General features: G+C 65.2%; 62 protein-coding genes (2 of these 62 running past the window's edge). 35 read left to right on the forward strand and 27 right to left on the reverse strand.

Features of this window, described 5'->3' with window-relative positions:
• From WQQ_RS19540 to WQQ_RS19585, 10 genes are all read left to right on the forward strand, one after another.
• Window positions 1-20: the final stretch of a phosphoglycerate dehydrogenase gene (locus WQQ_RS19540; RefSeq protein ID WP_007186986.1), read on the forward strand. 1162 nt of this gene lie to the left of the window's left edge; the window shows 20 of its 1182 coding nt (coding positions 1163-1182); the start codon falls outside the window, past its left edge; its stop codon occupies window positions 18-20.
• Window positions 21-97: 77 nt separating this feature from the next.
• On the forward strand, window positions 98-1183 hold the full coding sequence (gene pheA, locus WQQ_RS19545; protein ID WP_007186987.1) for a prephenate dehydratase: 1086 nt from the start codon (window positions 98-100) through the stop codon (window positions 1181-1183).
• A gap of 1 nt (window position 1184) precedes the next feature.
• Window positions 1185-2357 (forward strand): histidinol-phosphate transaminase, encoded by a 1173-nt coding sequence (gene hisC, locus WQQ_RS19550; protein ID WP_007186988.1) that lies wholly within the window; start codon window positions 1185-1187, stop codon window positions 2355-2357.
• On the forward strand, window positions 2358-3227 hold the full coding sequence (locus WQQ_RS19555) for a prephenate dehydrogenase (protein WP_007186989.1): 870 nt from the start codon (window positions 2358-2360) through the stop codon (window positions 3225-3227). It begins immediately after the preceding gene.
• Window positions 3224-4564 (forward strand): 3-phosphoshikimate 1-carboxyvinyltransferase, encoded by a 1341-nt coding sequence (gene aroA / locus WQQ_RS19560; protein WP_007186990.1) that lies wholly within the window; start codon window positions 3224-3226, stop codon window positions 4562-4564. The genes WQQ_RS19555 and aroA overlap by 4 nt, the downstream gene beginning before the upstream one ends.
• 3 nt (window positions 4565-4567) lie before the next feature.
• Window positions 4568-5269, forward strand: a complete 702-nt coding sequence (gene cmk, locus WQQ_RS19565) for a (d)CMP kinase (protein ID WP_007186991.1) — start codon at window positions 4568-4570, stop codon at window positions 5267-5269.
• Window positions 5270-5395: 126 nt separating this feature from the next.
• Entirely contained in the window at window positions 5396-7072 is a 1677-nt protein-coding gene (gene rpsA, locus WQQ_RS19570; RefSeq protein WP_007186992.1) for a 30S ribosomal protein S1, read from the forward strand.
• A 110-nt stretch (window positions 7073-7182) separates the two neighbouring features.
• The gene (locus WQQ_RS19575; RefSeq protein ID WP_007186993.1) at window positions 7183-7488 is read left to right on the forward strand and encodes an integration host factor subunit beta; all 306 of its coding nucleotides are present in this window, start codon (window positions 7183-7185) and stop codon (window positions 7486-7488) included.
• Between the two features lie 95 nt (window positions 7489-7583).
• Window positions 7584-7889 carry a LapA family protein gene (locus WQQ_RS19580; protein WP_007186994.1) on the forward strand — a complete coding sequence of 102 codons (306 nt, stop codon included), beginning with the start codon at window positions 7584-7586 and terminating at the stop codon, window positions 7887-7889.
• Window positions 7882-9069: a tetratricopeptide repeat protein gene (locus WQQ_RS19585; RefSeq protein ID WP_007186995.1), complete on the forward strand. Its 1188-nt coding sequence runs from the start codon at window positions 7882-7884 to the stop codon at window positions 9067-9069. Before WQQ_RS19580 ends, WQQ_RS19585 begins: the two co-directional genes overlap by 8 nt.
• Window positions 9070-9079: 10 nt before the next feature.
• On the opposite strand, the gene mnmA is transcribed toward WQQ_RS19585, so the two are convergent.
• The 10 genes from mnmA to gspG all read right to left on the reverse strand — a co-directional run bounded on the left by mnmA (window position 9080) and on the right by gspG (window position 16595).
• A complete protein-coding gene (mnmA, locus tag WQQ_RS19590; protein ID WP_007186996.1) occupies window positions 9080-10165 on the reverse strand; it encodes a tRNA 2-thiouridine(34) synthase MnmA in 1086 nt (361 codons plus the stop codon).
• A gap of 7 nt (window positions 10166-10172) precedes the next feature.
• Window positions 10173-10640 carry an NUDIX hydrolase gene (locus tag WQQ_RS19595; protein ID WP_007186997.1) on the reverse strand — a complete coding sequence of 156 codons (468 nt, stop codon included), beginning with the start codon at window positions 10638-10640 and terminating at the stop codon, window positions 10173-10175.
• Entirely contained in the window at window positions 10640-11428 is a 789-nt protein-coding gene (locus WQQ_RS23335) for a type II secretion system protein N (protein WP_007186998.1), read from the reverse strand. The genes WQQ_RS19595 and WQQ_RS23335 overlap by 1 nt, the downstream gene beginning before the upstream one ends.
• Window positions 11425-11949, reverse strand: a complete 525-nt coding sequence (locus WQQ_RS23340) for a type II secretion system protein M (RefSeq protein ID WP_007186999.1) — start codon at window positions 11947-11949, stop codon at window positions 11425-11427. Before WQQ_RS23340 ends, WQQ_RS23335 begins: the two co-directional genes overlap by 4 nt.
• Before the next feature lie 15 nt (window positions 11950-11964).
• Window positions 11965-13188 carry a type II secretion system protein GspL gene (gene gspL, locus WQQ_RS19605; RefSeq protein ID WP_007187000.1) on the reverse strand — a complete coding sequence of 408 codons (1224 nt, stop codon included), beginning with the start codon at window positions 13186-13188 and terminating at the stop codon, window positions 11965-11967.
• Between the two features lie 55 nt (window positions 13189-13243).
• On the reverse strand, window positions 13244-14218 hold the full coding sequence (gene gspK / locus WQQ_RS19610) for a type II secretion system minor pseudopilin GspK (protein ID WP_007187001.1): 975 nt from the start codon (window positions 14216-14218) through the stop codon (window positions 13244-13246).
• Window positions 14211-14975, reverse strand: coding sequence for a type II secretion system minor pseudopilin GspJ (gspJ, locus tag WQQ_RS19615; protein WP_007187002.1), 765 nt, complete (start codon window positions 14973-14975; stop codon window positions 14211-14213). The genes gspK and gspJ overlap by 8 nt, the downstream gene beginning before the upstream one ends.
• Window positions 14976-14983: 8 nt before the next feature.
• Window positions 14984-15379 carry a type II secretion system minor pseudopilin GspI gene (gspI, locus tag WQQ_RS19620; RefSeq protein ID WP_007187003.1) on the reverse strand — a complete coding sequence of 132 codons (396 nt, stop codon included), beginning with the start codon at window positions 15377-15379 and terminating at the stop codon, window positions 14984-14986.
• Window positions 15376-16029 (reverse strand): type II secretion system minor pseudopilin GspH, encoded by a 654-nt coding sequence (gspH, locus tag WQQ_RS23345; RefSeq protein WP_157534804.1) that lies wholly within the window; start codon window positions 16027-16029, stop codon window positions 15376-15378. The genes gspI and gspH overlap by 4 nt, the downstream gene beginning before the upstream one ends.
• An 86-nt stretch (window positions 16030-16115) precedes the next feature.
• Window positions 16116-16595: a type II secretion system major pseudopilin GspG gene (gene gspG, locus WQQ_RS19630; protein WP_050997775.1), complete on the reverse strand. Its 480-nt coding sequence runs from the start codon at window positions 16593-16595 to the stop codon at window positions 16116-16118.
• A 126-nt stretch (window positions 16596-16721) separates the two neighbouring features.
• On the opposite strand from gspG, the gene rrtA reads away from it, so the two are divergent.
• From rrtA to WQQ_RS19680, 10 genes are all read left to right on the forward strand, one after another.
• Window positions 16722-17267 (forward strand): rhombosortase, encoded by a 546-nt coding sequence (gene rrtA, locus WQQ_RS19635; protein WP_007187007.1) that lies wholly within the window; start codon window positions 16722-16724, stop codon window positions 17265-17267.
• Between the two features lie 65 nt (window positions 17268-17332).
• Window positions 17333-18262: an ACP S-malonyltransferase gene (gene fabD / locus WQQ_RS19640; RefSeq protein ID WP_007187008.1), complete on the forward strand. Its 930-nt coding sequence runs from the start codon at window positions 17333-17335 to the stop codon at window positions 18260-18262.
• Window positions 18263-18293: 31 nt separating this feature from the next.
• Window positions 18294-19031, forward strand: coding sequence for a 3-oxoacyl-ACP reductase FabG (gene fabG / locus WQQ_RS19645; RefSeq protein WP_007187009.1), 738 nt, complete (start codon window positions 18294-18296; stop codon window positions 19029-19031).
• 118 nt (window positions 19032-19149) lie between these two features.
• A complete protein-coding gene (gene acpP, locus WQQ_RS19650) occupies window positions 19150-19395 on the forward strand; it encodes an acyl carrier protein (protein ID WP_007187010.1) in 246 nt (81 codons plus the stop codon).
• Between the two features lie 42 nt (window positions 19396-19437).
• Window positions 19438-20682 (forward strand): beta-ketoacyl-ACP synthase II, encoded by a 1245-nt coding sequence (fabF, locus tag WQQ_RS19655; protein WP_007187011.1) that lies wholly within the window; start codon window positions 19438-19440, stop codon window positions 20680-20682.
• Between the two features lie 13 nt (window positions 20683-20695).
• Window positions 20696-22003 (forward strand): aminodeoxychorismate synthase component I, encoded by a 1308-nt coding sequence (locus WQQ_RS19660; protein ID WP_007187012.1) that lies wholly within the window; start codon window positions 20696-20698, stop codon window positions 22001-22003.
• Window positions 22000-23019 (forward strand): endolytic transglycosylase MltG, encoded by a 1020-nt coding sequence (gene mltG, locus WQQ_RS19665; RefSeq protein WP_007187013.1) that lies wholly within the window; start codon window positions 22000-22002, stop codon window positions 23017-23019. Before WQQ_RS19660 ends, mltG begins: the two co-directional genes overlap by 4 nt.
• Window positions 23019-23645 (forward strand): dTMP kinase, encoded by a 627-nt coding sequence (gene tmk, locus WQQ_RS19670; protein WP_007187014.1) that lies wholly within the window; start codon window positions 23019-23021, stop codon window positions 23643-23645. Before mltG ends, tmk begins: the two co-directional genes overlap by 1 nt.
• Window positions 23642-24643, forward strand: coding sequence for a DNA polymerase III subunit delta' (holB, locus tag WQQ_RS19675; RefSeq protein WP_007187015.1), 1002 nt, complete (start codon window positions 23642-23644; stop codon window positions 24641-24643). The genes tmk and holB overlap by 4 nt, the downstream gene beginning before the upstream one ends.
• Window positions 24644-24687: 44 nt before the next feature.
• Window positions 24688-25047 carry a PilZ domain-containing protein gene (locus tag WQQ_RS19680; RefSeq protein ID WP_040455159.1) on the forward strand — a complete coding sequence of 120 codons (360 nt, stop codon included), beginning with the start codon at window positions 24688-24690 and terminating at the stop codon, window positions 25045-25047.
• A 7-nt stretch (window positions 25048-25054) separates the two neighbouring features.
• Here the strand turns inward: WQQ_RS19680 and WQQ_RS19685 are convergent, their stop codons facing one another.
• Window positions 25055-26023: a cyclic nucleotide-binding domain-containing protein gene (locus tag WQQ_RS19685; protein WP_040455161.1), complete on the reverse strand. Its 969-nt coding sequence runs from the start codon at window positions 26021-26023 to the stop codon at window positions 25055-25057.
• A gap of 227 nt (window positions 26024-26250) precedes the next feature.
• Here WQQ_RS19685 and dksA point away from each other — a divergent pair, with 227 nt between their 5' ends.
• The gene (dksA, locus tag WQQ_RS25015; RefSeq protein WP_237715097.1) at window positions 26251-27159 is read left to right on the forward strand and encodes an RNA polymerase-binding protein DksA; all 909 of its coding nucleotides are present in this window, start codon (window positions 26251-26253) and stop codon (window positions 27157-27159) included.
• A 72-nt stretch (window positions 27160-27231) separates the two neighbouring features.
• On the opposite strand, the gene WQQ_RS19700 is transcribed toward dksA, so the two are convergent.
• The 3 genes from WQQ_RS19700 to WQQ_RS19710 are packed head-to-tail and all read right to left on the reverse strand — an operon-like array spanning window position 27232 to window position 29464.
• Complete coding sequence (locus WQQ_RS19700) at window positions 27232-27519, reverse strand: hypothetical protein (protein WP_040455164.1); 288 nt, start codon at window positions 27517-27519, stop codon at window positions 27232-27234.
• Window positions 27516-29120, reverse strand: a complete 1605-nt coding sequence (locus WQQ_RS19705) for a PepSY-associated TM helix domain-containing protein (protein ID WP_007187020.1) — start codon at window positions 29118-29120, stop codon at window positions 27516-27518. The genes WQQ_RS19700 and WQQ_RS19705 overlap by 4 nt, the downstream gene beginning before the upstream one ends.
• Entirely contained in the window at window positions 29117-29464 is a 348-nt protein-coding gene (locus WQQ_RS19710; RefSeq protein ID WP_202800716.1) for a hypothetical protein, read from the reverse strand. The genes WQQ_RS19705 and WQQ_RS19710 overlap by 4 nt, the downstream gene beginning before the upstream one ends.
• A gap of 142 nt (window positions 29465-29606) precedes the next feature.
• Here WQQ_RS19710 and WQQ_RS19715 point away from each other — a divergent pair, with 142 nt between their 5' ends.
• Entirely contained in the window at window positions 29607-30560 is a 954-nt protein-coding gene (locus tag WQQ_RS19715) for a DedA family protein/thiosulfate sulfurtransferase GlpE (RefSeq protein WP_040455368.1), read from the forward strand.
• Window positions 30561-30565: 5 nt separating this feature from the next.
• Here WQQ_RS19715 and wrbA read toward each other — a convergent pair whose 3' ends face one another.
• Window positions 30566-31168: an NAD(P)H:quinone oxidoreductase gene (gene wrbA, locus WQQ_RS19720; RefSeq protein ID WP_007187023.1), complete on the reverse strand. Its 603-nt coding sequence runs from the start codon at window positions 31166-31168 to the stop codon at window positions 30566-30568.
• A 114-nt stretch (window positions 31169-31282) separates the two neighbouring features.
• On the opposite strand from wrbA, the gene WQQ_RS19725 reads away from it, so the two are divergent.
• The 10 genes from WQQ_RS19725 (at window position 31283) to WQQ_RS19770 (ending at window position 39238) form a co-directional block, all read left to right on the forward strand.
• The gene (locus tag WQQ_RS19725; protein WP_007187024.1) at window positions 31283-31852 is read left to right on the forward strand and encodes a rhomboid family intramembrane serine protease; all 570 of its coding nucleotides are present in this window, start codon (window positions 31283-31285) and stop codon (window positions 31850-31852) included.
• A 131-nt stretch (window positions 31853-31983) separates the two neighbouring features.
• On the forward strand, window positions 31984-32220 hold the full coding sequence (locus WQQ_RS19730) for a hypothetical protein (RefSeq protein ID WP_157534805.1): 237 nt from the start codon (window positions 31984-31986) through the stop codon (window positions 32218-32220).
• Window positions 32221-32413: 193 nt separating this feature from the next.
• Complete coding sequence (locus WQQ_RS19735; RefSeq protein WP_007187026.1) at window positions 32414-33271, forward strand: STAS domain-containing protein; 858 nt, start codon at window positions 32414-32416, stop codon at window positions 33269-33271.
• 10 nt (window positions 33272-33281) lie between these two features.
• Complete coding sequence (locus tag WQQ_RS19740) at window positions 33282-33671, forward strand: STAS domain-containing protein (protein ID WP_007187027.1); 390 nt, start codon at window positions 33282-33284, stop codon at window positions 33669-33671.
• Window positions 33652-34056, forward strand: a complete 405-nt coding sequence (locus tag WQQ_RS19745) for an anti-sigma regulatory factor (RefSeq protein ID WP_040455166.1) — start codon at window positions 33652-33654, stop codon at window positions 34054-34056. Before WQQ_RS19740 ends, WQQ_RS19745 begins: the two co-directional genes overlap by 20 nt.
• Window positions 34057-34085: 29 nt before the next feature.
• Window positions 34086-35069 (forward strand): ATP-binding SpoIIE family protein phosphatase, encoded by a 984-nt coding sequence (locus WQQ_RS19750; RefSeq protein WP_192813005.1) that lies wholly within the window; start codon window positions 34086-34088, stop codon window positions 35067-35069.
• Window positions 35066-35941 carry a sensor histidine kinase gene (locus tag WQQ_RS19755; protein WP_007187030.1) on the forward strand — a complete coding sequence of 292 codons (876 nt, stop codon included), beginning with the start codon at window positions 35066-35068 and terminating at the stop codon, window positions 35939-35941. The genes WQQ_RS19750 and WQQ_RS19755 overlap by 4 nt, the downstream gene beginning before the upstream one ends.
• Window positions 35938-37524: an ATP-binding response regulator gene (locus tag WQQ_RS19760; protein WP_007187031.1), complete on the forward strand. Its 1587-nt coding sequence runs from the start codon at window positions 35938-35940 to the stop codon at window positions 37522-37524. Before WQQ_RS19755 ends, WQQ_RS19760 begins: the two co-directional genes overlap by 4 nt.
• 120 nt (window positions 37525-37644) lie before the next feature.
• Window positions 37645-38229, forward strand: coding sequence for a cysteine hydrolase family protein (locus tag WQQ_RS19765; RefSeq protein WP_007187032.1), 585 nt, complete (start codon window positions 37645-37647; stop codon window positions 38227-38229).
• A 121-nt stretch (window positions 38230-38350) separates the two neighbouring features.
• The gene (locus WQQ_RS19770) at window positions 38351-39238 is read left to right on the forward strand and encodes a glucose 1-dehydrogenase (RefSeq protein WP_007187033.1); all 888 of its coding nucleotides are present in this window, start codon (window positions 38351-38353) and stop codon (window positions 39236-39238) included.
• Between the two features lie 85 nt (window positions 39239-39323).
• Here WQQ_RS19770 and WQQ_RS24510 read toward each other — a convergent pair whose 3' ends face one another.
• From WQQ_RS24510 to WQQ_RS19795, 5 genes are all read right to left on the reverse strand, one after another.
• Window positions 39324-39803, reverse strand: a complete 480-nt coding sequence (locus tag WQQ_RS24510) for a host attachment protein (RefSeq protein WP_040455167.1) — start codon at window positions 39801-39803, stop codon at window positions 39324-39326.
• 10 nt (window positions 39804-39813) lie between these two features.
• The gene (locus WQQ_RS24515; RefSeq protein ID WP_007187035.1) at window positions 39814-40053 is read right to left on the reverse strand and encodes a hypothetical protein; all 240 of its coding nucleotides are present in this window, start codon (window positions 40051-40053) and stop codon (window positions 39814-39816) included.
• 61 nt (window positions 40054-40114) lie between these two features.
• Window positions 40115-41041 carry an iron-containing redox enzyme family protein gene (locus WQQ_RS19785; RefSeq protein WP_007187036.1) on the reverse strand — a complete coding sequence of 309 codons (927 nt, stop codon included), beginning with the start codon at window positions 41039-41041 and terminating at the stop codon, window positions 40115-40117.
• 321 nt (window positions 41042-41362) lie between these two features.
• Complete coding sequence (locus WQQ_RS19790) at window positions 41363-41857, reverse strand: DUF421 domain-containing protein (RefSeq protein WP_040455169.1); 495 nt, start codon at window positions 41855-41857, stop codon at window positions 41363-41365.
• 38 nt (window positions 41858-41895) lie between these two features.
• A complete protein-coding gene (locus WQQ_RS19795; protein ID WP_050997817.1) occupies window positions 41896-42474 on the reverse strand; it encodes a hemerythrin domain-containing protein in 579 nt (192 codons plus the stop codon).
• A gap of 285 nt (window positions 42475-42759) precedes the next feature.
• Between WQQ_RS19795 and WQQ_RS19800 the strand changes: the two genes are divergently transcribed.
• A complete protein-coding gene (locus WQQ_RS19800; protein ID WP_007187040.1) occupies window positions 42760-43299 on the forward strand; it encodes a DUF4142 domain-containing protein in 540 nt (179 codons plus the stop codon).
• A 47-nt stretch (window positions 43300-43346) separates the two neighbouring features.
• Here WQQ_RS19800 and WQQ_RS19805 read toward each other — a convergent pair whose 3' ends face one another.
• On the reverse strand, window positions 43347-44669 hold the full coding sequence (locus WQQ_RS19805) for a sigma-54-dependent transcriptional regulator (RefSeq protein WP_007187041.1): 1323 nt from the start codon (window positions 44667-44669) through the stop codon (window positions 43347-43349).
• The gene (locus tag WQQ_RS19810) at window positions 44654-46042 is read right to left on the reverse strand and encodes a PAS domain-containing hybrid sensor histidine kinase/response regulator (protein WP_192813006.1); all 1389 of its coding nucleotides are present in this window, start codon (window positions 46040-46042) and stop codon (window positions 44654-44656) included. The genes WQQ_RS19805 and WQQ_RS19810 overlap by 16 nt, the downstream gene beginning before the upstream one ends.
• A gap of 295 nt (window positions 46043-46337) precedes the next feature.
• Here WQQ_RS19810 and WQQ_RS19815 point away from each other — a divergent pair, with 295 nt between their 5' ends.
• Window positions 46338-47312 carry a chemotaxis protein CheB gene (locus WQQ_RS19815; protein WP_083844661.1) on the forward strand — a complete coding sequence of 325 codons (975 nt, stop codon included), beginning with the start codon at window positions 46338-46340 and terminating at the stop codon, window positions 47310-47312.
• 6 nt (window positions 47313-47318) lie between these two features.
• Here WQQ_RS19815 and WQQ_RS19820 read toward each other — a convergent pair whose 3' ends face one another.
• From WQQ_RS19820 to WQQ_RS19840, 5 genes are all read right to left on the reverse strand, one after another.
• Window positions 47319-49550 carry a CheR family methyltransferase gene (locus tag WQQ_RS19820; protein ID WP_007187044.1) on the reverse strand — a complete coding sequence of 744 codons (2232 nt, stop codon included), beginning with the start codon at window positions 49548-49550 and terminating at the stop codon, window positions 47319-47321.
• 160 nt (window positions 49551-49710) lie between these two features.
• A complete protein-coding gene (gene rpoN, locus WQQ_RS19825) occupies window positions 49711-51114 on the reverse strand; it encodes an RNA polymerase factor sigma-54 (protein WP_007187045.1) in 1404 nt (467 codons plus the stop codon).
• A gap of 277 nt (window positions 51115-51391) precedes the next feature.
• The gene (locus WQQ_RS19830) at window positions 51392-51880 is read right to left on the reverse strand and encodes a hypothetical protein (protein ID WP_157534806.1); all 489 of its coding nucleotides are present in this window, start codon (window positions 51878-51880) and stop codon (window positions 51392-51394) included.
• 14 nt (window positions 51881-51894) lie between these two features.
• Window positions 51895-53064 (reverse strand): zinc-dependent alcohol dehydrogenase, encoded by a 1170-nt coding sequence (locus WQQ_RS19835; protein ID WP_007187047.1) that lies wholly within the window; start codon window positions 53062-53064, stop codon window positions 51895-51897.
• 69 nt (window positions 53065-53133) lie between these two features.
• On the reverse strand, window positions 53134-53949 hold the full coding sequence (locus WQQ_RS19840) for an SDR family NAD(P)-dependent oxidoreductase (protein ID WP_007187048.1): 816 nt from the start codon (window positions 53947-53949) through the stop codon (window positions 53134-53136).
• A gap of 210 nt (window positions 53950-54159) precedes the next feature.
• Here WQQ_RS19840 and WQQ_RS19845 point away from each other — a divergent pair, with 210 nt between their 5' ends.
• A protein-coding gene (locus WQQ_RS19845; RefSeq protein ID WP_007187049.1) for a response regulator transcription factor crosses the window boundary here: on the forward strand, window positions 54160-54475 show its start. 422 nt of this gene lie beyond the right edge of the window; 316 of the gene's 738 nt are visible here — the first part of the coding sequence; the start codon lies at window positions 54160-54162; its stop codon lies off the right edge, out of view.

Here is a 54475-nt window from a genome sequence, read left to right on the forward strand (position 1 = left end):
GCGTCATCTCCGCGCGCTGAGCGCAGGCCAGGCCGCCGACGAGTCCCCAGCCCGGCCGGCTTGGCGTATCCTTCGCGTCCTTTTTGCGATCCCGACCATGAAACCGACGACGCTTCCCGAAGCCCGAGTCCGCATCGACGCTCTCGACGAGCAGATTCAGGGACTCATCAACGAGCGCGCCCGGGTGGCCGAGGCGATTCGCGACATCAAGGCCAAGGCCGGCGACGTCGGCGACCATTACCGCCCGGCCCGCGAGGCCGAAGTGCTGCGCAAGGCAATGGAGCGCAACGCCGGCCCGATCTCGAACGAGACCATGGCCAAGCTCGTGCGCGAGATCATGTCGGCCTGCCTGGCGCTCGAATCGCCGCTCACGGTCGCCTACCTCGGCCCGGAAGGCACCTACACGCAGGAGGCCGTCTACAAGCATTTCGGCCATGCGGTCGAAGCGCGCGCCAAGCGGGCGATCGACGAGATTTTCCGCGACGTCGACGCCGGCCATACCGCCTACGGCGTGGTGCCGGTGGAGAATTCGATCGGCGGCGTCGTCACCAACACGCTCGATGAACTCGCCTCGGCGACGCTGACGATCTGCGGCGAGGTGCTGTTGCCCGTGCATCACCATCTGATGGCCAAGGTCGATCGCATCGACCAGATCAAGGTGGTGTTCTCGCATGCGCAGTCGCTCACGCAGTGTCGCAACTGGCTGCATCAGAGCTTGCCGCACGCCACGCAGGCGGTGGTTGCGAGCAACGGCGCGGCGGCCCAGCAGGTCGCCGAAACCGGGCAGGGCGCCGCCATCGCGAGCAAGGCCGCGGCCGAGCGCTACGGTCTCAACGTGCTCGCCAGCAACATCGAGGACGATCCGTCCAACACCACGCGCTTTCTGATCATCGGCCGCAAGCTGTCCGACCCGACCGGCCGCGACAAGACTTCGCTGGTGTTCTCGGCGCAGAAGGGCGCGCCGGGCGCGCTGTTCGAACTGCTGCAGCCGTTCGCCAAGGCCGGCATCAACCTGACCAAGCTCGAATCGCGTCCTTCGCGTCGCGCGGCCTGGGATTACAACTTCTACGTCGACATCGACGGCCATTGCGAGGACGCGCAGATCAAGCCCGTGCTCGACGAAATCCGCTCGCGCGCGGCGCTGTTCCGCGTGCTCGGCTCTTACCCTCAAGCGGTCATCTGACATGTCCGAAAATACGACGGCCGCCGGCGCGGCCTCCGAAAACCTGTTCCGCAACGCGCTGCCCGGCATCCTGTCGCTGCATGCCTACACGCCCGGCATGCCGATCGAAGAACTGCAGCGCAAGCTCGGCATCGCCGACGTCATCAAGCTCGCCTCGAACGAAAACCCGCTCGGCCCGAGCCCCAAGGTCAGCGCCGCGATCGCCGAGGCCACCAAGGGCAATCTCGGTCTGTATCCCGACGGCAGCGGCCACAAGCTCAAGAACAAGATCGCCGAATATCACGGCATCTCGGCCGACCGCATCACGCTCGGCAACGGCTCCAACGACATCCTCGAGTTCCTCGCGCGCATCTACGCCGGCCCGGGCCGCGCGGTGATGTTCTCGGACTACGCGTTCGCGGTGTATCCGCTCGCCACGCTCGCGCAGAACGCCGAGGCCGTGGTGGTGCCGAGCCATGGCGCCGATCACCCGACGATGCCGTTCGGCCACGATCTGGCCGCGTTCACGCGCGTGCTCAAGACGCGCCCGGACGTGAGCCTGGTGTTCATCGCCAATCCGAACAATCCGACCGGCACCTGGAACACGCCGCAGGAAATCGAAGCCTTTCTCGACAGCGTGCCGCCGCACGTGATCGTCGCGCTCGACGAGGCCTACTTCGATTATCAGGATGTGGAACTGCGCTCCGATGCGCGCGTCTGGCTCGATCGCTATCCGAACCTGCTGGTCTGCCGCACCTTCTCGAAGGTCTACGGCATTGCCGGCCTGCGCGCGGGTTATGCACTGTCGGACGCCAAGGTGGCCGATCTGCTCAATCGCGTGCGCCAGCCGTTCAACAACAACTCGCTCGCGCTGGTCGCGGCCGAGGCGGCGTTGGCCGACCAGGAACATGTGAAGAAGTCGGTCGAGCTCAATGCCAGCGAGCGCATTCGCGTCGGCGCCGAGTTGCAGAAGCTCGGCCTGCGCGTGCTGCCTTCGCAGGCCAACTTCCTGACCGTCGATTTCGGCCGCGACGCGGCGCCGATCCACAAGGGTCTGCTCGAGCGTGGCGTGATCGTGCGCCCGATGGGTTCCTACGGCATGCCGAACTTCCTGCGCGTGAGCATGGGCACCGTGCGCGAGGACGATCGCTTCCTGTCTGCGCTGCGCGAGGTGCTCGCCGAGGGCCAGCGCTAAATGCTGGCGAAGCGGCTTGCGGTCATCGGCCTCGGGCTGATCGGCGGATCGGTCGCCCGCTCGCTGCGCGCTTCGGGCGCGGTCGGCAGCATCGTCGGCTTCGATCCGGATGCGCGCCAGCGCACCGCGGCGGTCGAACTCGGCGTGATCGATGTGGCGGCCGACAGCGCGTCGTCCGCGGTCGCCGAAGCCGATCTGGTCATCGTCGCGGTGCCGGTGCTGCATACGGCCGAAGCCTTCGCCGCGATCGCCCCGGCGCTGCCGGCCAACTGCGTCGTCACCGACGTCGGCAGCACCAAGCAATCGGTGCTCGCCGACGTGCGGCGCGTGTTCGGCGAATTGCCGGGCTGGTACGTGCCGGGGCATCCGATCGCGGGCACCGAGAAGAGCGGTGTCGCCAATTCGCTCGAAGGCCTATTCCGCAAGCATCGCGTGATCCTGACGCCGCATGCGCAGCAGGCGCCCGAAGCGCTCGCCAAGGTTCGCGCGCTCTGGGAGCTCTGCGGTGCGCGCGTCGTCGAGATGGAACCGTCGCTGCACGATGAAATCTTCGCCGCGACCTCGCATCTGCCGCATCTGCTCGCCTACAGCTTCGTCGACACGCTCGCGGGCATCGATCGCAGCGGGCAGATTTTCTCCAATGCCGGCGGCGGGTTTCGCGACTTCACGCGCATCGCGTCGAGCTCGCCGCAGATGTGGCATGACATCGTGCGCGCGAACGCGGCCTCGGTGTCGACGATCCTCGCCAAACAGATCGCCGAACTGCAAGCCATGCAGGCGATGATCGACGGCGGTCGCTGGGACGAACTCAAAACCGTTTTCGAACGCGCGCGCAATGCGCGCGAGCACTATCTGACGCAGATCGAATGAGCGCTTCGCCTCGAACCGAATTCCTCGATCTGGCGCCGATTCGCGCCGCGCGCGGTGAGCTGAAACTTCCGGGTTCCAAGAGCGTTTCGATACGCGCGCTGCTGCTCGCCGCGCTGTCCGAAGGCCAGACGCGGCTGACCGGGCTGCTCGATTCCGACGACACGCGCGTGATGCGCCAAGCCCTGAAAGCCTGCGGCGTATCGCTCGAACAGACCGGCGACGCCTGGCGGGTCGGCGGTGCAGGGCGCTTTCCGCTGCGCGAGGCCGACATCTTCGTCGGCAATTCCGGGCTCTCGGTGCGCACGCTCGTCGCGGTGCTCGCGTTCATGGAGGGCCGTTACCGACTCTCCGGCGTGCCGCGCATGCACGAGCGTCCGATCGGCGATCTGGTCGATGCGCTGCGGCCGCTCGGGGCGCGGATCGCCTACGAGCAGAACGAAGGTTTTCCGCCGCTGCTGATCACACCGGCGCAGGCGCGTACGACGCAGCCCGTGCGCGTGCGCGGCGATGCATCGAGCCAGTTTCTGACCGGCATCCTGCAGTCCGCTCCGCTGCTCGCGCGCGAGCACGAACTCGTCATCGAAGTCGAAGGCGAGCTGATCTCCAAGCCCTACATCGAGCTCAGCATCGCGCTGATGCGGCGCTTCGGCGTCGAGGTGCAGCGCTCGCAGACGGCGACCGGCGCGCCGCGATTCACAGTCGCAGCGGGATCGCGCTATTCGGCACCGGGCAACTTCGCGGTCGAGGGCGATGCCTCGTCGGCGTCCTACTTCCTTGCGCTCGGCGCGCTCGCGGGTGGGCCGATCCGCATACACGGCATGGGCCTGACGACCTTGCAGGGCGATGTGCGCTTCGTCGATGTCGTCGCCGCGATGGGTGCCCATGTGACACAGGGCGACGACTGGACCGAGGTGCGTTCGGCCGGTCTGGCCGCCGGCTTTCGCCCCAAGGCCTTCGACACCGATTTCAACCACATTCCGGACGCCGCGATGACTGCGGCGGTGCTCGCCCTGTTCGCCGACGGCCCTTGCGTGCTGCGCAACATCGGCAGCTGGCGCGTCAAGGAAACCGACCGCATCGCGGCGATGGCGGCCGAACTCGCCAAGCTCGGCGCCGAGGTCGAAGCGGGGCCGGATTTTTTGCGCGTGGTGCCGCCACCAGCGCTCAAGCCGGCAACCATCGACACCTACGACGACCATCGCATGGCGATGTGCTTTTCGCTCGCGGCCTGCGGCGGCGTGCCGGTTCGCATCAATGATCCGGGCTGCGTGGCGAAGACCTTCCCGGATTACTTCTTGCAGCTCGCTGCATTGACCTCCGGATCGACTGCGGGCTGAGAAATGACCTCTTCACTGAACAAGGGCGCGAGCGTTCCCGTCATCACCGTCGACGGGCCTTCCGGCGTCGGCAAGGGCACGGTCTCGCGCGGGCTCGCGGCCCGGCTCGGCTGGCAGCGGCTCGACAGCGGGGCGCTTTACCGCATTCTCGCGCTCGCGGCGGTCGACGCCGGCATCACCCTGAGCGACACCGATGCGGTCGCCGCGCTCGCGGGCGGCCTCGACATCCGCTTCACGGGCGATCACGAGGACAACGAGGCGATCTGGGTCAACGGTCGCGACATCAAATCCGCCGTCCGCGCCGAAGCCACCGGCGGCCTGGCCTCGCAGATCGCAGCCGCGCCGGCGGTTCGCGCCGCGCTGCTGCAACGTCAAAAGGATTTCCGCGTCGCGCCGGGGCTGATCGGCGACGGCCGCGACATGGGCACCGTGGTGTTTCCGGACGCAGCGCTCAAGCTGTTCCTGACCGCGTCGGCCGAGGAGCGGGCCCGTCGCCGGCTGCTGCAGTTGAGGGCCGCCGGGCAAGACGCTATATTGGCAGACCTCTGCACCGAAATTAGCACCCGCGATGAGCGGGACCGCACTCGCACCGTGGCGCCATTGGTGCCTGCCAGTGACGCGATCCTGATCGACACCACGCACCTGAATCCCACGCAAGTGGCTGAGCGTGTTGAAGGTTTAGTCAAGGATCGTGGTTTGCTCTGAAGCATTCCTTCGAGAGCTTTCTAGTTTCGTGAAGCGGTATTGCAGAGCCTGGGCCACAAGCGGAGGCGGCCTTCGATAATTTGACTGACTGCCTTTCTCCGTCGCGGGCAGGATTACCGAGACACCATGAGCGAATCTTTTGCTGAACTTTTTGAAGCCAGCCTGACCGGCGGCCAGTCCATGCAGCCGGGCACCATTGTCCGTGCCATCGTGCTGGAGCTGAAACCCGACGTCGTCATCGTCGACGCGGGCCTGAAGTCCGAAGGCGTGATCCCGATCGCAGAGTTCCTCGTCGATGGCGAGCTGAACCTCAATGTCGGCGACGAAGTGGAAGTGGCGCTGGAAACCGTCGAAGACGGCTTTGGCGAAACCAAGTTCAGCAAGGAAAAGGCCGAACGCATCAAGACCTGGGAGCGCCTCACGAAGGCCTTCGAGGGCAAAGAGACCGTCATCGGCATCATCACCGGCAAGGTCAAGGGCGGCTTCACGGTCGACATCGGCACCGTCCGCGCCTTCCTCCCCGGTTCGCTCGTCGACGTTCGCCCGGTTCGCGATACGTCGTATCTGGAAGGCAAGCCGCTCGAGTTCAAGGTCATCAAGCTCGATCGCCTGCGCAACAACGTCGTCGTCAGCCGTCGCGAAGTGCTCGAAGCCGAGTACAGCGCCGAGCGTGACAGCCTGCTGGCCAACCTGCAGGAAGGCATCGTGCTCAAGGGCGTGGTCAAGAACCTCGTCGAGTACGGCGCGTTCGTCGACCTGGGCGGCATCGACGGCCTGCTCCACATCACCGACATGACCTGGAAGCGCATCAAGGATCCGGCGGAAGTCGTGACCGTGGGCCAGGAAATCGAAGTCAAGGTTCTCAAGTACGACCGCGAGCGTCGCCGCGTGTCGCTGGGCCTCAAGCAGCTGGGCGCCGATCCGTGGGTCGACATCGCCCGCCGCTACCCGGAAAAGACCCGCCTGTTCGGCAAGGTCACCAACATCACCGATTACGGCGCGTTCGTCGAAATCGAGCCGGGCGTCGAAGGCCTGGTCCACGTGTCCGAAATGGACTGGACCAACAAGAACATCAACCCGAACAAGGCCGTCACCATTGGCCAGGAAGTCGAGGTCATGATCCTCGACATCGACGGCGAGCGCCGTCGTATCTCCCTGGGCATGAAGCAGTGCGTGCCGAACCCATGGGAAGAGTTCAGCCAGAACTACCAGAAGGGCGACAAGGTCAGCGGCCAGATCAAGTCGATCACCGACTTCGGCGTGTTCATCGGCCTCAACGGTGGCATCGACGGCCTCGTCCACCTGTCCGACCTCGACTGGAACGACGACGGCACCAACGCCGTTCGCAAGTACAGCAAGGGCATGGAAGTCAACGCCGTGGTTCTGGCGATCGACTCGGCCCGTGAGCGCATCAGCCTGGGTGTCAAGCAGGTTGCGCAGGACCCGCTCACCCAGTTCATGGCTGAGAACACCAAGGGCCAGATCGTCAAGGGCATCGTCAAGGCGGTTGAAGCTCGCGGCGCCAACATCGAACTCGCCGGTGGCGTCGAGGGCTACATCAAGGCCAACGACCTGTCGCGTGAGCGCGTCGAAGATGCGACCAAGGTGCTCAAGGTCGGCGATACGCTGGAAGCCCGCTTCATCGGTGTGGATCGCAAGAGCCGCATCGTGACCCTCTCGGTTCGCGAGAAGGAAATCCAGGAAGAAGCCGAGATCGTGACGGAATACAGCCGCAACGCCTCCACCGGCAAGACCTCCCTGGGCGACCTGCTCAAGGACCAGCTGGGCGGCAGCGGCGAGTAAGCTGTCAGCTGTATCTACCCAAAAAGATTGGGAAAAATCGAAGGGCCGCGCTTGCGCGGCCCTTCTTTTTTATCTATCGTTCATGAAGGGGCGGCCATTTATCAACCTTTATGACGAAGTCTGAGCTGATCGAACGTCTGGCTGCGCGACAGACGCATTTGATGCACAAGGATGTGGAGTTGGCGGTCAAGCTCATTCTCGATCGAATCAGCATGGCGCTGGCGCGGCAGGATCGCGCCGAGATCCGCGGCTTCGGCAGCTTTGCACTGCATCACCGCCCCAGCCGGGTCGGCCGCAATCCCAAGACCGGTGAATCGGTGACGATTCCGGCCAAGCATGTGCCGCACTTCAAGCCAGGCAAGGAAATGCGCGAGCGAGTCAACGAAAAGGCTGAAGAAGACGCCAAGCGCACCTAAACGGTCTCTATAGACCCAGCAGGTCTCATCCACTCCGGCGACCTCGTTCGCCGTGTGGCTCGGAAACGCTGCTCAGACCCCCAGGGACAGCCCTCATGTATCGAGTCCTGCTCACCGTCCTGCTGCTGATCGTGCTGTGTGTCGGCGCGGCGGTCGGTTATTTCAACGCCCAGACCATTCGCTTCGACTATCTGGCCGGGCAGGTCGAACTGCCCTTGATCGCGCTGGTGGTCGCCGAGTTCATCCTGGCCGTGCTGCTGACGCTGATCGTCTGCTCGACGCGCATTCTGTCGCTCAAGTCCGAAGCGCGGCGCCTGCGCCGGCAGCTCGCGGACGCCGAAGCCGAACTCAAGACCTTGCGGGCCATTCCGATCACCGAATCGCCGCTCAAGGATGGTTGACAGCCTGTCGGTCTGGCTGGTCCTGCCGCTGGGCATCGCCCTCGGCTGGTACCTGCGCGCCCGCGGGCCGGCCGATCCGACGCAGCCGGCGAGCACCTCGGGCGCCTCCGGGGTCTCGCCGGATGCGCTCGCAGGCATGAGCCATCTAGTCAACGACGATCCCGATCAGGCCGTGGCTTCCTTGTTGCGGGCGACCGAACTGGACACCCAGGCCGTCGAGCTGCACCTGACGCTCGGCAGCCTGTTCCGCAAGCGCGGCGAGCTCGACCGGGCGCTGCGCGTGCACGAGTCCCTGGCCGATCGCGCCCAGCTGACCAGCGAGCAGATGGAGCGCACGCGCTTCGAGCTGGCCCAGGACTACTTCAAGGCCGGCATGATCGACAAGGCCGAGGAGCTGTTCGAGCAGCTGAGCCATCGCGGGCTGTATGCCACGGCGGCGCTCGAGGCGCTGATCTCCGTGCACGAGCAGAGCCGCGAATGGCGGCGCGCGATCGAAGCGAGCCGGCGCCTGCAGGCCGTCGGCGCCCAGCCGCGCCAGCCCGTCATTGCCCAGTATTACTGCGAGCTCGCCGAACAGGCGCGCATGGGCAAGGACATCGACGAGGCCATTCGCCTCGCCAACCGCGCGCTCGAAGAAGATGGCGGTTGCGTGCGCGCCAACCTCATCCTCGGCCGCCTTCAGGAAGAGGCGAAAGACTTTCGCGCCGCGGTCAAATCGCTGCGCCAGGTTCCCGAGCAGGATCTGCGCTACACGCCCGAGATCGTCGAGCCGCTCATGCGCTGCTCGAAGGAACTCGGCGAACTGCCGGCGTTCCTGGATTTTCTGCGCGAGATCGACAGCGAAACCTCGGCGAGCGCGAGTGCCCTGGCCCAGGCCCAGCTGATGCGCGAAACCGGCATGAACCCGGCGCGTTTCCTGGCCGAGACCTTCTCGGCCTCGCCGAACTGGGCCTTGCTCGAACAGCTGCTGTCGTCGATCGAGCCGCCGGCCGATGAGACCTCGGCCGTGGCGATGAACAATCTGCGCGAAGCGCTCAAGACCGCGGCTGCCGCGCGCAACCGCTACCGCTGCACGAGTTGCGGCCTCGCGCCGGGCCTGCTGTTCTGGCAATGCCCTTCGTGCAAGCAGTGGGGAAGCGTGATCCCGGCCGACGACCGGCTGATTCCGAAAGTCTCGTAACCGACCGGTTTCAGAACGCGCCGGCGATCTCGCCGCCGCCGAGGCATTCCTGGCCGTCGTAGAGCACGCAGAACTGCCCCGCAGCGATCGCGCGCTGCGCCTGTTCGAAGCGCACCTGCACGCCGCCGTCTTCGGCAACGCGAACCAAGCAGGCCTGCAGGATCTGCCGATGGCGGATGCGCGCATGCAGGCGCTCAGGCAGCGGCGAAGGCTGGCGTATCCATTCGAACGGCAGCGTCGTCAGCACGTTCGACATCAGCAGCGGATGCGCGCCGTCCTGCGAGACGCGCAGCACGTTGTTCGGCTGATCCTTGGCGACCACGAACCACGGCGCTTCGCGCGCGCCCCGAACTCCGCCGATTGCCAGGCCTTTGCGCTGGCCGAGCGTGTAGTACATGAGCCCCTGATGCTGGCCGACGACGGCGCCGGCGTCGTCGATCATCGGCCCCGGATTCGGCTTCAGGTAGTGCTGCAGGAAGCTGCGGAACTCGCGCTCGCCGATGAAGCAGATGCCGGTCGAATCCTTCTTGCGATGGTTCGGCAATCCGGCCTTGGCGGCGAGGGCACGCACCTCGGGCTTGGTGAGCCCGCCGATGGGGAACAGCACTTTCTCGAACTGCCGGCGTGCGACCAGGGCGAGGAAATAGGTCTGGTCCTTGTCCTCGGTGACCGAGCGCAACAGGCGCGGGCCATCGGCGGCCGAATGATCGAGCTGTGCGTAGTGGCCAGTGGCGACGAAGTCGGCGCCAAGCCGCAGCGCATGCTCGCGGAACGGCTGGAACTTGACCTCGCGATTGCACAGCAGGTCGGGGTTCGGCGTCTTGCCGGCGGCGTAGTCGGCGAGGAAGCGATCGAACACGCGCTGGCGGTATTCGGCCGAAAAATCGACGCGGTGCAGCGGAATGTCGAGTTCCTCGCAGACCGCCCGGGCGTCCTGGAAATCGTCGGCGGAGCTGCAATAGCCTGCTTCGTCCTCGGTCCAGTTGACCATGAACAGGCCCGAGACGCGGTAGCCTTGCTGTTTGAGCAGCCAGGCCGAGACGGCCGAATCGACGCCACCGGACAAGCCCACGATCACATGCGGCGCTGCACTCACGACAGGCTCAGCGTGGCGCGACGTGCCGGATCAATGACAGCGGATACCGCCGACCGGCACGGTAATCCTCGATGCAGGTCAGCACCGACGGGCTGCGCAGACGCGACGCTTGTTGGACCACTTCGTCGTACGTGAGCCAAACCGCGCGCTCGATGCCGGTATCGAGCACGCGTTCGGGATGGTGCCGGAGCGCCCCGGCGATGAAGGCGAAGCGCACGAACGGATAGGCAAGGCCCTGGGGTTGCCATTCGTAGATGCCAAGGAAGGCGGTCGGCTCGACGTCCCAGCCCGACTCCTCGACGGTCTCGCGAATCGCACCTTCAACGAGCGTCTCGCCCGGCTCCCAGTGTCCGGCCGGCTGGTTCAGCACGAGCTCGCCGGCGATGCGTTCCTCGACGAGCAGGAAGCGGCCCTCGCGCTCGACGATGGTGGCGACGACGATGTGCGGCATCCAGTCCGGATTGGTGGCTGGCATTACTCCGAAACCTCCTGCACGGCCTCGACGGCGGGCGACTCCATCTGGCCTTTGCGGCGGATGTGGTAATAGCCCTGGTTATCCGCCGCGCCGAGCGTGCGCAGCATGTTCACGAGCGGCTGCGGAGCGTCGGCCTTGGCGCGAATCTGCAGGTGCAGGTCGTAGCTGCGGTCGGCGTGCAGGGCTGCTTCGCCCGAGGCGTCGAGCGGGCCACCGAGCGTCTTGATCTTGGCGGCCAGGCCTTCGTCGACCGGCACCAGCTCGGCCTGGAAGTCGCCGATCATCAAGGGCTCGCGGCCGAGCTTCCACGCCAGCCGGTTGAGCGTCAGCGAGCCCTGCGCCTGGGTCGGGAAGCCGTTGTCGAGCACGAGCTTCTGCGCATCGAGGCCAAGCTGGCCGTCGATCGGCAAAAACAGCTTGAGCGCCGCCAGCAGCGGCTTCACCGAGCCACTCGCGCGCAGGTCCGACAGGCGCACGCCGCCGGTGACCGGCAGCGCCGCGTGGCCTTCGAGCACCAGACCGTCGCCGCTGCCCGAGAAATCGAAGGCGGCACGGCCGATCAGCAGCTGCCAGACGCTCATGGTCCAGCGCAGGTCGCGCACCGCAGTTTCGCCGCGCACGACGACGCCGGCCGCCGAACCCTGCTTGAGCGTGCCCGCGACGCCGCGCAGCTCGACCGTCGAGCCTTCGGGCTTGAGGTAGCCGTAGACCACTGCCAGCGGGGCGTACATCACCAGCGAGTAGAGGAAGACCAGCACACCCAGCAGAATCGGCCAGCGCTTCTTCATCCTTTGTTCCGGGTCAGCGACAGGCGGGCGTCGACGAGGCCCACGCTGGGTTGGGCTTCGATGTCGAGAGACTGCACGGCAATGCCGTAGCGCGTCTGCAAATCGGCGAGCCAGCGCACGAGGTTGTCGAACGGCACGTCGTCGAACCAGATCTTCACTTCGGTATCGCCTTCGGGTTGCAGGCGTTCGGGCGCCTTGCCGAGCGAGCCGGCCTTGGTCGACTGATCGACCGCGGCGAGCAGCGACATGTTGCGGCCCTGCTGCGCAGCGCCGGTCTTGCGGGCGGCGCCGCTCACGGCCACCGCAGCCGCTTCGAGGCGGCTGGCGAGCGCGCGTGAGGAATCGAGCGCCTCGAGCCTGCTGCGATGGGCGTTGGCGAGCGGCTCGACAATGCTCAGGTAGATCACGGTGAGCAGCAGGGCAATGCCGCCGCCGCCGACGATCCAGCGCTCGCGCGGGCTGAGCGCTTCGAAGCGCACGCGCCCTTGCTGCAGCAAATCCCGGAGTTGTTGATTGGCCATGTGCGCTCGCGATTCTCAGACCGGTGTGAGCTTGACGCGCACCTGCACGCCTTCGGTGCCCGCGTCGGCGGACTGCACTTCGAGCGTCGCCGCGCGCTGCGAGGCGAACCACTCGCGCAGCCGCTCGACGACCTGCAGATCGGACGCCTTCATCGCCACGAACAGGGCGCCGTCGCGGAACTGCAGGTTCTGCAGCTTGAGCCCCTGATTGGCGCCAACCGCCTGCGTCATCACTTCGAGCAGCGGGAATACACCCGCATCCTGGCCCGAGCCCTTGAGCGCGCGCATCTGCTGATCGAGCTGCACCTGCAGGTCGACGATGCGGGTTTCGTTCGGGAACAGCGCCTGGAAGCGGGCGAGGTTAGCCTGATCCTGCGCGCTGAGCTGCTGGCCGAGCCGCCAGGTTTCGATGCCGTAGATCGTCGCCGATAGTGCGATCGCAACGACCGCGAGAATCGCGGCGGCGCGCCAGGGCTTCCAGTAGCGATCGAGATCCTGCCGTTGCGAATACTCGCCCTGCAGCAGGTCGATCGCCTGCGACAGCTGCAGATGCTGGGCGAAAACTTCGAGCGGCCAGTGATAGCCCGGCAGCAGTTCGAGCGGCCAGTCGATGCGGCTGTAATCGAGCCCGGCGTTGCTGAGCGTGAGCAGGCGCAAAGCGCGGCTCTTGTCCGGATCGCCCATCAACAGATAGCTCGTCAAATCGTCGGGCGCGCAGTGGAAGCCCGAGAACGGCGCATTGCGAACGACGACCTGCTCGGCCTCGCAAAGCGCGCTCCAGCGACCTTGATCGGCGTCCCAGGGCAGGGCCAGCGTGTCCGGCACCAGGGCTTCGAGGCGCAGGCCGCGTTCGCGGAACGGCGCGGTCCAGGCCCGCATGAGCTCGTCGGCGACCACGGCCACCGGATGACTGCCGTCGGCCTGGCGCGGGCCGAGCGCGAAGTGCAGGGTGTCGATATCCTCGGCGAGCTGTTCCTCGAGCTGATACGGCGCGGCCTGCAGCACCTTGGAGGCCTGCCGGGCCGGCACCGTGACCGAGGTCAGCCGCACATCGGCGCCCGGCACGAAGACGATGAGCCGGCGACCGGCAGCCTGCTGCAGGGCGGCTTCGAGCGTGCCGTGCTGGACGCTGCTCAGGCCCGAACGGTCGGCCGGGGCGACGGCGAACTCCACCGGAGCCGCGATCAGCGCGTCGGGCGGTACGCCCGAAGGCAGGCGAATATAAAGAATCTCTCGCACGCGGCTGAGTCGCTTGGGTTGATCGAATGACGTGGAAATGAAGTTGGCGGCTGCACTATTCGCTGTCTGTGCTGCGCATCAGCACCAGCGGGGCGCCCGCCTGGGGGCGATAGTACAGACTGTATATTGCCACATGAGAATTACCGATATTCGCGTCTGCACGGAGCTGGAAGAACTGGCTCCCGGTGCCGAGCATGCCGATATCCACATCGTTGCCGGTGAGCGCTCCGCTGTTGGTCAGCTCGCCGATATTCTCGATCGGCTTTTCCGCCCGGCTGCGAATGAATTCCTCGAGCGACGGGCTCGGCTGCGCGGCGAGCGCGCGCAGCACGGGCTCCGGCGCGGTGTTGACGTTGATCGTCGTCCTGAGCGGCAGGGCCGAGACATAAGGCAACAGCGCCCGATAGATTTCGGGCGTCACGCCTTTGACGGCCATCAGTTCGGTGACGCTCATCATCGGCCGGTTCGCGGTCCGATACGGCGGCTGTCCGCTCCCGCGACTGTTGCCGAGGTACTCGTTGTCCTCGGCGCCGTCGTAGGGCGTGGGGTTCTGATCGCGGTCGACCCAATCCTTGATCGCCTCCGAAATCGGACGGGCGAGCGCCGGCTCGATTTCGAGCTGTTCGAACAGGCGGATGAAGACGGTCTGCCATTTCTTGAACGCCGCTTCGCTGTCCTGGCCGGCCGCATCGGCGAAGCCGAAATTGTTGAGGTTGAAGCGGCCCTGCATGTCGGAAATCTGTCCGGCCAGAAAGCCGTTTTCGATCGGAAGGCCGGCCACCGGCTGCGCCCAGATGTCGCTCAGCGCATCGAGCTTGTTCATGCGCGCGTCGCGCTGAAGAATGCCCTTGACCCAGGCTTCGACGCCGGTCGCGTACCACCAGGCCTTTTCGGTCTCCTGCAGCGTCGAGGTGCGCTGGATGCTCATGCTGCCGGCCGACAGGATCGCGGTGGCTGCGATCACGGCGAGCGAGACGATCAGGATCGCGGTGATCAGGGCGATGCCGCGCTGGCGATGGGGGCTATTCACTGCCGTTCCCCTCGCCCGTATCGCCGCCATTACCCGACCCGCCGCTTCCGCCACTACCTTCGTCTCCGCTCGAGTTGTTCCCGGCGGGCGGCGGCGGTGGTTGTCCCTGCAGATTCATGTTCGCCGGCATCGGCTCCGCGCCCGGCTTGAACAGGAACCGCAGTTCACCCAGATCGGCGGTGACGAGCGTGAGTTCGATCGCCAGCGGTGGTGGCGGGTCCTGCCGAGCCGGGTTCTCGCCGCTTTGCTGTTGCAGTTGCTGCTGGGGCCACTGGTCGACCCACTCGCGCTCCTTGTCCATGTAGCGCAGCCGCAGCTCCTTGACCTGGTCGAGAAGCACCGTGCGCACCGGCTCGCTGTCCTGCGCCCGGTCGAGCACGCGATAGCTGATGCGCTGCAGCTTGTCTCCGTCGAGAGCATAGCTCACGCGCTCCATGCTGCTGCGCTTGAGAAACAGCGGGTTGCGCCAGCCTCCGCGTGTGAGCTCGACGACCTGCTCGCGCGCGCCGCGGATCGAGGGTTGCACGTCGCCGAAGTTGTCGCGGATCGGGCGCGGGACATAGTTCTGGAAGTCCGAGCGCATGCGCATGTAGGCCTTCTGCAGATCGGCCGTGCGCTTCATCGAGGCTTCGATCGAGACGCGCGTCTTGAGCACGCTGTTGAGTCCGCCGTAGGCCATCGCCGCCATGATGCCGAAGATCAGCACCACCAGGATGACTTCGATCAGCGTGAAGCCGCGGCTGCGCGGTGCGCGCATCGAAGGGCTCATCGGTTGACGAAACTCGTCAGCGAGGCCAGTACCGCATTGCCCTTGGGATCGTCGGGCGCGATCACGTCGACATCGATGCGCCGCAGCTTGTCGTCCTGCGTCTGCGTCACCGTGGCCCGCCACTTCCATTCGATGCCGGCCATCTTGGCCTTGCCGTCGGTCTTGCCGACCGAAGGCCAGGCCTGATCGAGCGCGAATTCGGTGAGCCGGTTGTGCGCCACCCATAGGGCGACGGTTTTCTGCCGCAGATAGCCCGCATTGGAGGCGTAGCGCGACATGCCCGAAATCACCGCGCTGAGCGCCAGCGCGAGCACCGAAACGGCGACCAGCACTTCGACGAGCGTGAAGCCTTTCGCGCGGCGCGCAGCGGCAGGCGGATGGACGTGCTTCAAGAGCGCGCCTGCTGCCGTTCGAGCTTGCAGCGGCTCAGGACGTCGCATTCGAGGCGGTAGTACGCCGGATAGTTCTTGAGCTTGAGATCGATGGCGAACTCCGAGGCGTCGCCGCTCGACAGCAGGAACACCTGCGGCTTGGGGCGGTTCTTCGGTGAGGAATTCAAGTCGAGTTCGGCGTCGCTCTTTTCCTTCGCTTTCTTGTCCTGCTCGGCCAGCTCGTGCTCCTTCGCCCGATCGACCTCGATCGGTTTGACCTTCTGTCCCTCGACCCAGAGTTCGAGATAGAACGGCTCGGCGATCTGCCGCGGCCGCAGGATGCCTTCGCCGATCGGCTGCCAGAGGCCCTGATTGTCCTGTGCGAGAAATTCGAAACCTTCGGTGGTGGAGCGAATGCCGATCTCGACGCCTTGCACCTGCGCGGTTTCGGCCGCGTAGGCGACGAGCTGTTCGAGGCGCCTGGATTCGTTCTGCAGCCGATCGTCGACCGAGCGATTGCCGATCGACAAGCTCGCGTACGTGGCGAGGATGCCGATGATCAGCACCACCACCATGACTTCGATCAGCGTGAAGCCACCCTGGTGTCTGCGAGCCCCGATCTCGTTGCGCCGGCGGTCGGCAAGATCGCCGAGCGCCATCCGGAGCGGCAATTCAGGGTGTTTGACGGACTCCAGCCCGTCCGTCCTTGGCCGGGCGTTCGACGACGCAGAAACCTTCGGTTTCAAAGCGCGTCGTCTCACCCACCGAGATCCCAGTTGCCGATATCGGCAGCCGCGCCTTCGCCGCCCGGACGGTTGTCCGAACCGAGTGAGAAAATGTCGATCTCGCCCTTCACGCCGGGAGAGAGGTACTGGTAGGGGTTGCCCCAGGGGTCATTCGGCAGCTTGGCGACATAGCCGCCTTGCTTCCAGTTCTTGGCGGCCGGTTCGCCGGAGGGCGGAGCGACCAGGGCTTCGAGGCCTTGCTGGGTGGTCGGATAGACGAAATTGTCGAGTTTGTAGAGGTTCAGCGACGACTCCAGCACGCGAATGTCCTGCTTGGCCTTGGCGATGCGGGCGTCGTCGGGCCTGTTCATAATGCGGGGCACCACGACGGCGGCCAGAATGCCCAGGATGACCACGACCACCATGATCTCGATGAGCGTGAAGCCCCGCGAGAAGGCGGCAGCGGTGGCGGATGGGCGAAACGCGGCGGGCGTTCTGGAAGGGGTTCGCATGATCGGTAAGGCCTTGTGAGGTCGCGGGAAAAGTCGCAACAAAGACGCGGGATGATAGCAAACGCATCTGACAGCGCTGAGACAGCTTCGTTCTCGCCCCGAAGCTGGCTCGCACCCTTGATTCTGATGCTGATTCTGCTCGGCACCGAGTGCCTCGGCGACTTCGGACGGCAGTGGCTTTCGTATGACCGGGCCGCACTCGCGCAAGGGCAATGGTGGCGCCTGCTGACCGGCAATTTCGTCCACCTGGGCTGGTATCACTGGATGCTCAACGAGATCGGCCTCGCCGTGCTCGTGCTGCTGTGCCCGCAGCCCCTTTCGGTCGTGGTGCTGGCCCGGCGCGTCGCCTTCATCGGCATCGTGATGTCCGTGTGCCTTTACGTTTTCTCCCGTACGCTGGAAAACTATGTCGGTATGTCGGGCGTGATCCACGGCCTGTTCGTGCTGGGCTTGCTGCCCCAGGTTTTCAGGCGCGACCTGATCAGCCTCGGGTGTCTGGTCTTTCTGCTCGGCAAGCTGGGCTACGAGCAGATCGCGGGCGCGCCGCTTTCGGACGAGACCGCGATCGGGGGGGTCGTGGCGACGGATTCGCATTTTTTTGGAGCGCTCTCGGCGTTTGCGTATGCGCTGATTTTCCGCACCTGGAACCGCGTCGAGCGCATCGGTTCGTAACGAATCGCAACTTGAAAGCACCAAGCAACCGGGCGGCGACGCCCGCACATGGAGAGAAGTCCGCAATGAAGTACGCCTTGCTGTTTCCGGGCCAGGGCTCGCAAGCGGTCGGCATGCTCGGCAAGCACCCGCTCGCCGAGCTGGAGCCGACGTATCGCGAAGCCTCCGAAGTCCTGGGCTGGGATCTGCTCAAACTCGTGCAGGAAGGCCCGGCCGAAGAGCTCAACCGCACCGAGCGCACACAGCCCGCGCTGCTCGCGGCGAGCATCGCGCTGTTTCGCGTCTGGCAGCGGCAGGAACCGCCATCCGCCAGCGCCTACGCGGGACACAGCCTCGGCGAGTACACGGCGCTGGTCGCGGCCGGCAGCCTCAAGTTCGCCGACGCGCTCAAGCTCGTCGAACTGCGCGGCCAGCTCATGCAGGCTGCGGTTCCGGCTGGCACCGGCGGCATGGCGGCCGTGCTCGGCCTCGACGACGACAGGATCGAAGCGCTCTGCAAGAGCTATCCGGGCTCCGAAGTGCTCGAACCGGTCAACTACAACTCGCCGGGCCAGGTGGTGGTCGCCGGCGAGACCGCGGCGCTCGACTGGCTGCAGGCCAACGGCAAGGCCAACGGCGCCAAGCTGATCAAGCGCCTGCCGGTGTCGGTGCCTTCGCACTGTTCGCTGATGCGCGATGCGGCCGACAAACTCGCCGAGCAGCTCGCTAACACCGATATCCAGGCACCGGCGATTCCGGTCTATCACAACCTCGACGCGCAGCCGCGCGCGACCGCGGACGATATCCGGCTTGCACTGCGCGAGCAGCTGTTCAAGCCGGTGCGCTGGACGCAGACGATACGCGCGCTGCACGCGGCCGGCATCGGCGCGTACTTCGAATGCGGCCCGGGCTCGGTGCTCGCGGGCTTGAACAAGCGCATCGTCGATGGCCTGCAGTCGCAGGCGCTCGAAGACCCGGCCGCGCTGGTTGCCGCACTTTCGCTGGCTCGCACTTGAGCGCAACCCTGAACCATCCCAAGGAAGCACGATGAAATTCGAAGGAAACGTGGCACTCGTGACCGGCGCCAGCCGCGGTATCGGCAAGGCCATCGCGGAACGCCTGGCCCAAGGCGGCGCGAAGGTGATCGGCACCGCCACGAGCGAGTCCGGCGCAGCGGCGATCGATGCCTGGCTCAAGCCGCTCGGCGGCGTGGGGCGTTTGCTCAACGTCAAGGACGGCGCCGCCGCCGCCGCGCTCGTCAGCGACATCGAAAAGACCATCGGTCCGATCGCGATCCTGGTCAACAACGCCGGCATCACGCGCGACACCCTCGCGCTGCGCCTCAAGGACGACGACTGGAACGATGTCGTCGAAACCAATCTCTCGGCCGTGTTCCGCATGAGCAAGCTCGTCATGCGCAGCATGATGAAAGCGCGCTACGGCCGCATCATCAGCATCGGCTCGGTGGTCGGCGCGACCGGCAACGCGGGGCAGGCGAACTATGCTGCGGCCAAGGCCGGGCTCGTCGGCATGTCGAAGTCGCTTGCAGCGGAACTCGGTTCGCGCAATGTCACCGTCAACGTGGTTGCGCCGGGCTTCATCGAAACCGACATGACGCACGGCCTGCCCGAAGACGTCAAAACCAAACTGCTCGAGCGCATCACACTTCAGCGCCTGGGTTCGGCCGACGAGGTGGCGTCCGCTGTCGCATTTCTTGCATCATCGGAGGCCGGTTACATCACCGGCCATACGCTACACGTCAACGGCGGAATGTTCATGGGTTAGAATGTCCGTGAGTCGTCGGCTGGCTCTAGGGTCAGCCGGTGGCAAGCGCCGCAATGCTTCCCGTACACTAGATCAACGTTGTCTCTTAATTTCGTCAGACCCCAGAGAGGGAGTTTTCATGAGCAGCTTGGAAGAAAAGGTCAAGAAAATCATTGCGGAGCAGCTGTCCGTGGCTGAAGATCAGATCACGCCGACGGCTTCCTTCGTGGAAGATCTGGGGGCCGATTCGCTCGACACCGTCGAACTCGTCATGGCCCTCGAAGAAGAGTTCGAAATCGATATCCCGGATGAAGAAGCCGAGAAGATCGTGACGTTCCAGGACGTCCTGACGTACATCAAAACGCACACCAACCAGCAGGCCTGATCGGGCTTCGCTGCACAAACCCACTTCCCTCGAATCTTACGAATGAGCCGCAGACGCGTCGTCGTCACCGGCATGGGCATCGTTTCGCCCGTCGGTTCCACACTCGAGTCTGCCTGGGCCGCGATTCTGGCCGGGCAGTCCGGTATCCGTCCGATCAAGGGCTACGATACGTCCGCTTTCACCACCCGCTTCGCTGGGCAGGTGGCGGATGATTTCGTCGCCACCAACTGGATGGGGCCCAAAGAGCTTCGCAAGACCGATCCGTTCATCCATTACGGTGTCGCCGCCTCCAAGATGGCGGTGCGCGATGCCGGACTGGAAATCACCGATGAGAACCGCGAACGCATTGGTGTTCTCGTCGGCTCAGGCATCGGTGGGATCGGGTTTATCGAGGAAGAAGTGAAGAAGATGGCGGAGAAGGGGCCGGGACGCGTCTCGCCCTTCTTCGTTCCCGCTTCGATCATCAACATGGTGGCGGGCTACGTCTCGATCGATCTCGGTCTGACCGGCCCGAGCTTCGCTACCGTGTCGGCCTGTACAACGGCCGCTCATTCCATTGGTGTCGGCATGCGCCTGATTCAGGCCGGAGATGCCGACGTCATCATTGCCGGTGGCGCCGAGGCGGGTTCCGCGCCTGCCGGCATGGCCGGTTTCTGCCAGGCGCGTGCCTTGTCCACGCGCAACGACGATCCGCAACGCGCTTCGCGTCCCTGGGACAAGGATCGCGACGGCTTCGTGCTTGGCGACGGTGCCGGCGTAGTCGTGCTCGAAGATTACGAGTTCGCCAAGGCGCGCGGCGCCCGCATCCATGCGGAGCTCGTCGGTTTCGGCATGTCGTCGGATGCCTCGCACATCACGCTGCCGCCGGATGACGGCAACGGTGCGCGTCGTGCGATGCAGAACGCGATGCGCGACGCCAAGCTCAATCCCGAGCAGATCGACTACATCAATGCCCACGGCACCTCGACGCCGGCGGGCGACATCGCCGAGACCATCGCTGTCAAGCATGCGCTCGGCGAGTATTCGAAGAAGGTTGCGGTGAGCTCGACCAAGTCGATGACCGGGCATCTGCTCGGCGCGGCGGGCGGCATCGAGGCGATCTTCTCGATCCTCGCGATTCGCGACGGCATCCTGCCGCCGACCATCAACCTCGACAATCCGAGCGAAGGCTGCGATCTCGATTACGTGCCACACAAGGCGCGCGAGTCGAAGATCGATGTCGTGGTCTCGAATTCGTTCGGTTTCGGCGGCACCAACGGCTCGCTCGCTTTCGCGCGTTTCAAATAAATCGGCGCACCGCATGAGCGTGCGCGCCGATCTCGCGGGCGAGGTCGATCTCTTCGACCTCCACCGTTTTGATCCGCAGCGCTACCCGTTTCTACTGCAATCCGTCGCCGGGCATCCGGTGTCGGGTCGCTACGACCTGCTGTTCGGTTTTCCCGGCGAAGCGCTGACGGGAGCGGATTTTTTCGCTCGGCTCGATGCTGGGTTTCGCGCTGCCGAAATCGAAAGCCCGTATCCCGATCTGCCCTTCGTCGGCGGCTGGTTCCTGCTGCTCGGCTACGAGGCGGCAGGGCAGGTCGAGCCGAGTTTGCGGCTGCCGGAATCGCCGTTTCGCCTGCCCGATACGCTTGCCGTCCGCTGCACCGCGGCGGCGATCTACGACCGCGAACTCAAGCAGCTCACGCTGATCGCGGAAGGCGATGCGCAGCAGCTCGAGACGATGCGGCGCGATCTCGATGCCTGTCGTCTGCGCGCGGAGCCCGAGACCGACACGCTCATCGGCCCGGCTCGTGAAGACGACCCGCAGCGCTATCTCGATGGCGTCGAGCGCATTCTCGAATACCTGCGCGCAGGCGACATCTTCCAGGCCAATCTGTCGCGCAGCTGGAAAGCGCCGATGCTGCGGGGCGACGCGGCCTCGCTCTACACGCGGCTGCGCAACAGCAATCCATCGCCGTTCGCGGGCATCGCGCAGTGGCAGGGCAGTGCGGTGCTCAGCTCATCGCCCGAGCGCTTGCTGCGCATCGACGACGGCATGGCCGATACGCGGCCGATCGCCGGGACGCGGCCTCGGGGCGGCGATGCGGCCGAAGACCAGCGCCTGCGCGAACACCTGGTCGGCAACCTCAAGGAGCGCGCGGAGCACGTGATGCTGATCGATCTCGAGCGCAACGACCTGGGCCGGGTCTGCGAACCCGGCAGCGTCGGCGTCAGCGAGCTCATGACCATCGAGAGCTACGCGCACGTGCATCACATCGTCTCCAATGTGCGGGGTCGCCTGCGCAAAGGGATCGGCCCCGGCGCCGCGCTCGAAGCGGTGTTCCCGGGCGGAACCATCACCGGCTGCCCGAAGGTGCGCTCGATGGAAATCATCGCGGAACTCGAAGGCATCGGCCGCGGCCCCTACACTGGCGCCATGGGCTACCTCTCGCGCTGCGGAAAACTCGACACCAACATCCTGATCCGGAGCTTCGTCGTCGAAGACGGCTGGGTCAGCTTCAGGGCCGGCGCCGGCATCGTCGCCGATTCGAACGCGCAGGCCGAACTCGCTGAAACGCGCGCCAAGGCCCGTGGCCTGCTGCGCGCGCTCGGAGCCGATGCGTGAAGAAGTTCTTTCGCATTCTGGTGCTGCTGATCCTGCTCGCGCTCGTCGCTGCGGCCGGCTTGCTGTACGACGCACACGCCCAGCTGTCCACGCCGCTGCGCTACGAGCAGCCCGAAAACCTGCAGCTCGCTCCGGGCGCGCGCCTGCGCGACACCGTGCTCACGCTGCGAGATCAGGACCGTCTCGCGAGCCTGCGCCAGGGGCTCTATCTCGAAATCTACGCACGCCGCTCGGGCAAGGCCGCACGCATCAAGGCCGGCGAATACCGCATGGAACCCGGCATGAGCGCGTATCAGGCGCTCGATCTGTGGGTATCGGGCAAGGTCGTCGTCTACGAACTGCGCGTCGTCGAAGGCACGCGCTTCGAAGTGGCGCTCTCGCAAATCATCGCGCACCCGCAGATTCGCAAGACGCTCAAGACGACCGATGCGGCCGAGATCATGTCCGCCGTCGGTCGCGCCGGGCAGCATCCGGAAGGCCGCTTCTTCCCCGACACCTATCTGTTCCCGCGTGATACCACCGACGTTGCCCTGCTCAAGCGCGCGTTCGACGCGATGGACAAGACGCTCGCGGCCGAATGGGAAGCCCGCGCCGCCGATCTGCCGTATCGCTCGGTGGAAGATGCGTTGACGATGGCCTCGATCGTCGAGAAGGAAACCGGCCTGCCGGCCGAGCGTCCCGAGATTGCCGGCGTGTTCGTGCGCCGTCTGCGCCTGGGCATGCGCCTGCAGACCGATCCGACCGTGATCTACGGACTCGGCGCCATCTTCGACGGCAACCTGCGCAGGCGCGATCTGCTCGCGCCGAATCCGTACAACACCTACCTCAACACCGGCCTGCCACCGACCCCGATCTGCCTGCCCGGACGCGCGGCGATCAAGGCGGCGCTGCATCCGGCCGACGGCAAGACGCTGTACTTCGTTTCGCGCGGCGACGGCTCGCATCAGTTTTCCGAGACGCTCGACGAGCACGAGGCCGCAGTGCGTCGCTACCAATTGCGCGGAGGCCAGCGCTGATGTCGTACGCGCGCGGCCGGCTCATCACGCTCGAAGGCGGCGAGGGCGCCGGCAAGACCACGCAGGCGCGTTTCATCGCCGCCTGGCTGCGGGCGCAGGGCCGCGAGGTGGTGACGACGCGCGAGCCTGGCGGCTCTCCGCTGGCCGAGGCGATTCGCCGGCTCGTGCTCGCGGACTGGAACGAAGGCGTTGCTCCGATCACGGAACTGCTGCTGATCTTCGCGGCGCGCTCCGCGCATCTGCAGGCGACGGTGCTGCCGGCGCTGCAACGCGGCTGCGACGTGGTCTGCGATCGATTCGTCGATGCGAGCTGGGCTTATCAGGGCGCGGGCCGCGGCGTCGAGGCGCACAAGCTCGCGGCGATCGAACAAATGGTGCTCGGCGATCTGCGTCCCGATCTGACCTTGGTTTTCGACATCGACCCCAGCGTCGGGCTCGCGCGTGCGCAAGGCCGCGGCGATACCAATCGCTTCGAAGCCGAAACACTGGCTTTCATGCAGCGCGTGCGCCAGGCCTATCTCGATCGCGCGGCCAGCGAGCCGCAGCGCTGCGTGGTGATCGATGCGAGCCTGCCTTCCGATGCGGTCGGCGAGCGCATCCAAAAAATTCTGGAGCAGCGCCTATGAGCCGCGTCGAAGCCCTGCCTTGGCAGCGCGAACTCTGGACCGGCTTGAACGAAGCGCGCAACAACGGGCGGCTCACGCATGCGCTGCTGTTCGCCGGCCCCGAAGGGGTCGGCAAGCGGCACTTCGCGCGTGCGCTCGCGCACGGCTTGATCTGCGAAGCCGCGGGCCCGGACGGTTACGCCTGCGGCCAATGCCGCAGCTGTCTGCAGCTCGCTTCGGGCACGCACCCGAACCTGCACTGGATCCACGTCGATCACGACGAGAAAACCGGCAAGGACAAGCGCGACATCAGCATCGATCAGCTGCGCGATCTGAGCGCCAAGCTCGCGCTGAGCAGCCATTACGGCGGCGCGAAAGTCGCGGTGATCGATCCGGCCGATGCGATGAACGTCGCGGGCGTCAATGCGTTGCTCAAGACCATCGAAGAGCCGCCGCCGGCGACGCACCTGATCCTCGTCTCCGAGCGCCCGATGGCGCTTGCCGCGACCTTGCGTAGCCGTTGCCAGCGCCTGCGTTTCACCGTGCCTTCCGAGGAAGATGCATTGGCTTGGCTGCGCTACGAGGAACCCAAGCTGCCGGCCGAAGCCTTGCGGCTCGCATCGGGCGCGCCGCTCAAGGCGCTCGCGTTTCATCGCGACGGCCTGCTGCAGCAGCAGACGCAATGGCGTCGCGACTGGCTCGACGTCTGGTCGCAGAAGAAAGCGCCGCTCGCGGTCGCGGCGAGCGTCGGCAAGGATCGCGAACTCGCCTCGGCCTGGCTGTCGGCGCTGTTGGTTTTCCTGGGCGAAGTGCTGCGGCTGCGCGTCGCCGGCAATGCGAGCGGAGAGATCGGCGCCATCGCGGCGCGCATCAGCATCAACGGGCTCCAGCAGCTCATCGACGAGGCGCTCGAAAGCCAGCGCCGCCTGCGTTCCAACGCGGCGCCGCAGCAGGTGCTCGAATCGCTCATGATCGCCTGGTGGCGCTGGTCGATGACGCGTCCGGCCGCGAGCGCCTGAGCCAGTCTTGCGGCAATCCGGCGGTTTGCGGATAGTTCGGGCCCATGACTCCCCAGCGACCCACCGGCGTGCAGCCCGGCATCCTGACCTTGAACCTCAAGGACAAGAGCGCGCTGTACGTGTCCTACATGCCGTTCATCAAGAACGGCGGCCTGTTCATTCCGACCAGCAAGGAATACCGCCTCGGCGACGAGGTGTTCATCCTGCTCACGCTGATGGACAACGCCGAGCGCCTGCCGGTGGCCGGCAAGGTGGTCTGGGTGACGCCACGCGCCGCGCAAGGCAAGCGCGCGCAAGGTATCGGCGTGCAGTTCAGCGCGCAGGATGGCGGGGCGACGCAGAAGAAGATCGAGTCGATCCTGGCCGGTGCGCTGAGTGCAGACCGGCCGACGCACACGATGTGATCGGCGCTCACTTCGCGCCGATGGCGGCATCGAAGCCGCCTTCGAGCGCGAACGCACCGATTCCACGCTGCTGCAGCAGGAACGTCGCGACCCGGCTTCTGAAGCCATTTTCGCAGACGCAGATGTATTCACGATCCGGGTCGAGCTGCTCACTGCGGCTACGCAGCAGATGCGCCGGGACGCGAATGCTGTGCTCCAGCGGCGCGGTCTCATCCGCGCGCAGATCCAGCCACAACGCTTGCCGTTTGGAGATGCGCGCCAGCGCACGATCGAGGCTGATGCTCCGCGTCAGCGGCTCGTTGAGCAACTTCAGAAAATTGGCCCGATCGATGCGCCGCAAGCGGCTCGCTCGCGAGGCGACGACCGTCGCACTTCGCGGAGCGCCCGATATCAGGGCTTCTTCGCCGAAGCAGTCGCCCCCGACGAAGCGGGCGAGCAACTCGGGCTCGCTATCGGGGCCACGCTCGTACAGGGCCCGGCATTCGCCTTCGTCGATCACGTAGAAGTAATCGCCGCTGGCACCTTGCTCGATGATGCGGGTGTCGGCGCGAACGTCCAAAGGGTGCATCGCCATGAACAGGGCCTGCAGGTGGGCAGACGGCAGCTCCTGCATCGTGCGGGTTTGCAGCAGGCGGAAAATCCAGTCCTGGTCGCCGAAGCCACCGATTTCAGCCACCTCGACTCCACTGGATTGATCCCAGCTCAGCGTGATTTCGAGCAGGCTCGCATCGATGCGCAGGCAGAGCACGTCGCTGATGCAGCGAGCGCTCGTGAGCTGGGGCGAGTCGGTGCCAAAGGCATCGCTCGCCGACGCGGTCGAGCCGCGGAGTTCGGCGATCGGACGACCGAGCTGATCTTCGATCTGGACGATGCCGTGGAGCAGAAGCAAGGCCTGAGTCGATCGCTCACCGCAGCGAAACAACCAGCTGCCGGCCTCGTGGCGGCTGCGTTCGGCATGCTTGGCCAGTTGCGCCAAGCCCTCGGTCCTTAGGCGACGAAATGCGGCGAAGGCTTTGAAAAGTTCGGGATTGACGGGCATGGTACGGGCACTCCGGCTGCACTTGTCTGACCGGTCTTTTGTGCCACAATGCTGTATTGCATAGCTTGAAACGGATCACGTCGCTCGATGGGAATCGAGTGCGGCGTGGGGCGAATGCCCAAACAAGCTGGCTCTTTCGCTGTAATGGCTCATGGAGAGGCTCTATGGCGTCCAGCAAAGGTACGAAGTCATCCGGCTCTAAAGAAAAGAGCGTAAAAAAGGCCGCCGCGAAGCAAGCACCGCCCGCCAAGGCTGTGAAGAAAGCCGCCGTTACGGCCAAGGGAGCGCCCGCCAAGAAAGGGGTTCAGCGAACGGCAAAGTCCGCACCCACAAAATCCGCCGCCGCCAAGCCTGCCCAGAAGTCCGCTACCAAGCCCGTTCCCAAGAAGTCTGCAACTTCCAAAGCCGCCGGCTCCGCAAAAGTCGATACCCAACCCGTCCCGCGTCCTTCAACCAGAGAACCGGCGAAGAAATTGGCTCCAGCGCGGCCAGCTGCCACGAAAGTTGCATCCACATCCGCCAAGTCAGCCGCAGCACCTGCGGCCGCACCAGGAAGAATCGCCCAAATGACGTCCGCCTCCAAGGAAGCCGTTGCCACCGTGGCCACCCCAACGAAGTCCGCCGCCAAAGCTTCCAAGTCTTCCAAGGCGCCTGTGATCGCCGGTCTGCTGACCGAAGACCAGATTCGCAATGCCCCGAGTTCGGAGTACATGAGCGACGAACAGCTCGTATTCTTCCGTGAGCGCTTGCTGCAGATGCGTAGCGAAGTGCTTGCACGCGAACTCGAGGTCAAGGAGCGCCTTCACCAGCGCGAGGTGTTCGCCGATCCGGCCGACCGCGCGAGCGCCGAAGAGGAGCACTGGCTCGATCTGCGCCTGCGTGAACGCGAATCGCTGCTGCTGCGCAAGATCGAAGACGCGCTCAAGCGCATTCGCGACAAGGAATACGGCTATTGCGAGAAGACCGGCGAGCCCATCGGCATCGCACGTCTGCTCGCTCGCCCGACTGCCACGGTCTGCGTCGACATCAAAGGTCAGGACGAGCGCGCCGAATCGCAGTATCGCGATCGCTGATTCGGTTTAGCTCTGAAAACGAAGAGGGCGCCGCACAAGGCGCCCTCTTCGTTTATGCGCTGCGTCAGCTCTTCAGCGCCCGCGCATCGAGTTGATCGCGAAGCCCTGGGCGAGGCTCCAGCCGATCGCGCTGACGGCGCCGAGCCAGATCAGGAAAGCCGGCCATTGTTCCGCTGCGATGGTGACGAGTCCCGGCAACAAGCTGCCGCAGCCGAGCGCGGTGCGCATGGCCGAAGCCATCGCGACGCGCCGGGTCGCACGAAGGCTGCGCAGGCGTTTCGGGTCGCGCAGGGCGAGCGGTGTCAGCAGCACGGCGCTGACGGCGATGGTGCCCAGCGCCCAGATCAACGTCGGGTTCATGCGGGCTGGCTTTGGTTGTCTTCGATGCCGCTGCGGGCCGCTGCGGCGAGTCGGGCATTGGGCCTGCGCGCGGCAAAGACGCACAGCGCGCCGCCGACGAGCATCGCCAGATCGAGCGAGAACACGGCCTGCAGTCCGCTGGCGAATGCCGAAGCCCAGCCTGGGCCGCCAGTCGCGAGCCGCAGCAGCGGCAACGACAGCAACACGGCGCCGGTCGCCGCGAGCAGCACGCGGCGCAGGCTTTCGAGATCGCGCAGGCTCAATGCGAGCGCTCCGGCCAGTGCGGCGGCGCTCAGGAACGCGATCGCCATCGAATCGTGCAACTCGACGATCCCGAGCGAGCGGCCGATGAAAAAGCCGATCGGCGAGGCGGCGAGCGACAGCGGCAGGCCGTAACCGACCCAGATCGTCGCGCGGGCCAACCGTTGCCAGGCCTGCGATTCAGCCCGGCGCGTGGCCCACAACAGCATGCCGGTCAGGGTGACGTAACAGGCGGCGAAGCCGAGCGCGAACCAGATCGCCTTGGACAGCACACCGGCGAAATTGCCGAAATGCAGCGGGCCCATGAGGTCGAACAGCACGCCGCCGGCCGAGGGCACCAGACCCAGGCCCGGCTTCTGGTGCATGAAGGCGCCGGTGGCGCCGTCGTAGACGAGGTTATTCGACGAGACATGACCTTCGGACGGCGGCGTGAACACGTTCACGCGCGCATCGGCGCGGCCGTAGTGGGCGATGCTCACGAAGCTCGGCTCGACACCGACGCGCGCGTGCGCATCGGCGAGCATCGCGTCGAGATCGGCGAGCGGCTTGGGCGTCTTGTCTTCGGCCGGAGAAACTCCGACGAGGGTTTCGATGAGCCGCTCCTGGTCGCCGCCGAACGCCACCATCGCCACCACCGGGATGCCGACCGTGCTCGCGAAGCTAAAGAAGCTGCCGGTGAACGCGAGGATGAAGGCGAACGGCAGGTTCCAGGTTCCCGCGATCACGTGCGCATCGCGCTTGGCGAGCAGATCCTGGCGGCGGCAACGGATCGTGAACAGCTCGCGCAGCAGATGCCGGTGCACGATCAGCCCGCTGACCGCGGCGACCATCATCGCCAGGCCGAGCGCGCCGGTCAGCAGCAGGCCCCAGGGATTGGGCACGTGCAGGCGCACGTGCAGGTCGACCAGGAAGGCCGACAGTGCGCCCGCGGTGTTGCGCTGCTGGATCGTTTCGCTGATGCCCTCGCGACGGTCGAGCACGGCGAGCGTGTTCGGGTCGAGGTCGAATTCCACGCCTTCGGCGCTCGGCTGGCCGTCGACGACGATGTCCTTGTGGAAAAAGGTGCGGATGCGTCCGCCGGCCTGCGGGAAGAAGAACAGGTCGTCGTGATACTGCTCGTCGACCTGCGTCGACAGCTCGGCCAGCTTGGCGCCGAGGCCTTTGGGCAGCGCGGTCGCGGGCTCGTGCTGCAGCGGGCTCGACCAGCCGCCGATCTCGTCGGCGAACACCGCGATCACCCCGGTCAGGATCACCGCGTAGAGCAGCAGGCCGAGCAGGGCGCCGCTCCAGCCGTGGATGGCGAGCAGCGACTTGGCGTTGTCCTGGGACAGGCGAATCATGAGGCGGCTCCCGCACGCAAGTAGACGAGCGCCGCAAGCCCGGCGTTGACCAGCAGCAAGGCAAAGGTCACCAGATAAGCCCGGCCGAGCTTGCGGTCGAGGCTCGTGTAGAAGAAGACGGCGGCCCAGATCAGCGGGAAGAAGCCGATCGGCAGCGCGATGTTGTCGATCTGTGCGGCGCCCTTGGGCAACCAGGCGGTGCCGCCGGCCATGATCGCGCCGGCAGTCAGAAACGCCAGCGGGCCGGCGAGCACGCCGCGCGCCCAGGCGCGTTTTCGCGACAGGAGAGGCGATACGGTGGTTGAAGGGGTGCCAGCCATAAGGGCCACGAACGTGTTGCACAATTGAAGTGCCAGTGTAAATGCGATGCATTCTCAGCGCCAGGATCACCCGTGCTTTCGTCGGCTTCGGCGAATGCCGTATCCGACGCTTGCAAGCCTGCGTTTCGGCCTCAGAATCAGCGCTAGTTTCCCGCAGATCGCCGCCATGCTCAGTGCCCTAGATCCCAGCGTGCTCGCCCCCGTGCTGGCCGGGCTGTGCGTGCTGGCGGCGTCGCTGGGCTTGCCGGTTCCGACGATGCCCGCATTGATTTACGCGGGCAGTGTCGCCGCTGGCAGTCCGCAGCCCGTGACCATCGTGGCCGCGAGCTTCGCCAGCGCATTCGCAGGCGGGCTGGCAGGGGACACCGCCTGGTTTTTCGCCGGTCGGCGGTATGGCTTCCAGGTGCTGAGATTGCTGTGCCGGGTTTCGCTGTCGCGCGACACCTGCGTGCGCCGCACCGAAAGCTTCTTTTCGCGTAGGGGCGTTCGGATACTGCTGATCGCCCGCTTCGTGCCGGGGCTATCGGTGGTCTCGGTCCCGATGTCCGGAACCGCGCGCACTCCGTTCCCGCGCTTCGTCGTGCACGATGCGATCGGAGTGGCCTTGTGGATCGCGTGCGGCCTGTTGCTGGGCCATGCGTTCGCCAACCAGGTGGATGCCTTGCTGCTCGTGCTGCAGCAGTTCGGGCTTGGCATCGGCAGCGCGGCCCTGCTGATCGTGTTCGGATTCGCGGCCTGGCGCTGGAGCCGCCGACGCAAGCTGCTGCGCGGGCTCGAAATGAGCCGGGTTTCGGTGAGCGAACTTCACGAGCTCATGGAAGCGGAGACGGCGCCCGTGATCATCGACGTGCGCTCCGCGGAAAGCCGCCAACACGATCCGTTCCTGATTCCGGGCTCGATGCTGCTCGACCTTGCTGCGCTCGAGCAGGCGATGGCCGGCATCGAGCGCAAGCGCTGCGTCGTCGTCTACTGCGCCTGTCCCAATGAGATCAGCGCGGCGCTGATCGCCAAGCAGCTCAGAAAGCTCGGCTTCGACAATGTGCGACCCCTGCTCGGTGGGCTCGATGCCTGGCGCGAACAGGGTCGGGAGCTGCATCCGCTGCAGCCGGCGACCACTTGAGGCAGCTACGCGGCGAGCTTGGCCGCGATCTGCGCCACGTGACGTCCCTGGAACGCGGCCATGCCGAGCTCGGCCTGGCTGGGCTGCCGTGAACCGTCACCGTCCGCGATCGTGCTCGCACCATAGGGCGATCCTCCCTTGATCTCGTCGACGCCCATCTGTCGCTGCTCGCTGTACGGCAAGCCCACGATGATCATGCCCAGATGCAGCAAGGTCGGATGGAACGTCAGCAGCGTGCTCTCCTGGCCGCCATGCTGGGTGGCGGTCGAGGTGAATACGCTGCCGACCTTGCCGATCAGCGCGCCCTTGGCCCAGAGTCCGCCGGCCTGGTCGAGAAAGTTGCGCATCTGCGCGGTCATGTTGCCGAAACGCGTCGGCGTGCCGAACAGGATGGCATCGTAGTTCGGCAGCTCATCGACGCGCGCGATCGGCGCATCCTGACTGGTTTTCGCGCCGGATTTGGCGAGCACGTCGGCCGGGACGAGCTCGGGCACCCGCTTGATATCGACCTCGGTGCCGGGCACCTCGGCCGCGCCCTTGGCGACCGCTTTGGCCATGGTTTCGATATGACCGTACATGCTGTAGTACAAGACCAGAACCTTGGCCATCGTCCGCTCCATTTCCAGTACGCCGGGCGATGTGCCGGCCGCATCCAGTGTCGGGATCGCAGCTGAGCAAGGCATGAGCAAGGTTCGCGAACCGTACACACGAAGAGGGCAAGCATGACGCCAGTGACTTATTTGCTGCTGGGCATCAACATCGTGGTCTTCGGCCTGCAGCTGCAAGATCCCCAATCCCTGCTTCCGGGCTACGCCTTGTGGCCGCTCGGCAGCGGCTTTGCGCCCTGGCAGATCATCACCTGCGCGTTCCTGCACGGCAGCGTCGGACACCTGGCGGCCAACATGTTCGGCCTGTGGATGTTCGGACGCGATGTGGAGCGCGAGATCGGCTCCGCACGCTTCGTGAATCTCTACATGGCCAGCGTCGTCACCGCGAGCCTCGCGCAGCTGGCGGTGACTTCGGCGGCCGCCGAGGCGCAACCCACCGTGGGCGCTTCGGGCGGATTGTTCGGCGTGCTCGGCGCGTTCGCGCTGCTGTTCCCGAGCCGTCGCGTCATGCTGATCTTCTTTCCGGTGCCGTTGCCGGCTCCGGTCTTCGTCACGCTCTACGCCCTGTTCGAGCTCTATACCGGCGTAACCGGGACCATCAACGGCGTGGCGCATTTCGCGCACCTGGGCGGCCTGGTCGGTGGGCTTGCGCTGGCCTGGTATTGGAAGGCGCGCAGGACTTGATCGGTTATTATCGTCACTCGTGACGATAATATGGAGCAACAAGTGGGATGAAAAAAGCCGACGACAGCCAAAACCCCTCGAGTGCCGCTCCCAGGCGCGGCCGCGGACGCCCCAAGAGCGCGGAAGGCGCGATGAGCGGGGCACTCAGGCAGAAGCTCTACCGCATGCGGCACCAGGCCGATCTGCAGGCGAAGACGCCGGCGGGCATGCGCAAGGCGGCCGAGGCGCAGCTGCGCCGCATGATCCGTGGCGATTGCCGCCCCTGCGAACTCGAAGGCGCTTTGCAGATGGCCTACATGCTCGGCCTGTTGCCGCTCGTCGAGCTACCGGGCTGGCGCGCTCGCCTCGCCAGGACGCGAACCGAGTGAGCACGTGCTGATCGATCCCGCCACCGCATGAAACAACCACGGCATGCGACGACCCGGGAACGGAGTTTGCTGACTCGGAGTTTGCTGATTTCGCGCGCAAGAACAAGGCGTTAGAGGCGTGCTAGACTCGATCGATACAGCTCCCGACAGCTGTCACAGAACATCTCAAATTTCAATCAACGAGGGCTGATCGATGGCATTCGCTTCGAAGCTGAGTTTGCTGTTGTCCGGCGATACCGCCTCTGCTTCCATCCATCAGCAATGGCTTGCCGAGCTGCGTCAGAACATTGCGACCAGTGGCGGGCGCATCAGCGAAGCCGCTCTGAATCAGCAAACCACCGAATTCTTGCGCCTGCTCGCCATGGCGACGCAGGGCGGCAACCTGTCGCCGGCCATGCCGTCCAAGCCTTCGCCGCTGCGCGATTTTCTCGAAGAGATTTCCCGCAGCCGGGCGGTGCAGGGGTTCAGCTTCGACGAAACCGCCACCTTCATCTTCTCGCTCAAGCGGCCGCTGTTCGCTGCGCTGCGCGCTGCCTACCAGAGCGATGCCGACGGGCTCGCCGAAGACATCTGGGCGGTGACCGAACTGCTCGACGCGCTGGGCCTGCACACGGCGAGAACCTACCAGCGCTCGCGCGAAGACGTCATCAACCGCCAGCAGCAGGATCTGCTCGAAATCTCCACGCCGGTCGTCAAGCTGTGGGACGGCATCCTCGCATTGCCCGTGATCGGCACGCTCGACTCCGCGCGCACGCAGGTGGTGATGGAGACGCTGCTGCAGCGCATCGTCGAAACCGAAGCCGAGCTCGCGATCATCGACATCACCGGTGTTCCGACCGTCGACACGCTGGTTGCCCAGCATCTGCTCAAGACCGTCACCGCCATTCGCCTGATGGGCGCCGATTGCATCATCAGCGGCATACGCCCGCAGATCGCGCAGACCATCGTGCACCTGGGCGTCGAGCTCGGCGCGGTCGCCACCAAGGCCACGCTCGCCGATGCCTTCGCGCTCGCGATGAAGCGCGTCGGCCTCAACGTGGCGCGGGCCTGAGCCGCTCGCCATGGAGCGCATTCCGATTCTACGCATGGGCGAGTTTCTGCTCGTCACGATCCAGGTCGACATGCACGATCAGCTCGCGCTGACGCTGCAGGAAGACCTCACCACGATGATCCAGAAAAAAAACGCCAAGGGCGTGCTGATCGACATCTCGGCGCTCGAGATCGTCGACTCGTTCATCGGCCGCATGATCGCCGACATCTCGGCGATGTCGCGCCTGCTCGATGCGCGCACGGTGCTGGTCGGCATGCAGCCGGCGGTTGCGATCACGCTCGTCGAGCTCGGCCTGAGCCTCAGCGGCGTGCGCACCGCACTCAATGTCGAGCGCGGCATGCGCCTGCTCAGGATGGATTGGGATTCCTGGGAGGGCGTCGATGGCCGTCACCGCGGCTGACGTCGTCCCGGTACGCTCGGAGCAGGACATCGTCCTGAGCCGACAGCTCGTGCGCAAACTCGTGCAGCAGCTCGGCTTCTCGCTCGTCGACCAGACCAAGATGGTCACCGCCGCGAGCGAGATTGCGCGCAACACGCTGATCTACGGTGGCGGCGGCGACATGCGCTGGCAGCTGCTCGACGACGGGATCCGCAAAGGCCTGCGCCTGAGCTTCGAAGATCGGGGGCCGGGCATTCCGGACATCGGTTTGGCAATGACCGACGGCTGGACTTCCGGCCACGGGCTCGGCAAGGGGCTGACGGGTTCCAAACGCCTCGTCAACGAGTTCGAGTTGCAGACAGCAGTGGGTCAGGGAACCACCGTCACGATCACGCGTTGGAAGTGATCCTGGACCCTATGACTCTGCAGCGGCGCATGGCGATTACGGACGCGAGCGCGATCGGCGCCGCTCGCCGCATGGCAACGCAAATCGCCATCGAAGCGGGGGCCGACGAAACCCATGCTGGCCGCGTCGCCATCGTCGCCTCCGAACTCGCGACCAACCTCGTGCGCCACGCCAATGGCGGCGAACTCCTCGTCCAGGTTCTCGATCAGGCCGCGCCGGTCGTGGAACTCGTCGCACTCGATTCCGGCCCCGGCATGGGCGATACCTCGCTGTGCCTGAGCGATGGTTATTCGACGCACGGCACCTCGGGCAACGGCCTTGGCGCGGTGCGGCGATTGTCGGCGTTCTTCGATGTCTATTCGCAGCTCGGCAAGGGCACCGTCGTGGTCGCGCGCCTCGCGGTATCGGCGCGCAAGACCTTGGTGCCGGCGTCGCTGTTCGAGCTGGGCGCGGTCAACGTCGCCCTTCATGGCGAGCCGGTTTGCGGCGACGGCTGGATGCTCGTCGAAAGCGAGGACAACATCGCGCTGATGGTCGTCGACGGGCTCGGCCACGGCTTGCTGGCGCACGAGGTCGCGCTGGCGGCCAAGGCGGCTTTCAACGCGACGCCGTGGCCGCCCGTGGCGAGCCTGCAGCGCGCCAACGAGCAATTGTCCTCGACACGCGGCGGCGCAATGGCCTGCGCGCTGCTCGATCGCACGCGCGGCCTGCTGAGCTATGCGGGAGTCGGCAACATCAGCGGCACGCTGGTGGGCGAGCGCAACCAGGGGCTGGTTTCACACAATGGAACGGTCGGTGCACAGATGAAACGCGTGCAGGGCTTCGATTACGCCTGGAAGCCGAACTGCCTGCTGGTGATGCATTCGGATGGGGTTTCCGCGCGCTGGAAGCTCGGCGACTACCCGGGGCTCGCTGCGCGTCATCCGGCCATCATCGCCGCGGTACTGTTTCGCGATTTCGCCCGTGAGCGCGACGACGCCACGATCGTGGTTCTGAAACAGGCCGACGCATGAGCGCTTCCGCTGCCTCGGTCGATGAGCTGCATGCGCTGATCGCGCAACACGAGGCGCAGATCGAGTTGCTCAACGCCGAGCTCGCCGAAACCAATCTCGGCGTCGTCGCGCTGTATTCGGAGCTCGAGGACAAAGCGGCCCAGTTGCGCGACGCGGCCGAGCTCAAGAGCCGCTTCCTGTCCTACATCAGCCACGAGTTCAAGACGCCGCTGAGCTCGATCCGATCGATCGCGCGCATCCTGCTCGACGAACTCGACGGCCCCCTGGGCGACGAGCAGAAGCGTCAGGTGGGTTTCATCCAGACATCGGCCGTGGAACTCACCGACATGGTCGGAGACCTGCTCGACCTGGCTCGCGTCGAAGCCGGCAAGATCAACATTTCGCCGGCATGGTTCGAGATGGTCGACCTGTTCTCGACCCTACGCGGCATGTTCAAGCCGCTGGTCGGCGATACCGCGGTGGCGCTGATCTTCGAGGAGCCCGTCGGCCTCGACCGCGTCTACACCGACGATCGCAAGCTTTCACAGATCATGCGCAACTTCATCGCCAACGCGTTGAAGTTCACCTCCGAAGGCGAAGTGCGCGTGAGTGCGAAGGCGATCGACGGGGATCGCGTGGAATTCTCGGTCAGCGATACCGGCATCGGCATCGCGCCCGAGTATCAAAGCGCCTTGTTCCAGGATTTCACGCAGGTGGATTCGCCGATCCAGAAGCGCTTTCGCGGTGCCGGGCTTGGGCTTGCGCTGTCGAAGAAATTCGCCGAACTGCTCGGCGGCGAAGTCGGCGTCGTCAGCGAAGTCGGCCGGGGCTCCTGCTTCTGGGTACGGCTGCCGATGCGCCTCAAGGCCAGCGTAAGCGAGAGTCCGGAATGACGCCTGCCGATTTCACCATTCTCGTGGTCGACGACAATCCGGCCACCCGCTATTCGACCTCGCGAGTGCTGCGCGCCGAAGGCTTCAAGCTGCGCGAAGCCGGAACCGGTAGCGATGCGCTCAAGCTCGCCGACGAGCGTGTGGATCTCGTCGTGCTCGATATCAACCTGCCCGATTTCAGCGGCTTCGAGATCTGCCAGGCCTTGCGCGAGCGGCCCGATACGGCGCGCGTGGCGATCGTGCATCTGTCCGCGAGCTTCGTCGATGAAGGCTCCAAGGTCACGGGCCTCAACGCGGGCGCCGACGGCTACCTCACGCATCCGGTCGAGCCGCGCGTGCTGGCTGCCACCGTCAAGGCCTTCCTGCGGGCGCGCCAAGCCGAGGCCGAGCGCGAGCAGCTGCTCGAGAGCGAACGCGCCGCGCGCGCGGAAGCCGAGCGCGCGAACCGGCTCAAGGACGAGTTCCTGGCCACGCTGAGCCATGAGCTGCGCACGCCGCTCAACGCCATTCTCGGCTGGGCCGAAGTCCTGACCCGCCAGGCGCAGGGCAGCGATCACCGGCAAGGCCTGCAGGCGATCGAACGCAATGCGCGCCTGCAAGCCCAGCTCATCAACGATCTGCTCGACGTCTCGCGTATCACCTCGGGCAAGATGCGGCTCGACATCGAGTTGCTCGATCTGAATTCCGCGCTCGAAACCGCAGTCGAGGGCGTGCGCTCCACCGCAGAAGCCAAGGGCGTGCGCGTGGAATGCGCGGGCGAGGCGGCGCAGGCGATGGTGCTCGCCGACGGTGCCCGCATCCAGCAGGTGCTCTGGAACCTGCTCTCGAACGCGATCAAGTTCACGCCCAAGGGCGGCAATGTCCGCGCCGAGGTGCACAACGACGGACACCAGGTACGCGTCGTGATCTCGGACAGCGGCCGCGGCATCGAACCCGAATTCCTGCCGCACATTTTCGATCGCTTCCGCCAGGGCGAGAGCGGCAGCGCACGCGCGGCCGGGGGGCTCGGGCTTGGCTTGTCGATCGTCAAGCATCTGGTCGAAATGCACGGTGGCTCGGTCTCGGCCTACAGCAGCGGAAAAGGCGAGGGCGCCACGTTCTCGGTGGCCCTGCCGGCGACTTCGCTGGTGCCCGATACCGAGCAGGCAGCGACCTTGTCGGTACAGAGCTCGTTCGCGAGCGATCATTCGCTGAGCGGCCTGCGCGTGCTCGTGGTCGAGGACGACGACGATGCGCGCATTCTCGTCGGCCGCGTGCTCGGCGAAGCCGGTGCCGAGGCTCTCGAATGCGCCGACGTCGACACCGCGCTCGCCAGGCTCGACGAGTTCGCTCCGCAGGTGCTCGTCAGCGACATCGGCATGTCGCCGCGCGACGGCTACGAGTTGATTCGCAAGATCCGCAGTTCGGGGCTCGGAGCGGCGCAGTTGCCGGCCGTCGCGCTGACGGCGTTCGCGCGCATGGAAGATCGCCGCTCCGTTTTGCTCGCGGGCTACCAGATGCACCTCGCCAAGCCCGCCGACCCGCAGGAGCTTGTCGCGGCCGTCGCCTCGCTGGCCGGCAGAACCGGAAGTCGCACGCGCTGAACACCGGCGCGATGGAGTCATCCGCGGTTCCGACTCGCTGTGTCACTAAGCGTTCGGGTCGCTCGCATCGACTTGCGCAGTTCGCGCAAGCAAGCCGGCGAGCCGCAGGAGCGAAACGACATGGATGTCATCACCGACGCGGTTCACCTTTGCGTGGACATGCAGCGGCTCTTCGACCGCGACGGGCCTTGGGAAACGCCGTGGATGTCGCGCGTGCTGCCGATCGTCAGACGGCTCGCCGAAGCGCATCCCGAGAAAACGGTGTTCACGCGCTTCGTTCCACCCGAGACGCCGCGGCAGGCGCGTGGACGCTGGCGCGATTTCTATGAACACTGGCGCGACGTCACGCTCGAACGGCTCGACCCGAAGCTGATCGATCTCGTCGATCCGCTCGCCGCGCTGGTGCCGCCCGCGACCGTGATCGACAAGCCCGCGTATTCGCCGTTCGAACGCAGCCGCCTGCAAGCCGTGCTGCAGGAGCGTGGCGCCACCACCCTGATCATCTCGGGCGCCGAAACCGATGTCTGCGTGCTGGCGGCCGTACTCGACGCGGTCGACCTCGGCTATCGCGTCGTGATCGCGCGCGATGCCTTGTGCAGCGCCAACGACGCCACGCACGACGCCTTGCTGACGCTCTACGAGCAGCGCTACAGCCACCAGATCGATCTGGCCAGTAGCGCCGAGATTCTCGAGCTCTGGCGCTAGCGCGCATCGCGAGCACGACACAGGCGGGAACATCGTTTGCTCCCGAGTCGTTTGCTCCTGAGAAGGCTGCATGTCTTACCCATGGCAACGCTTCACCGACATACGATCAAGGAGGATCACCATGTCCGCTACGCATCTGAAGGATCCCCGCGAACGCGGCCCCAAGCCGCCGTTCCCGCAGCAACCGACCTCGCCTCCGGGCAAGGAGAAAGTGATGAATCCGCCTGCCGACCACGGCGAGACGGGATATCGGGCCAGCGGCAAGCTCGAGGGGCGTGTCGCCCTGATCACCGGCAGCGACAGCGGCATCGGCCGGGCCGTGGCGCTGCTCTATGCGCAGGAAGGCGCGAAGGTGGTCATCAATGGCCTGCCCGACGATGCGGAGGACGCGGCCAAGGCCGTCGAAGCCATCAAGAAGCTGGGCGGCAAGGCCATCGCCGTGAATGGCGACGTCAGCGATCCCGCGTTTTGCAGATCACTCGTCGAGAAAACCGTCTCGGAGTTCGGCAGCCTCGACATCCTCGTCAACAACGCGGCCTATCAGCGCTCCTACGAAAAGTTCGAGGAGATTCCGCTCGATGAGATCCAAACCACGTTCAAGACCAACGTGTTTCCGATTTTCTACTTGACCCAGGCCGCGGCGGCCCATCTGCGGCCGGGCGCCTGCGTGATCAACACGAGCTCGATCCAGGCCTTGTCTCCGACCCCGAATCTGATCTTCTACGCAGCGACCAAGTCCGCCATTTCGAGCATGACCAAGAGTCTCGCCGGCTTGCTCGCCGACAAGGGCGTGCGCGTGAACGCCGTGGCGCCAGGGCCGGTCTGGACTCCGCTGATTCCGTCGACTCTCGATCCGGATTTCGTCCAGCAGTTCGGCTCGCACACGGCATTCAAGCGGCCGGCGCAGCCCGTCGAGCAGGCGACACTGTTCGTATTCCTGGCATCCGACGACGCAAGCTACGTCACCGGCGAAGTTTTCGGCGCGACGGGCGGACAGACTCCGATCTGAGTTCCATCACCTAAGCCCAACAAAAGGCCGGAGCAGGGCTCCGGCCTTTGTGTTTGTCATCGCCGTGCTCGGCGGCTGATCTGGATCAGTGAGTCACATCGTCGGGCAGTGCCGCCCGAATCTGCTCGGGCGAGTGGCGCGCCAGACTCTTGCTGACTTCGGCGCCCACACGTTTGCGAATTTCGGCGTCGAGACGCTGGCGCAGCAGACCGAGAAAATGCGGCTCCGCAATCAGGTGCACTTGCTCGGCCTGGGTCTCACGCAAGCTGATTGCCACGCGCTTGCACACTTCCGCCGCGAACTCCTCTATGCGATGCGCCTTCATCGACCCGCCACCATAGGCGGAATTTCCGCTCTGCGTCGTCGATGCGCCGCGCCGTCCGGCCGCATCCGCCACGAGCTCTCGCTCGTCGGCGTGCGCGGCCGGATTGGTCAGATCATCGAGCTCGGTCCATTCGGCATCGTTCCTGGCAAGGAACAGACGGGCGATCGCCGCGTCGGCCGCCACCACGACGGCACTGCGGGATCGCCGATCGCCGACAGGCTTGTTCTGAGGGCTGCTCATGTGTCCTCCGTCATTCCTTGCGGTCCTGACGCAGCTTGCCTCCGCCGGGCGGTGTGGAGTGATCCGCAGATCCCTGCCGGCCTCTGTGATCCGGGCCACCAGACTGTTGTTGCTGTCCCGAGACGTTCTTCTTTTCCGAGTCTTCCTGGTCCGAAGCGAGGCCACGGCTGACGGTCTTCTCGTTTTCGTCCAGACGGCGCTCGAGCTCGATCTTGCGTGCTTCCGGTCCGCGATGCTGTTGCTGTGCCATGAGGATTCCTCCTGTCTTACACGAATGGCGCTCGTGATATCCGAGCGAAGAAAGATGAGCCTCAGGCTGCGCGTGCCTCGCCCCGACCGTTGGCCTCGGCCGGCATCCGCAGTTCGATGCGATAGCGCATGAAGCAGCGCTCTCCGCATCGCAGTCGCATGAGCGCGCCCTCGGCGATCGCCAAGGCCGCCTCCGGAAACTCGTTCACGATCGGCCGGATGGCCTCGCGATTCCAGGCTTCCGAGTGGCGGATATCGAGGCCCGCATGCAGCGTGAAGTAACGGCGTCCCTGCGCGGAGATGCCGAGGCGCTTGAGGCCTTCGTCGACCTTGCAGACGCGGGTGGGCGCCGTGAGCTCGACGACGCCCAAGGCGCCGATGGACTGGTACGTGTAGCGACGGTGACTGGCGAGCGCAAGCATGGTGTTGGCGAGCGCGAGTGCTTCGTGGACGGTCGTTTCGATCTTGGGCTGCAGCTCCAGTTCCCGGACCGTCGCGCTGAGCATGAGGCCGTGCATGCCTTCCTCACGGCCGCGGCCCATCTCGTCCCAGTAGTTGCGCGCGAGTTCGAGCTTCGGCTGCGGAGCGAGGCCGAGTTGCGTCAGCGCAACGAGATCATCGAAGCCCGCTTCCCCCGCGACTTCCTGGGTCAGGAACCAGCGCATCTGGCTCATCGTCGCCTGCTCTGCGAGCCACGGAAACAGCGCATCGCCCTGGCCGGGACCGTTCTCACGCAAGCCTTCGAACCACGCCATGAAACCATCGGCATCGGTCGGAACGTTCTGCAGCATCGGCGCCAGCTCACGGCGTTGGGCCTCGATGAGCTCGATGTCCATGCGCCGCAACTGCATTTCGGTTTCGAGCTCGCGTTCCCAGTCCTGAGCGGGCAACCGGGGCTGCAGGCGACCGACGTTTTTCTGCGCCAGGTCGCGGTGAAAGCGCTCGCTACCGATGCGATGCAGGCGCGGGGTGGAATTGATCGGGTTCATGAAGACCTCTCGTAATGGATGCGGTGCGATGACCGGTGCGATGACGTTCGACGTCAACTGTCCACTAGCTTGTTCGCATGGGCTGTCCACGTCATGAACTCGAATGGAGCGCGCGCCTCGTGGCTCGATCGCGGTCGGATATCGATTTTCCGCCGCCATTTCATTGGCCACGTCCCGCGAAACAATCTGCTGAAGCCGCGCTGTCCCGGTCGCGAATCGAGCAAGCTGCATTGCTTGCACTGCACGCGACTATGCTCCGCGGCTTTCCGCAACAAAGATAGATACCGGAAAGGAGGCAGCAATCTCTTCGACGGCCCTGAGTCAGTGCTTCAAGACGCTGATGCGACCATCGCTCTCAAGCAGGCAAAGCCTGGCTTCGGAAGGATCCTCGATGCCTTGCTCGCGCAGATGCGAGAGCAGCTCCTCGTCGCTGATCTTTTGCCTGCGCAGGGAGTCCTGCTGCACGTGACCATTGCGGATCAGGACGACCGGCGGCGGCTGCGCAACGGGCGTGAACCAGTGGTAGCGATAGGCGAGATGATCGATCAAGCGATCCCAGAACACGATCGTGGCGATCAGCACGAAACCCGACGCGATCGACTCGTAGGTACCGCCCATCGCGTTCTGCGAGGCATCGGCGAGAATGGTGATGAGCAAGACATCGGCGATGCCGAGTTGGCCGGTCGGCCGCCGGAACAGGCGCAGGATCAGAAACAGGAACCAATAGGTCAGCGTACCTCGCAACACCATCTCGGCCACGCTGGAATCGGGAATCATCAGCGTCTGCCAGTCGACGCTGATGATTTTCTCGATCATGGCCTGCTTTGAGCCGATGCCCAAGCGCTACAGGCTACTCAGTGTGTCTGGGCCTTGTAGGCCTTGATGACGCTCGCCGAGGTGTCGTCGCCGACATAGCGTTCGAAACTTTCGGCGTAAAGACGTGTGAGCCGCTCCATGGTTTCGGGCGAGGCCTTGTCCTGCAGCTTGCGGAACCAGGTGTGCTCTTCTTCGTACATGTGATGTTCGACGGCACCGCGAATGTGGCCGAGCTTGTCGATGTAGTCCTGGCTCATCGGATCAAGTTCGTCGAGCGCCGCGGTCTCGCCCTTGGCCGCGCTCTGCTCCTGGTAGGCAAGTTCGGTTCGCAGCTTTTCGCCATGCGAGGCCATTGCCGGATACAGCGTGACTTCCTCGGCGATCGCATGGCCCGCGAGCAGGATCGACAACCACTTCTGGGTGGCACGCCGCTGCTCGGGCGTCTTGGCCTTCTCGACGGCGTCGAAGGCCGCTTCGATCTGCTGATGGTGGTCGAGCACCATCGCGAACCAGCTGCCGGGAACCGCTTCGGCGATGGCCTGGCGACGCGCCTTCTCGCGCGCATGGCGGGTTTCGGGCGGGGTGACGGCGGAAACGATCTTGTCGACGATGGACATGGCGATCTCCTTGGTTGGAAAGTGGACCTGGGTTTTCGCATCGAACTTCTTGCGCAGCAGCCTAAGCAAAGGCGCTGAATCGTCGATGGCTTCACGCGGCTGTGGAGTTCATCGAATCGCGAGTCGATCGCAGCTGGGCAATAGCGGGAACGCCGTTTGCGGAGGGGCTATTGCGTTCTGTCGCAGCAGGAACGCGCTCGGTGCCCGCCGCCAACTTGCGCAAGGCGGCTTGATACCAGACTCGCACGATAAAAACGCAACACCCCTCACTCACAGGAGCATGGAATGAAAATCAACAAAATCGTTTTGCTGGCCGGCCTGAGCACTCTGGCATTCTCCCCGCTGTCGGCGATCGCAGCGGAGCCGATGCAGCCGTCGGGTGTCTTGCAGGCGGTGCTTTCGAACAGCGAGAAGGATTTCTTCGAAAGCGCGGCCTCGTCGAACATGCTCGAGATCGAAGCGGCCAAGCTCGCCCAGACCAAGGCCAGCCGGCCCGAACTCAAGAACTTTGCCGAGCAGATGATCAAGGATCACACCGAAGCCTCGCAGAAGCTCCAGGCGCTCGCGACGAGCAAGGGCGTGACCCTGCCGACCCAGCTGCTCGGCCGTCATCAGCAGATGCTCGATGCACTCGCCAAAGACAAGCCCGGCAAGGACTTCGACAAGGACTACGAGAACAAGATGGTCCTCACGCACAAGGAAGCCGTCTCGCTGTTCGACCAGACGGCGAAGGAAGCCAAGGATCCGCAGGTCAAGGCCTTCGCGGCCGAACTGCTGCCGAAGCTGCAGCAGCACGGCGCACATGCCAAGGAACTCAATACCTAGGTGCGCGTAGCGCTCCCTTCCATCGCGAGGAGGGAGCGCTTCTTCGATCAGCCCTGGTATTCGTCGAGACGGTTGTAGAGCGTCTTCAGGCTGATGCCGAGCACTTCCGCGGCACGCTTGCGCACGCCCGAGCAGGCCTCCAGTGTCGACAGGATGAGACGGCGCTCGGCCGCGGCAAGCGAAGTGCCGACCGCGATCTCGATGTGGCTCTCGAACGGCTTGGGTTCGGCGATCGCCTGCATGCCGCCCAGCAGGTGGACGGCGTCGATCTCGTGCTCCGCATGCAGGTAGCCGCGCAGCACCGCATTGTTCAGCTGGCGTACGTTGCCGGTCCAGCGTTCGGCCATGAGCGCCTCCATCGCATCGCGCCCGAAGCGCTTGCCCGTGCCGTGTTCACGGTTGAGCTCGGACAGGAAATGTCTCGCCAGCAGTTCGATGTCGTCCCGTCGCGCGCGCAGCGGGGGCATCTGCACCGTGAACACATTGAGACGATGCAGCAGGTCGGCTCGCAGCAGGCCCTTGGCGACCGCAGTCGCCAGATCGTGTTGGGTTCCGGCGACGATGCGCAGGTCGACGTAGATGTCGCCTCCGCTGCCCGGACGACGAAAGCGTCCGGTCTCCATCAGGCGCAGCAGCGCCGCCTGCACAGTCGACGCCAAGCCGGTGATCTCGCTGAGATACAGCGTGCCGCCGTCTGCGCTTTCGACGTAGCCGGCCTGCTGGGTCTGCGCGTCTCCGAACAGTTCGGCGGCGAGGCGCTCGGGCGTAAACGCTTCGCAGTCGACCGGGACGAAAGGCTGGCGCGCGCGACGAGACAGCTCGTGCAGCGTCTGCGCCGCGAGCTCCTTGCCGGAGCCGCTTTCGCCCTGGATGACGACCGGCGCGGAAGTCTGCGCGATGCGTTCGAATTGCGCGTACAGCGTGCGCATCGCGGGCGACTGGCCGACGAGCCGGCCGCAATGCCCGAGCTCCGCGAGCTGTCGGCGCAGGCCGCCGATCTGCTCCTGCAACTCCGAACTGCGCGGCACGCGGGCGAGCACCGCGTGCAGGCGTCGCACGTCGATCGGCTTGGTGAGGTAGTCGGTCGCACCGGCGCGCAACGCCTCTACTGCGCTGTCGATCGTCGCATGGCCGGTGACGAGCACGATCTCGGTGTCGCGCCGGGGCAGCAGCTCGTTGATCAGGTTCATGCCGTAGCCGTCGGGCAACTGCAGGTCGATCAATGCGATGTCCGGTGTTTGCGTGCTCAGATGACGGCGCGCCTGCGACAGATCGCCCGCGATCGCCGTGGTGAAGCCTTTGACCTCGACCATCGCCGCGAGCGACTCGCGCGAGGCGGCGTCGTCCTCGACGATCAGGGCGTGAGGCATGAACTGTGCTCCAGGGGGGCCGCCTGCGGGGACGCGGGCAGCAGGATGCTGAAGACGGAACCACGACCAGGCTGGCTGTGCAGCAGCACTGTTCCTCCATTGTTGCGAGCGAAGCTGATCACCTGCGACAGACCCAGGCCGGTGCCATGGCCTTTGTCTTTGGTGGTGAAAAACGGCTCGAAGATGCGCTCCGCCATTTCGGGCGCGATACCACAGCCCGAATCGTGCATTTGAATCTCGACGTAATCGCCGGCCTCGATCTCGAGCCCTTCCACATCGGCAGGACCGAATTCGCGATTGCGCGCGCGCAACTCGATGCGGCCTTCACCGGCGACCGCGTCGCGCGCGTTGATGCAGAGGTTCAGCAGCGCCAGATGCAGCTCATTTCGATCGACGCAAACCGACCACAGGGCGGGCTCTATGATGATGTCGAGCCGCAGGTTCGAACGTAGCGAATTACCCAGCAGATCGCGCAATTCGCTCCTGTCGTCGGCGAGCTTGAGTTGCTCGACGAGCTGGGCGCCTGGCTTGCCGAAGCTCAGCAGGCGGCTGGTGAGCTGGCCGCCGCGATCGGTGGCTTTCAGGATCTGCGCGACCAGCGAAGAGCGCCGCCGGCTGTCTTCGGTGCAGCTCAGCAGGTAAGCATTGTTGCCGATTACCGATAGCAAATTGTTGAAGTCGTGTGCCACTCCACTCGCGATCATGCCCAGGGCTTCGATCTTCTGCTTCTGCTGCAGCTGGGCCTGCGCCTTCCGGGTCTCCGAGCTGTGTTCCGCAGCCTGTCGGCTGAGCGTGGCATTGGCTTGCATGAGCACGGTTTCGGCAAGCTTCATCGCCGTTACGTCGGTGACAAGGCCAATGACCCAGCGGCTGCCGTCGGGGCGAAGCACCAGGCCGCCGCGCGCAGCCAGCCAGTACAGCGCCCGGCCTGCGGGCCGTACGCGAAACTGCACGTCGACTTCGTCGCCTTCGGACTGGCAGCGCTGCAGGCTGTCCCTGAGCAGTTCCCTGTCCGAAGGCTTTAGGCGCTCCTGCCACATCGTGGCATTCGTGGGGGGAGCCGGGCCGAACAGACTCGTGATTTCGGGATCGCCGCCGCCGATCAGCAGTTCATCGGTATCGGGATTCCAATCCCAGCGGCAGGCCCGCGCATAACGCAGGGCGAGGTCGAGACGAAGCTCGTGTTCGCGGATCGAGGCCCGGGTGAGCCGCTGCGCCTGCTCCGTGGTGCGTCGCTCGACGCTCTCTAAGGCTTCACGCAGTTGCCGACGGGTATCACGCAAATGCGCTCCGAGCGCTTCGAGAACCTCGGTTCCGCGTTCCAGGCGCGGGATGGCGGCGGAAATCTCGCGCGGCAGGAGTTCTGCCTGCAATCTACGCGCGGTCGAATCTATCGCGAGATATTTCTGACGAGAATGGTCGACTTCGGATTGCAGCCTCTGTATTTCAGTATAAAAACGGCTGGACTCTCCGAGCATGTCCTCGACTGCAACTTTCATTTGCTCGATTTCGGTTTCCGCCAGGCGCAATTTGGCCCGCAGCGAGGTCTCCGAATCCATGTTGCCAGCATGCAATTCCATTGCACTAGACCTGATTCTCGCCCACTGAGAGGGCTTCGAAGTTTCCATTCATGGGCGTGTCGGGGAGCCGATTTTTATACTGTAAACCATGAATACGGGACGAGACATTATCGTCATCGGAGCTTCGGCAGGCGGGGTCAAGGCGCTGATGAAGCTCTGCGCCGTCCTGCCGGCGGATCTCGATGCTTCCGTCTTCATCGTCCTGCACCTGAACCCGTCAGGGCCCAGCTTGCTGCCCAGGCTGCTGGACCGCGTGTCTCCGCTTAAAGTGAAAGCGGCAGTCCACGGCGAGGTTCCGCAGGCCAGGCACATCTACGTCGCTCCTCCGGCGAGACATCTTCTGCTCCGATCCGGGCGCATGATCCTGAGCCGCGGGCCGGAGGAACATCATGTGCGCCCCGCAATCGATGTGCTGTTTCGTTCCGCAGCGGTGGCGTACGGTTCGCGCGTGATCGGCATGCTGCTGAGCGGCATGCTGGGGGATGGCACCAATGGGCTTATCCACATTCATCACGCTGGTGGCGTCTCGGTCGTGCAAGACCCTGCCGAGGCGCAGTGGAGCTCCATGCCGCGCCACGCGCTCAAGCACGATCATGTCGATCATTGCCTGACGATCGATCGGATGCCGGCGCTTCTGCAGCGCCTGGTACAGGAAACACCGGGCGAGAGCTCCCCGCTATCGGCCGACGTGATTTCGGAGGATCGCCTGGCCGAGCAGGATGTCGGGGACATGCGCAGCTTGAATGCGGGCGCGCATTTGGATGCGACACACCTCTCACCGGTTCGCGGCAGGGGCCTCGTATCGATCCAAGGCATCGGCCGCCAGCGCGTTGACGGCGATCCCCTCGAACGCGCGCTGGGCCTCGCGGTGCAAACGCATCGGGAACGCCGCTCGCTGTACCAGCGGATGGAAGATTCGGCCCGCGACAAGGGCTTTCGCCACGCCGAGCAGCGATGGCGGGAGATAGGTCGGGAGGCCGAGCATCTGATCAGGACGCTCGAACTCGGCATCGAAGAGCTCGTCACGCGATCAGCCGCCGCGTCGATCACCAAGGCCGGGTGAGCCGACTCAGGAATCCAGCAGCTGCCTTTCGGTGGTGTCGTGCAGCAGGGCCAGCACGACTGGCGGCGATTCCTTGCCGAAATACTGCATGCAGATTTCAGCGGGATAGCTGGCCCCGGAGGCGCTCTTGATGCGCGTTTCAAATACCACCTCGGCCTTGTCGCCTTGAACGATGGTGGCAACCAGATTCTGCACTGCGCTCGCCGGCACGTCGGGCATGAAATCGGTCAGCGCGAACTGACGCAGCTGCGCGAGGCTGTAGCCGAGTTTTTTCTCCGCGCCCTTGTTGACGAGCAGAAAACGCAGGCTCGTCGGCTCGAGAAAGTAAACCTCGTTGAGCGACTGGCCGACGAGACGGCCGAGCTGGCGCGTATATTCCTCGCGCTCGACCTGCTCGGTGATGTCCTCGGCGATCAGCACGACGCCGTGCACGGCATGGCTTTGATAGAGCAGGGGACTCAGGCGGATGCGGCAAGTCACCGAGCGGCCCCTGCGATCGACGCCGCTCAAGACGCGCTCGCTCTCGGTGTCGCCGCGCAGGATCACGTCTTGCAGGCCGTTCTCGAGCAGGTGCACGGGCAGGCCGATTTCGAGCGACAGGAATGGCTGGCCGATGACTTCGTCGGCGCGCATGCCCCAGGTGTTCTCGCTCCAGCGGTTCCACGACCGCACGGTCAAATCCGTGTCGAGCACGACGATGCCGGTATTGATGCTGCGCAGGATCGATTCCGAGTGCGTGCGATAGCGCGTGGCATCCTCGCTCTGCTGGCGCAGTTCCTCGTTGGAGGCCTCCATCTCCTCGGCCGTGGAGCGCAGCTCCTCGTTCATGGTCTCGAGCTCTTCGTTGGTCGACTGCAGCTCCTCGTTGGTGGTCTCGAGCTCCTCGTTGGTCGACTGCAGCTCCTCGTTGGTGGTTTCGAGTTCCTCGTTGGCCGACTGCAGCTCCTCGATCGTCGTCTCCAGGCTCTCCTGGGTCGCCTCGAGCTCGCGCTGGAGCTGGTCGATGCGCGTGTTGTCGATGAAGGTCAGCAGCGTGGCGTAGATGTCGCCGTTGCGTTCAATCAGCGGAACGATGTCGATCGCCAGTCGCATCGGGGTCGCCGACGGCCGCAGGAACTCCTGGCTTTCGAGATGCACCGGTTTGAGCTCGGCGCGAACCAGATCGATGCGGCTGCGCAGTTCGGAGGGCCGGTACGAGATCGGCAGATCCTGGAACGGCCGGCCGATGTCGGCTTCGCCGACTTCGAGCATGCGCCGCGCCGTCATGTTGGCGAAGATCAGCGTGCCGGCCAGGTCGACCACGAGATGGGCCGTGGGCACGTTGTCGATGATGGACTCGAGCATCTTGAGTTGCTGAGCAGGGCCGGCGTCGCGTGGATCGGCGCTCGCAAGCAGGCTGCCGCCCGCGCTGCGTCTCCACTCCTGCGGCACCTTACTGAAGATGCGGTGCCGACTGTTGAGCGGGCGAAACAACTTCGAGCGCGCAAGCTGGGTCTCGGCCTTGCCGAGGAACAGGTAGCCGTCGTCCTGCAGCGCATAGTGCAGGCGCGGCAGCACCACGTTCTGGGTATCGGTCTCGAGATAGATCAGCAGGTTGCGGCAGGACAGCAGGTCGATGCGCGAGATCGGTGCGTCGAAGACCACGTTGTGGCGGCCGAAGATCACGCTCTTGCGCAACTCGCGCAGCACGACGTACGAGCCGTTGGTGTTCTCGAAGTACTTTGCGAGCAGCGCCGGCGGCACGCCTTCGACTTCGCGTTCGCCGTAACTCGCATGTCGCGCGATGGCCAGCGCATGGTCGTCGAGATCGGTGGCGTAGATCTTCACGCGACGGCAGAACTCGTTGAGCCCGAGCGCCTCGGCGAACAGGATCGCCATCGAATACGGCTCTTCGCCCGATGCGCAACCCACGCTCCAGACCCGGATCGGCTCGTCGGGCTCGCAGCGCGCGAGGATGTGCGGCACCACCTCGTCACGCAGGATTTCCCAGGCCTCGGCATCGCGGAAGAACGAGGTGACGTTGATGAGCACCGTGTTGAGCAGCTCGACGAATTCCTGCGGATGGACTTCGAGGAAGGCCTGATAGGCGGCGAAGCTCTCGGCTCCGACTTCCTGCATGCGCAGCAGAATCCGGCGGCGCAGGCTCGTGCGCTTGTAGCCGCGAAAGTCGACGCCGCGGCTCTGCTGGATATGGTGGATCAGATCCTCGAACTCGGGGTCGGGCTCTTCGCGACTCATGAACGGCGTTTGCTCCCGTCTGCCTGACGTGTGACGGGCTGGTGGCGCTCGAACGCCGAGAGGCGCGGGAAGCGCTCCGGCCTCTTCCTGGGGCGCAAAGAGTAGCCCTGGCGCTGCATGCGCGCCAGAGCGGGAAGGCCGGGGAACAGTCAGGTTTTCCTCAACCCGGCGCACCGCGCAGCTCCGCGGGCACGATGCGCATCGCGTTGCGGTACTTGGTGACCGTGCGCCGGGCGACGAAGATGCCGCTGTCGCGCAGCCGCCGGGTCAGGGCGACGTCGGACTGCGCGATTCCGCCAGCGGGTTCGGCCGCGATCATTTCGCGAATCGCATTCTTCACCGCGGCCGAGGAGCCGGTGGCGCCGGTCTGGGTCTGCAGAACGCGCGGGAAGAAGTACTTGAGCTCGAAGACGCCGCGCGGCGTGGCCACGTACTTGTTGGCCGTGGCGCGCGAGACCGTCGACAGATGCAGGTCCAGGTCGTCGGCGATCTGCTTGAGCATGAGCGGCTTGAGCGCGCCGGGACCGTCGCTGAAGAACGCGCGCTGGCGCCGCACGATCGCCTCGCCGACACGCTGCAGCGTGTCGAAGCGCTGCCGAGAATGGCGCAGCATCCAGCGCGCTTCGAGCAGCTGCTGGCGCAGCCCGGAATGATCGCGCAGTTCGCGGTGGCGCATCAGCTCGATATAGCGGCGGTTGAGGCCGATGCGCGGCACGATGCTCGGATTGACCTGGGTCTTGAGCGCACGTCCGTCGTCGGTGACGACGAGATCGGGCTCCACGTATTCCTCGCCCACCGGCGCGAAGCGCAGGCCCGGCTTGGGATCGAGCGTGCGGATGATGCGATGCGCCTCGTGCACTTCGCCCGTCGTCACGCCGTAGCGCGAGGCGAGCAGGGCGTAGTCGCGCAGGGCGAGCAGCTCGAGCCCGCTCGCGACGATCCGCGCGGCCAGCGGGTTCTCGCATCCGCGCGCGCGCAGCTGCAGGCGCAGGCACTCGGCGAGATCGCGCGCGGCGATGCCACTGGGATCGAAGCTCTGGACGATGCGCAGCGCGCCCAGCAACTCCTGCGCGTCGACATCGCTGTCGGCCGCCTCGGCGATCGGGTCCAGATCGTCGCGCAGATAGCCGTCGTCTTCGAGCGATTCGATGATGATCAGCGCGCCGAGCCGGTCGCGGTCGCTCATCGGCTGCGCCCACAGCTGATCGCGCAGGTGTTCACGCAGCCCGCGTGGGGGCTGCGCGGTGGCGAACGGATCGTATCGGGCATCGGCGAACGCTGCGAGCGGCTGCTCACGAAACCAATCGTCTTCGCGCAGGAGCTCGGTTTCCTGCGGCGAGTCCTCGGTTTCGGTGGGAGCTTCGGCGTCGGAATCATCCCGAGCCGTATCCGAGGCGGCGTCCTCGCCGGTCGGTTCCTCGAGGAAAGGGTTGCTTTCGAGCGCCTCGCGAATCGCGACGGCGAGTTCGATCGACGACATCTGCAAAAAGCTCACGGCATGCTGCATCGCAGGCGAAAGCGCGAGGGATTGCCGTGCGTACAGCGACATCGATGCCGAGCTCATGATGAGAAGTCTCCTATGGACCTTGGTCAGGCCCATAGGGGCAATCCACATGCCATCGGCGGCGCTTCAAGTCATTGCTCTTGAATCGGAAAAAATGCCTGTTCGGATTGAAGCGAACGCCCTGGCGAAGCGGCTTTCCGAGTCAGTTTTACAAAGCCGGTGGCCGGCGGGGCCGCTCGGGCAGGCGATGTTTCCGGGCGCGCAGGTGCAGAACGCATCGATGCATCGGCAAGGCCGCGCGAATTGCGCCGGTGCACCGGCTCGCGCGGCTCCGAGCTCAGGCGATGTTGCGACGCTCCCAGGCCAGCGCAGCACTGGACTCCGTGCGGGCGAGTCCGCGCATCTGCTCGGGCGGCTGCGCGAGTCCGATGCGATCGCTGTAGTCGCGCGGCTCGGGCTTGTTCCGCTCGCGCGACTGCGGGCCTGCCGCACTCGCGCTGACGACGTCGAGCACGGTGACGCCCGCCACGGCGGCGAGACCCACCGCTCTGCCGCGGCCGGGACGCGCCGCCGCGAGCGTGGCCAGATCGAGCACATCGCCGGCGACGCGAGCCCACAGCCAGGCACTGCGGTGACGGCCCGACAGCAGGCCCAGGCCCGCGCCGATCTCGCGCAGGCCGTAGAGCTGCAGCAGCGTCGAACGGCCACGCAGGCCGAGGCGGTTCGCGAGCAGGGCGGGCGCAAGCAGTTCGGCCGCACCGAGCGCGAGGCTGAACCAGCCCAGGGCGCCCGCCGAGCGATCGGGGCTTACGGGAAGCTTGGTCATCATGGATGCTCCCATCAGGGCTTCAGCACGACTTTGATGCAGCTGTCTTCCTTGTCGCGGAAGGTCTTGTACAAGCCAGGGCCTTGTTCGAGCGGGGCGGTGTGGGTGATCACGAACGACGGATCGATCTGGCCTTCGACGATGCGGCGCAGCAGATCGTCGGTCCAGCGGTTCACATGCGTTTGACCCGTGCGCACGGTGAGGCCCTTGTTCATGAGCGCACCGAACGGCAGCTTGTCGACGAGCCCGCCATAGACGCCCGGCACCGACAGGATGCCGGCCGGCCGGCAGACGTAGATCATTTCGCGAAGCACGTGCGGCCGGTCGGTTTCGAGCATCACGGCCTGCTTGGCACGATCGTAGAGGCTGTCGAGCGAGCGCGTCGCATGCGATTCGAGGCCGACGGCGTCGATGCACTTCTCCGGCCCTTTGCCCTGCGTGAGTTCGTTGAGCCGGTCGAGCACGCTCTCGTTGTCGAAGTTGATCGGAATCGCGCCGCCGGCCGCGGCCATGCTCAGGCGCTCGGGCACGCGATCGATGCAGATCACCTGCCTGGCGCCCATCAGCACGGCGGATCGCACGCAGAACTGTCCGACCGGGCCGGCGCCCCAGATCGCGACCGTATCGGTGGGTTCGATCTCGCAGGCCGCGGCGGCCTGCCAGCCGGTCGGAAAGATGTCGCCGAGGAACAGCACCTGTTCGTCGGTCAGCCCATCGGGAATCTTCACGGCGCTCGCATCGGCGAAGGGCACGCGCACGTACTCGGCCTGGCCGCCCGCGTAGCCGCCGGTCAGATGGCTGTAGCCGAACAGGCCGGCCGTGCTGTGGCCGAACACCTTGTCGGCCATTTCCTTGTTGCGATTGCTGCGCTCGCAGACCGAGAAGTTGCCGCGCTTGCACTGCTCGCATTCGCCGCAAATGATCGTGAACGGAATCACCACGCGGTCGCCGACCCTGAGCCGCTTGTTGTCGGATCCGACTTCGACGACTTCGCCCATGAACTCGTGGCCCATGATGTCGCCATGCTGCATCGTCGGCATGAAGCCGTCGTAGAGATGCAGGTCGGAGCCGCAGATCGCGCAGCTGCTCACCTTGATGATGACGTCGCGGCCGTGCTCGATGGTCGGGTCGGGAACGGTGTCGTAGCGAATGTCCTTCTTTCCGTGCCAGCAGAGTGCTTTCATGTGATTGTCCTTGGGTTGGAACGAGAGCCGCGGTTTACCGCAAGCGGCGTTCCCGATGCCGCGCCGCGTTCAGTGGCGCGTCTTGCGCGCGGGCTGATCCAGCTTGCGCATGCCGCGGGCGACCGCCTGATCGGGAATCACATTGCTGACCGCGTCCATGATCCTGTTCTGCAGTCCGCTGACGATCGCCGGGCGGCCGGCCATGAGCGCCTCGTAGCCGTCGCGCGCGACCGCATCGGCGGGGCCGAGCTTGTCGTGCTGCACGGCCCACATGTCCTCGGCACCGGCCTTGTTGAAGAAGTCGGTATCCGTCGCGCCGGGGCGCAGCGCCGTCATCGTCACGTTGGTGCCCTTGAGCTCATCGATGACCGACTGGGTGAAGTTGTAGACGAAGGCCTTGGTGCCCGCGTAGACGGCCTGGTAGGGCGAGGGCGTTTTGCTGACCATCGAGGCGAGTTGCAGGATGCGACCGCTGTCGCGTGCGAGCATGTCGCGCAGGAACAGCTTGGTCAGCACCACGAGCGTGGTGACGTTGAGCTGGATGATGCTGAGCTCCTGATCGAGCGCGGTCTCCGCGAATCTTCCGTACGCCCCTTGCCCTGCGTCGTTGACGAGATAGTCCACGGTAATGCCTGCGGCCCTGATCTCGTCGTAGAGCTCCTGCGCGGCTTCGGGGCGGAACAGGTCCTTGGCGATGATCGTGACGTGCACGCCGCAATCACGCTTGAGCTCACGCGCGATGCGTTCGAGCATCGGCGCCATGCGGCTGACGAGCACGAGATCGTGGTCGTCCCTGGCGAACAGCTTGGCGAGCTCGTAGCCGATGCCGCTGCTGGCGCCCGTGATCAGGGCGGTCTGGCGGGTCGCGATGGACTTGGTTTTCATGTGCGCGGGTCCGTGTCGAATGTAAGCCGCTCATCAGCATCCGCCATGCCTGGGCGATCGATTCGCCGGCTCGCGGGTCTGCGCGAAGCCCCGGTTCGCTCGATCCCCTGCGCGACTGTGCACCTGTGGAAACAGCTCTGTTCAGTCCAAGCTCATTTCAAGACGGTTATTCATCCGTTCATCATCTTGTTATCGAATCACGGAGGAACTGTGCGGGCACTCGTAATCGAAGACGACGTTAAGCTGAGAGACAACATTTCGGGCTGCCTGGCCGAGGCCGGATTCGAGGTTATCGGCGCGCACGATGGCCGCAGCGGAATCGACGTGGCGACGCAGGACGGCATCGACGTCGCGGTCGTCGACGTGGGGCTTCCGTACGTGTCGGGCATCGACATCATTCGCCAGGTGCGGCGCGCCGGACGTGCGTATCCGGTGCTGATCCTGACCGCCCGTGACGGCTGGCAGTCGAAGGTGGAAGGGCTGGAAGCCGGAGCGGACGACTATCTGGTCAAGCCGTTCCAGAAGG

Source organism: Hydrocarboniphaga effusa AP103, assembly GCF_000271305.1.
Taxonomy (GTDB): domain Bacteria; phylum Pseudomonadota; class Gammaproteobacteria; order Nevskiales; family Nevskiaceae; genus Hydrocarboniphaga; species Hydrocarboniphaga effusa.

What these genes read in the sequence shown, in the direction of transcription:
- pheA (WP_007186987.1), top strand. Translation starts at nt 98, where the DNA reads ATGAAACCGACGACGCTTCCCGAAGCCCGAGTCCGCATCGACGCTCTC.
- hisC (WP_007186988.1), top strand. Translation starts at nt 1,185, where the DNA reads ATGTCCGAAAATACGACGGCCGCCGGCGCGGCCTCCGAAAACCTGTTC.
- WQQ_RS19555 (WP_007186989.1), top strand. Translation starts at nt 2,358, where the DNA reads ATGCTGGCGAAGCGGCTTGCGGTCATCGGCCTCGGGCTGATCGGCGGA.
- aroA (WP_007186990.1), top strand. Translation starts at nt 3,224, where the DNA reads ATGAGCGCTTCGCCTCGAACCGAATTCCTCGATCTGGCGCCGATTCGC.
- cmk (WP_007186991.1), top strand. Translation starts at nt 4,568, where the DNA reads ATGACCTCTTCACTGAACAAGGGCGCGAGCGTTCCCGTCATCACCGTC.
- rpsA (WP_007186992.1), top strand. Translation starts at nt 5,396, where the DNA reads ATGAGCGAATCTTTTGCTGAACTTTTTGAAGCCAGCCTGACCGGCGGC.
- WQQ_RS19575 (WP_007186993.1), top strand. Translation starts at nt 7,183, where the DNA reads ATGACGAAGTCTGAGCTGATCGAACGTCTGGCTGCGCGACAGACGCAT.
- WQQ_RS19580 (WP_007186994.1), top strand. Translation starts at nt 7,584, where the DNA reads ATGTATCGAGTCCTGCTCACCGTCCTGCTGCTGATCGTGCTGTGTGTC.
- WQQ_RS19585 (WP_007186995.1), top strand. Translation starts at nt 7,882, where the DNA reads ATGGTTGACAGCCTGTCGGTCTGGCTGGTCCTGCCGCTGGGCATCGCC.
- WQQ_RS19595 (WP_007186997.1), bottom strand. Translation starts at nt 10,640, where the DNA reads ATGCCAGCCACCAATCCGGACTGGATGCCGCACATCGTCGTCGCCACC.
- WQQ_RS23335 (WP_007186998.1), bottom strand. Translation starts at nt 11,428, where the DNA reads ATGAAGAAGCGCTGGCCGATTCTGCTGGGTGTGCTGGTCTTCCTCTAC.
- WQQ_RS23340 (WP_007186999.1), bottom strand. Translation starts at nt 11,949, where the DNA reads ATGGCCAATCAACAACTCCGGGATTTGCTGCAGCAAGGGCGCGTGCGC.
- gspJ (WP_007187002.1), bottom strand. Translation starts at nt 14,975, where the DNA reads ATGCGCGCACCGCGCAGCCGCGGCTTCACGCTGATCGAAGTCATCCTG.
- gspG (WP_050997775.1), bottom strand. Translation starts at nt 16,595, where the DNA reads ATGCGAACCCCTTCCAGAACGCCCGCCGCGTTTCGCCCATCCGCCACC.
- rrtA (WP_007187007.1), top strand. Translation starts at nt 16,722, where the DNA reads ATGCTGATTCTGCTCGGCACCGAGTGCCTCGGCGACTTCGGACGGCAG.
- fabD (WP_007187008.1), top strand. Translation starts at nt 17,333, where the DNA reads ATGAAGTACGCCTTGCTGTTTCCGGGCCAGGGCTCGCAAGCGGTCGGC.
- fabG (WP_007187009.1), top strand. Translation starts at nt 18,294, where the DNA reads ATGAAATTCGAAGGAAACGTGGCACTCGTGACCGGCGCCAGCCGCGGT.
- acpP (WP_007187010.1), top strand. Translation starts at nt 19,150, where the DNA reads ATGAGCAGCTTGGAAGAAAAGGTCAAGAAAATCATTGCGGAGCAGCTG.
- fabF (WP_007187011.1), top strand. Translation starts at nt 19,438, where the DNA reads ATGAGCCGCAGACGCGTCGTCGTCACCGGCATGGGCATCGTTTCGCCC.
- WQQ_RS19660 (WP_007187012.1), top strand. Translation starts at nt 20,696, where the DNA reads ATGAGCGTGCGCGCCGATCTCGCGGGCGAGGTCGATCTCTTCGACCTC.
- tmk (WP_007187014.1), top strand. Translation starts at nt 23,019, where the DNA reads ATGTCGTACGCGCGCGGCCGGCTCATCACGCTCGAAGGCGGCGAGGGC.
- holB (WP_007187015.1), top strand. Translation starts at nt 23,642, where the DNA reads ATGAGCCGCGTCGAAGCCCTGCCTTGGCAGCGCGAACTCTGGACCGGC.
- WQQ_RS19680 (WP_040455159.1), top strand. Translation starts at nt 24,688, where the DNA reads ATGACTCCCCAGCGACCCACCGGCGTGCAGCCCGGCATCCTGACCTTG.
- dksA (WP_237715097.1), top strand. Translation starts at nt 26,251, where the DNA reads ATGGCGTCCAGCAAAGGTACGAAGTCATCCGGCTCTAAAGAAAAGAGC.
- WQQ_RS19700 (WP_040455164.1), bottom strand. Translation starts at nt 27,519, where the DNA reads ATGAACCCGACGTTGATCTGGGCGCTGGGCACCATCGCCGTCAGCGCC.
- WQQ_RS19705 (WP_007187020.1), bottom strand. Translation starts at nt 29,120, where the DNA reads ATGATTCGCCTGTCCCAGGACAACGCCAAGTCGCTGCTCGCCATCCAC.
- WQQ_RS19715 (WP_040455368.1), top strand. Translation starts at nt 29,607, where the DNA reads ATGCTCAGTGCCCTAGATCCCAGCGTGCTCGCCCCCGTGCTGGCCGGG.
- wrbA (WP_007187023.1), bottom strand. Translation starts at nt 31,168, where the DNA reads ATGGCCAAGGTTCTGGTCTTGTACTACAGCATGTACGGTCATATCGAA.
- WQQ_RS19725 (WP_007187024.1), top strand. Translation starts at nt 31,283, where the DNA reads ATGACGCCAGTGACTTATTTGCTGCTGGGCATCAACATCGTGGTCTTC.
- WQQ_RS19730 (WP_157534805.1), top strand. Translation starts at nt 31,984, where the DNA reads ATGAGCGGGGCACTCAGGCAGAAGCTCTACCGCATGCGGCACCAGGCC.
- WQQ_RS19735 (WP_007187026.1), top strand. Translation starts at nt 32,414, where the DNA reads ATGGCATTCGCTTCGAAGCTGAGTTTGCTGTTGTCCGGCGATACCGCC.
- WQQ_RS19740 (WP_007187027.1), top strand. Translation starts at nt 33,282, where the DNA reads ATGGAGCGCATTCCGATTCTACGCATGGGCGAGTTTCTGCTCGTCACG.
- WQQ_RS19745 (WP_040455166.1), top strand. Translation starts at nt 33,652, where the DNA reads ATGGCCGTCACCGCGGCTGACGTCGTCCCGGTACGCTCGGAGCAGGAC.
- WQQ_RS19750 (WP_192813005.1), top strand. Translation starts at nt 34,086, where the DNA reads ATGGCGATTACGGACGCGAGCGCGATCGGCGCCGCTCGCCGCATGGCA.
- WQQ_RS19755 (WP_007187030.1), top strand. Translation starts at nt 35,066, where the DNA reads ATGAGCGCTTCCGCTGCCTCGGTCGATGAGCTGCATGCGCTGATCGCG.
- WQQ_RS19760 (WP_007187031.1), top strand. Translation starts at nt 35,938, where the DNA reads ATGACGCCTGCCGATTTCACCATTCTCGTGGTCGACGACAATCCGGCC.
- WQQ_RS19765 (WP_007187032.1), top strand. Translation starts at nt 37,645, where the DNA reads ATGGATGTCATCACCGACGCGGTTCACCTTTGCGTGGACATGCAGCGG.
- WQQ_RS19770 (WP_007187033.1), top strand. Translation starts at nt 38,351, where the DNA reads ATGTCCGCTACGCATCTGAAGGATCCCCGCGAACGCGGCCCCAAGCCG.
- WQQ_RS24510 (WP_040455167.1), bottom strand. Translation starts at nt 39,803, where the DNA reads ATGAGCAGCCCTCAGAACAAGCCTGTCGGCGATCGGCGATCCCGCAGT.
- WQQ_RS24515 (WP_007187035.1), bottom strand. Translation starts at nt 40,053, where the DNA reads ATGGCACAGCAACAGCATCGCGGACCGGAAGCACGCAAGATCGAGCTC.
- WQQ_RS19785 (WP_007187036.1), bottom strand. Translation starts at nt 41,041, where the DNA reads ATGAACCCGATCAATTCCACCCCGCGCCTGCATCGCATCGGTAGCGAG.
- WQQ_RS19790 (WP_040455169.1), bottom strand. Translation starts at nt 41,857, where the DNA reads ATGATCGAGAAAATCATCAGCGTCGACTGGCAGACGCTGATGATTCCC.
- WQQ_RS19795 (WP_050997817.1), bottom strand. Translation starts at nt 42,474, where the DNA reads ATGTCCATCGTCGACAAGATCGTTTCCGCCGTCACCCCGCCCGAAACC.
- WQQ_RS19800 (WP_007187040.1), top strand. Translation starts at nt 42,760, where the DNA reads ATGAAAATCAACAAAATCGTTTTGCTGGCCGGCCTGAGCACTCTGGCA.
- WQQ_RS19805 (WP_007187041.1), bottom strand. Translation starts at nt 44,669, where the DNA reads ATGCCTCACGCCCTGATCGTCGAGGACGACGCCGCCTCGCGCGAGTCG.
- WQQ_RS19815 (WP_083844661.1), top strand. Translation starts at nt 46,338, where the DNA reads ATGAATACGGGACGAGACATTATCGTCATCGGAGCTTCGGCAGGCGGG.
- WQQ_RS19820 (WP_007187044.1), bottom strand. Translation starts at nt 49,550, where the DNA reads ATGAGTCGCGAAGAGCCCGACCCCGAGTTCGAGGATCTGATCCACCAT.
- rpoN (WP_007187045.1), bottom strand. Translation starts at nt 51,114, where the DNA reads ATGAGCTCGGCATCGATGTCGCTGTACGCACGGCAATCCCTCGCGCTT.
- WQQ_RS19830 (WP_157534806.1), bottom strand. Translation starts at nt 51,880, where the DNA reads ATGACCAAGCTTCCCGTAAGCCCCGATCGCTCGGCGGGCGCCCTGGGC.
- WQQ_RS19835 (WP_007187047.1), bottom strand. Translation starts at nt 53,064, where the DNA reads ATGAAAGCACTCTGCTGGCACGGAAAGAAGGACATTCGCTACGACACC.
- WQQ_RS19840 (WP_007187048.1), bottom strand. Translation starts at nt 53,949, where the DNA reads ATGAAAACCAAGTCCATCGCGACCCGCCAGACCGCCCTGATCACGGGC.